Raw genomic sequence first — 56856 nt, forward strand, 5'->3', positions numbered from 1 at the left:
GGAGGAGAGCCAGGATTCGCGGCTCTGGCCGCCCTTCCAGGCGCGGGTCGTGAAGCCGAGGATCTCGACCTTGACGCCGCAGCGCTCCAGCGTGCGCGCGAGGATGTCGGCGCAAGTGGCGGCGACCGTGATCGGCCGGCCGCGCATCGAGCCGGAGTTGTCCAGAAGCAGGGTGACGACCGTGTCGCGGAAGGTCGTGTCGCGCTCGCGCTTGAAGGAGAGCGGCGCAAAGGTGCCGGCCATCTCGTCGATGATGATGCGGGGCAGGCGGGCCGGGTCCAGATAGCCCTCCTCGAGATCGAAATCCCAGGAGCGGTTCTGCTGCGCCATCAGGCGGCGCTGCAGCCGGTTGGCGAGGCGTCCGACGACGCCCTGAAGATTGGCGAGCTGCTTGTCGAGGAAGGCGCGCAGGCGTTCCAGCTCGGCTTCGTCGCAGAGCTCTTCGGCGGTGACAGTCTCGTCGAACTCGGTCGAAAAGACCTTGTAATCGATGCCCGACAGGATGTCGTTATAGGGCTGGTCGGGGCGGATCGCCTCGCCGGGCTCCTCGGCGTCGGCGTCGAGGTCTTCCTCCATGTCGTCGGCGGTCGCCTGCGAGGCGTCCATCTCGCCGGCCTCGGGCTGCTCGCTCTCGGCCTGGCTGTCCTCGGCCTCGGACTGCTCCTCGCCGCTGTCTTCCTGGCTGCCGCCCTCGGTATCCTCGTCGGCTTCCGGCTCGTCCTCGTTGTCCTCGTCGGAATCCTCCGGCTCCTCGCCGGCCATCTCGTCGGCGAGTTCCATCGACACGAGCATGTCGCGCACGGCGCGGGCAAAGGCGTTCTGGTCGTCGATCGACGCTTCCAGATTGGCAAAATCGCCGGCGGCCTTGTCGTCGATCCAGTCGCGCCACAGATCGGCGACGGCGGCGGCGCCCGGCGGGGTCGGCCGGCCGGTCAGCTTCTCGCGGACGAGCAGCGCGACGGCTTCCGACAGCGGCGCCTGCTCGCGCTCGGTGACGGTGGCGAGATTGGCGCGCGTGAACTTGTCGTCGATCATCGCCGAGATGTTGTCGCCGACGCCCGGCATCCGGCGCGCGCCGATCGCCTCGACACGGGCCTGCTCGACGGCGTCGAAGACGGCGCGGGCGTCCGCCCCGTCAGGCGCGGTCTGGGCGTGGATGCGCGGATTGTGGCAGGCGGTTCGAAGCGCCATGGAATCGCCGACGCCGCGCGTTACCATCACGTCGTTCTGGGTGATGCGCTTCGGCAGGTCGGGCAGGCGGGCGTGCTTGCCGGCAAAGGCCGGCTCGGCCACTGCCGCAATCAGCGGATTGGAAATCTTGAAGTCGATTTCGAAGCGGACACGCGTCCCCTGCCCTTCAGGCTCGAAGCTCCAGACGCTGTCGAGATAGGCGAAGGGCCCGTCCACGGCCTTGGCGCGGATGGTCCGCGCCGTTTCGTCCAGGCTCACCCGGCTTGTATAGGCCTGGGTGATCGGCCCGAAGGAGATGGTCATCCGCGCCAGCCGCACATCCTTGCCCCCCGCCGCCGGATCGGGTCGAACCTGCATCGCCTGGCAATTGGGGATGAAGCGCGGATAGTCCTCAAGGTCCGAGACAATGTTGAACATCCGCTCCGGCAGATGCGGCACATGCCGTTCGTAGAAGCGCTTCATCTCAGTGGCCGAGCTTCGCCAAGCGGTTGGCCTTGAGGCGCGCAAAATCTTCGCCGGCATGGTGCGACGACCTGGTCAGCGGGCTCGACGAAACCAGAAGAAAACCCTTTGACGTCGCCACGGTGGCAAAGGACTTGAACTCTTCCGGTGTCACGAAACGCTGCAGCGGATAGTGCTTCTTGGTGGGCTGCAGATATTGCCCGATGGTCAGGAAATCGACATCTGCCGAGCGCAGGTCGTCCATGAGCTGCAGGACTTCATTCCGCTCTTCGCCCAGCCCGACCATGATGCCGGACTTGGTGAAGATGGTCGGATCCAGTTCCTTGACCCGCTGCAACAACCGGATTGAGTGGAAATAGCGCGCCCCGGGCCGCACCTTGAGATATTTCGAAGGCACGGTTTCGAGATTGTGGTTGAAGACGTCCGGCTTGGCCGCGACCACGATTTCCAAAGCCCCGTCCTTGCGCAAAAAGTCCGGCGTCAGGATTTCAATCGTCGTTTTCGGGTTACGAGCACGGATCGCGAGAATGACATCGGCAAAATGCTGCGCCCCGCCATCGCTGAGATCGTCGCGGTCGACCGAGGTGATCACGACATGCTCAAGCCCGAGCTTCTCGACGGCAATGGCGACATTTTCCGGCTCGTGCGGATCAAGGGCGGTCGGCAGGCCGGTGCGCACATTGCAGAAGGCGCAGGCGCGTGTGCAGATCTCGCCCATGATCATCATGGTCGCGTGCTTCTTGCTCCAGCACTCCCCGATATTGGGGCAGCCGGCCTCCTCGCAGACGGTGACGAGATTGTTCTCGCGCACGATCTTCTGCGTCTCATTGTAGACCGGCGAGCCCGGCGCCTTGACGCGGATCCAGTCGGGCTTGCGCAGCACGACGCTGTCGGGCCGGTTGGCCTTTTCCGGGTGGCGCGGCTTTGCAACCGAGTTGTCGATGAGCGTGACCATTTCAGTCCTGACTGGGGCCTGGAGTTTCACAAAGAAACGCGGCCCAAAGAGTTAGCCCTATATCGCTCCCAAGAGCGGCCGGTTCAACCCGGCCTTATGGGTGATTGGCAGCCATGCAAGCCGCCTATCCCAGGATTTCCGTCATATCCACCCAGTCCCCGCCGCGCGAGGCCGACAGGATCGTCGCCTGCACTAGGGCCAATGAACCGAGATTGTCCTCGCCCGAGCTGAATCCGCGCGGAACGGCACCACCATCGAGCACAGTGGCGATCGCGTTGAGCGTGCCCTGGCGATCGGCAAACCTTACCGGGCTGAGCTTGACCTTCTCCGCCTTGCCATCGAGCGGCCGCAAGGTCAGTTGGTCCGGGCCGGCCTTGTCGCGGAAATGGTCGCGCGAACTCCAGGCAATCTGCCCCTCGGCGCCGTCCATCACCCACTCGCCGGCCCAGGGCGTCACCGGCCCCGAATTCATCCAGCTGGCGCGATAGGACACCACCGTGCCCTTGGAAAATTCGATCGTCGCTACCCCGCTCGGATCGAAATGGAACGGGCTGCCAGGCGGGTTCCAGGTCCGGCACGACAACCGCACCGGCTCATCACCCAGAACGAAGCGCATGAGGTCGAAATGGTGGATCGACATGTCCGCGAGCAGCGGGTCGGGCATGTCCCAATAGCGATAGCCCTGGCTCGGGCCATGGCGCCGAAAATCGATCGAGACCATGTTGAGCGCGCCGAACTTGCCCGCAGCGATCAGATCGGCCGCGGCAATCGGCGCCGGCTGGTGCCGATAGTTCTGGCTGACCATGAGCACCCTGCCCTGCACCTTGGCGAGGGCCACCAGTTCCTTGCCCTGGGCAATGGTGGTGGTGAAAGGCTTCTCCACCAGCACATTATAGCCCAGTTCCAGGCACCGCTTGACGACCGGATAGTGTGCTTCGGTCCGCAGCGTGCAGAGCGCCAGTTTCGCATCGGTGTGCTTGGCCGCATCTTCCAGGCTGTGAAAGCAGAGTTGTGGGTCCACGCCCAGCTCGGTCTGCACCCGCTCAGTGGCCTCGGGATTGGTATCCACATAGCCCACCATCTCGACAGTGGGAACATTGGGGATAACGTCTTTCGACCAGCTGAAACCCCAGTGCCCCAGCCCGATTTGGATTGCCTTGACCATGTGGATAACTCCTGTGGTTGTACGTTCCGCCTCGGCGCCGCGCACCGCGCCGATCGGTCAGATGTTCAGCGAGCGACCATAGGCGTCGAGCACGCTTTCCTTCATCGTCTCGCTGAGCGTGGGATGCGGGAAGATGGTGTGGATGAGCTCTTCCTCGGTGGTTTCAAGGTTCATGGCAACCACGAACCCCTGGATCAGCTCGGTGACCTCGGCACCAACCATATGGGCGCCCAGAAGTTCCCCGGTCTTGGCATCGAAGATCGTCTTCACCAGCCCGTCCGGTTCACCCAGCGCAATCGCCTTGCCATTGCCGACAAAGGGGAAGCGCCCGACCTTGATTTCGCGCCCCGCTTCCTTGGCCTTGGCCTCGGTCAACCCGACACTGGCCACCTGCGGCTCGCAATAGGTGCAGCCGGGCACCTTGGTCTTGTCGAGGCCGTGAACCTTCATGCCGGCAATCTTCTCGACTGTAATGACAGCCTCATGCTCCGCCTTGTGCGCCAGCATCGGCGGACCGGCCACATCGCCAATGGCCCAGATGCCCTCGACATTGGTCTTGCCATAGCCATCGATGACAATGGCGCCGCGCTCGGTCTTGACGCCCACAGTCTCAAGGCCGAGGCCTTCAATATTGCACTGGACGCCAACCGCCGAGATCAGCTTGTCACCAGCGATCTGCTGGGTCTTGCCGTCCTTGGTCTCGACATGGGCGATCACGCCGTCCTTGGTCTTTTCGACCTTCGCGACCTTGGCTTCGGTGAGGAACTTGATGCCGCGCTTCTCCAGCCGCTTGCGGGCCAAGCCCGAAATCTCGGCGTCTTCCACCGGCAGGATTTGCGGCAGCAGCTCGATGACAGTCACGTCCGCACCCAGCGAGCGGTAGAAGGACGCGAACTCGATGCCGATGGCGCCCGAGCCCATGACGACGAGGCTCTTGGGCATTTCGGCGGGCTTCAGCGCCTCAAAATAGGTCCAGATCTTGTCCCCATCGGGTTCGATGCCCGGCAGCACGCGCGGACGGGCGCCAGTGGCGATGATGATGTTCTTGGCCTTGTAAGTCCCCTCGCCCAGCGCATTCTTGGGCACCGGACCCTGCGGCTGCACTACCGGCTTCTTGGAAGGGCCGACCTTGACCTCGCCGGGCTTGGTGATCGTGGCCTCGCCCCAGATGGTGTCGATCTTGTTTTTCTTCATCAGGAACTGCACGCCATTGTTCATCTGCGCCGCAATGGCGCGCGAACGCTTGACGATGCCGTCGAGGTCAAAGCCGAACTTCTCGGCGGTGAGGCCATAGTCCTTCGCATGGCCCATATGGCCGTAGATTTCGGCCGAGCGCAGCAGCGCCTTGGTAGGGATACAGCCCCAGTTCGAGCAGATGCCGGCCATGTGCTCACGCTCGACAATGGCCACTTTCATGCCCAGTTGCGCGCCGCGAATGGCGGCGACATAACCGCCGGGACCAGCGCCGATGACGAGAAGATCGTATTGGTCAGCCATAAGGGCCTCCAGAAGTAATCGGGCTAAATGCCCAGAACCTGTTTGACGAGCGGCACCAGCCCCTCGCCGATAGCGGCCGTATTGGCCGGATCGAGATGCACGCCGTCGCGCGGGTCCGCCTTGGCGACCGTCGCGGCGTCAAAAAAGGTGACCCCGGTTTCCTCGGCATGCCGACGGTAGTGCCGCGCAAAGTCCTGCGACTCACGCAGCAGATGATCGAGACCGCCAAAATTGCTCAGCATGGCCTCGTTGGTTGTCGGCACGATATGCGGCGGCGATACGAGAATGATCTGAGGCACGGCTTCGCCGGTAGCAGCGAAATGTCCCCGGGTCATTTCTATGAGCCGTCGGGCGCCACGAGCCGCGAAGGCAGCCGTACCGGCCACAAAGGGCTTCAGATCATTGGTGCCCAGCACGAAGATGATGAGATCGAGCGGCTTGTGGCTATCAAGGATGGTCGGCAGGATGCGCGCACCGTTCCGGTCCGCGGCCGCCGTCCAGTCGTCATAGGCCGTGGCCCGGCCACCCAGACCCTCGGCAATCACCCGCGCCTTGCCACCCAAACCCTTTTCCAATGTCGTCGGCCAGCGGTGCTCGAAACCATGCCGCGGCCCGCCACCAGGGTCCGCGCCATATGTCAGGCTGTCGCCATAGGCGAGAATGGTCTTCATGCCTTCGTGCTCCGAGCCGTCGCCTTGGGCTTCAAGGTGCCTGCAAAAGCCAGGCTCCTGCAGAGCCACTCCGCGGCGCGTTTCTCATCGGATAGAATGCCCATCGGTAGGGACACGTATTCTTTCATTGCCGCGCCGCTCTCGTGCACATAGGGCTCGCCGCCAATCTGCTCCAGTTCCGCACGCTCGACTTCGCCAAGCCGCACGGCAACAACGCCTTTCTTGTCGAGAAACGAGTACATGTTACCGTTGATTGACGTGTAGGGCATTGTTGCGCCTTTCAACTCACAACCCTCCGTCGCGGCGACCGCGGCTCGGTAGAGCCGGGTTTCCATTTCGGGGGCAGCTGAGCTTGGCTTTCTGGCGTTCATGCCAGCATCATCACCGGATTTTCGATCAGCCCCTTGTACACGCCCAGCACTTCAGCACCCAGCGCACCATCGACCGAGCGGTGGTCGCAGGAAAGCGTGCAGGTCATGAACTGGCCGATCTTGATCTCGCCCTTGTCCGGATAGACCCGTTCTTCACCCACGCCGACCGCGAGGATAGTGCCATGCGGCGGGTTGATGACGGCGGCAAAATCCTTGATGCCGAACATGCCCAGGTTCGAAACAGCCGAAGCGCCACCCTGATATTCGTGCGGCATCAGCTTCTTGTTGCGCGCACGGGTGGCGAGATCCTTCACCGCCTCGGAAATTTCGCGCAGGCTCTTGGTATCGCAACTCTTGACCACGGGAGTGAACAGGCCACCTGGAATGGCCACGGCCACCGCAACGTCCGAACGCTTGTGATAGAGGATCGAATCCCCGGCCCAGGTGGCGTTCGCAAGCGGTACGCGCTGCAGCGCAATGGCCCAGGCTTTCATCACGAAGTCATTGACCGAAAGCTTGAATTCCGGCTTGCCGTCCTTGGACTTGGGCGCCGTCGCATTGATCTGTTCGCGGGCAGCCAGCAGGGCGTCGATCCTGCAGTCCACCGTCAGGTAGAAATGCGGCACGGTCTGCTTGCTCTCGGTCAGGCGCGCCGCAATGGTCTTGCGCATGCCATCAGCCGGAACGAGGTCGTAGGTGCCTTCCTCGTACATGGCCAGAACCTGGGCCTTGGTGAGCCCACCGGCCATGGCGGCGCCACCAGAGGCAGCGGCCGGAGCCGATGCTGCGGCCTTGAGCGGCGTTTTCCCCGACTTGGCAGCTTCCACGTCGGCTTTGATCACACGGCCCTTCGGCCCTGTGCCGGAAATGGCAGCGACATCAATGCCGGCCTCCTTGGCGAGACGCTTGGCCAGAGGTGAGGCGAAGACCCGTCCACCCTCGGCCTTGGCCGGCGCAGCGGCTGGCTTGGGAGCCTCGGTCTTTGCCGCCGGTGCAGGCGCAGCGTCAGCCTTGGCCGTCTCCGCCTTGGGTGCTTCGCTCTTCGGAGCCTCTGACTTCGGCGCCGGAGCCGCAGAACCTATGGCGCTTGCGTCCTCACCTTCCTGCAAGAGCACGGCGATGACGGCGTTGACCTTCACATTGTCGGTGCCTTCATCGACAAGGATTTTGCCGATCTTGCCTTCATCCACGGCTTCCACTTCCATGGTCGCCTTGTCGGTCTCGATTTCGGCGATCACGTCACCTGAGGAAACGCTGTCGCCTTCCTTGACGTGCCACTTGGCGAGCTTGCCCTCTTCCATCGTCGGAGAGAGCGCCGGCATGGTGATATCGATTGGCATCCCGGGTCTCCTTACGAACGATAGGTCACGGCATTCACGGCCGCGATCACTTCATCAACGTTGGGCAGCGCCAGCTTTTCGAGGTTGGCGGCATAGGGCATTGGCACGTCCTTGCCGGTGATGCGCATGACCGGCGCGTCGAGATAGTCGAAGGCGCCTTCCATGACGCGGGCCGATAGTTCGGCACCGATACCGCCCTGCGGCCAGCCTTCTTCCACGGTCACCAGGCGCCCGGTCTTCTTGACCGACTCGATGACGGTCTCGCTGTCCATCGGACGCAGCGTCCTGAGGTCGATCAGTTCCACGTCGACGCCGGCAGCAACCAGCTTTTCGGTGGCCTGGGTGGCATAGCGCATGCCCATGGAGAAAGAGACAATGGTGACATCCGCACCCTTGCGGGCAATGCGGGCCTTGCCGATGGGTAGCACGAAATCATCGACCTTGGGCACGAGGCCGGTCGAACCGTAGAGGATTTCGTTTTCGAGGAAGACCACCGGATTGGGCGAGCGGATGGCGGCCTTCAGGAGGCCCTTGGCATCGGCCGCGCTATAGGGCGCGATGACGGTGAGGCCCGGAACGTGGCTGTACCACGCCGAATAGTCCTGGCTGTGCTGGGCGCCGACGCGGGCGGCGGCACCGTTGGGGCCGCGGAACACCATGGGCGCCGTTACCTGACCGCCGGACATGTAGAGCTGCTTGGCAGCCGAATTGATGATCTGGTCGATCGCCTGCATGGCAAAGTTCCAGGTCATGAACTCAACGACGGGCTTCAAGCCGGCAAAGGCGGCACCGACGGCGAGACCGGCAAAGCCGTGCTCGGTAATCGGGGTATCAATCACGCGGTCCTTGCCGAATTCCTGCAGCAGGCCCTGGGTGATTTTGTAGGCGCCCTGATACTCGGCGACCTCCTCACCCATGATGAAGACATCCTTGTCGCGGCGTAGTTCTTCGGCCATGGCCTCGTTGAGCGCCTGGCGCACGGTCATCTCGACCATCTCCACGCCTTCCGGCAGGTCCGGATCGGCCTGCGGCTCGAATTTCGGCGCAGCGGGAACAGCTGCCGCAGGCGCTGACTCGGCCGCCTTCCCGGCGGCTGCCACGGGGGCTTCGGCAGGTTCGGGAGCCGTTTCGGCCACCGGGGCCGCAGCGCTCTCTGCGCTTTCGCCTTCGGCAAGCACCAGGGCGATGGGGGTGTTGACCTTTACGCCTTCGGTTCCCTCTTCCACCAGGATTTCCTTGACGACACCCTCATCGACCGACTCGACTTCCATGGTGGCCTTGTCGGTCTCGATCTCGGCCAGTACATCGCCGGCCTTGACCGTGTCACCGACCTTGACGACCCATTTGGCAAGCTTGCCTTCTTCCATGGTCGGCGACAAAGCGGGCATGAGGATTTGGGGCATATCAGCTCTCCACAAGAATCGCGCCGGGCATGGAGGCCAACGGGCGGATAGAGGAATTCGGGGACAGGGCTGCGGCATCAATCCGCCAGCCATTCAATTTTCTGGATGAGACATCGGCGGCGCCGGCTGGGCGCTGGTTGACCATCCAGCCGCTCAGGATCAGGCCCAGCAGCCCAAAAGCGAGTGCGGCCATAACTGCGCGCTTGTAGATGCCAGCCTGAGCCTCGCCGGCAAGTCCGGCACGGCGTTCGATCTCTGCAAAGCGCCACCAGCCAAACAGCCAGCCGCGCCAGGCCTGGGCAGGCGCCAGCTTGCTGATGGCCACGGCCTGCACGGCAGCCAGAACCGCCGACAGCGCCGCAAACAGCAGGATGACGCCAAGCAGGATGGTCATAAACTGCCTCAGGCCTCGATCGTGATATCGGTCCAGAGCTCGGACGCATCCGGCTCGGGATCGTTCGTTGCGAACTCTGCCGCCTCGGTGACGATGGCGCGAATTTCGGTCTCGATCTTCTTGAGCTCTTCCTCGGTGATGCTGCCACCTTCAAGCAGACGCGCACGCACCTGCTCGATCGGATCGCGCTCCTGCCGGTACTTGGTGACTTCATCCTTGGACCGGTACTTGGCCGGGTCGGACATGGAGTGACCCCGATAGCGATAGGTCAGCATCTCCAGGATATAGGGGCCCTTGCCGGACCGGGCATGCTCAATGGCGCGCTGAGCAGCATCATAGACCATGCGCACATCCATGCCGTCGACCTGCTCGCCCGGAATGTTGAAGCTGAGGCCACGCTGGGAAAAATCGGTCGTCGCCGCGGCGCGCTCGATCGAGGTGCCCATGGCGTATTTGTTGTTTTCGATGACGTAGACAACCGGCAGGTTCCAGAGCTTGGCCATGTTGAAGCTCTCATAGACCTGGCCCTGATTGGCGGCACCGTCGCCGAAATAGGTGATCGAGACCGAACCGTCGCCCGTGTATTTGCTGGCAAAGGCAAGCCCCGTGCCCAGCGAGGCCTGGGCGCCCACAATGCCATTGCCGCCATAGAAGCGGTGTTCATTGGAGAACATGTGCATCGAGCCGCCCTTGCCCTTGGAAAGGCCACCCTGACGCCCAGTCAATTCGGCCATGACGCCCTTGGGATCGAGCCCCATGACCAGCATGTGGCCATGGTCGCGATAACCGGTGATCTGGGCGTCCTTGCCCTTCTCAGAGGCCATGGTGATGCCGGTGACAACCGCCTCCTGACCGATATACAGGTGGCAGAAGCCGCCGATCAGGCCCATGCCATACATCTGGCCGGCCTTTTCCTCGAACCGACGGATCAGCAGCATCTCGCGAAACGCTTCGAGATCCTGTTCCTGGGTGAACTGGGGGACGTTGGGCTGCGTCTTGGCCTTGGTGGCCGTCGCCTTGCGCGCCATTCTACACTCCGCTTGGGTCGGGGAATTTGCCGCTCTGGCCCGATCAGGCCACTTTGTGCATGATACTGCAAGCCGCAGGCCAATAACATTGCCCGGCAACACGCTTCGGATAGAGTCTAAAGCGTTGAATCCGCTTGTATTATCGAGATTAACTGATCGTCGATTAATTCAACGAATTGACCGGAAATTGGTTTACCCGTGTCCGGGTTCACCATGACCAGCACATCGTCGGCATGGGCCATGTTCAGAAGCGCCCGTGCGCGCTCGGTGACGATATCAGGATCCAGATGACGGGGGTTCATCAACGCCGCCCTGTGCCGATAGGCGTCGATTTCCGCCTGAAGTGCAGCACTGCGATCCTGCAGCACTTCGATATCGGCCAGGATATCCTCCCGATTCTCGATGCCGAATTGACCCGAAATCGCCGAATAGCCCAGATAGCCCTGGAAACAGAGCAAAGCCACTGTCAGGGCCAGTGGTCGCCAAAATGCAGGACGTTTGAGGCGGGTGGGCATGCGCAAACCAGGTTCAGACACATAACCATGCCTGACAAGGCATTAATGCCCGGTTGAAACGGGCGCCCATCACACCCGGCGCAGAGTCGAGAACTCCAGAGTTTCAACACCGCGCCGAGACCGCAAAAGTGGCGGAAAGGCCTCCCGCATCAGGAGGCCGCGCCCAATGCCTCGTTCGCAGCAATCGCCGCCATGTTGACGATGCCGCGGCTGGTAACCGACGGCGCCAGGATATGCGCCGGCGCTTGAGTGCCCATCAGGATGGGACCAACAGCCAAGCCGTTGTTCATCTCCTTGAGCAGCGTCATGGAGAGGTTGGCAGCATCGAGATCGGGAAACACAAGTAGATTGGCCTCACCCTTCAACACCGTGTCGGGAATATAGCGTTCGCGCAGGGCCTCATTGAGTGCCAGGTCACCTTGCATTTCGCCCTCGACGATCATGTCCGGAGCAATGGCCTTGAGCTTGTCATAGGCCGCTCGCATCTTGTAGGCGCTATCGCCGTCGCGTGACCCAAAATTGGAGTAGCTGAGCAGCGCCGCCTTGGCTTCGATATTGAAACGCTTCAAGTGATCCCGCGCCTGCAGCGTGATCGAGACGATTTCATCGGCGCTTGGGTTCTGATTGACATAGGTGTCGGTCAGGAAGAACGCACCCCGCGGCATGATCAGCATCGAGAGCGCCGATACCTCGGTGACACCCGGCTGAAGGCCGAGAACGGATTTGATGTCGCGCGCGTGCTTGATGAAGCGGCCCTGCAGCCCGCATAGCATGGCATCAGCGTCGCCGCGCTTCACCGCCAGCGCGCCAATGACAGTCGTGTTGGTGCGAACAATAGTCCGCGCGGTGTCCGGGGTCACGCCTTGGCGACCGACCAGCGAATGGAACAGGGTGACATAGTCGCGATAGCGCGGATCATCTTCCGGGTTGATCACCTCGAAATCGCGCCCTGGCTGGATGGAGAGGCCAAATCGTTCGATGCGCGCTTCCAGAACGGCGGGGCGGCCAATCAGGATCGGACGCGCGAGACCTTCCTCAAGCAGCACCTGAGCCGCCCGCAATACGCGCTCGTCCTCGCCATCGGCAAAGGCAATGCGCTTGCCCTGCCCCTGCGCGCGGTCGATGATCGGCTTCATCACCAATCCAGACCGGAAGACAAACCGGTTGAGGCTGTCCTGGTAGGCGTCCCAGTTTTCGATCGGCTTCTTGGCCACACCCGATTCCATCGCCGCGCGAGCCACCGCCGGAGCAATCCGCAGGATCAGCCGCTGATCGAATGGATTGGGGATGATGTGCTCTGGTCCGTAGACCGCCGGTGCTCCGGAAGTTGAGACCTCCAGCCCCGGCTCACGCGCCAGCTTGGCAATGGCGCGGACGGCCGCCAGCTTCATCTCCTCGTTAATCGTCGTGGCGTGCACATCGAGCGCGCCCCGGAAGATGAACGGGAAGCAGAGGACGTTGTTGACCTGATTGGGATAGTCCGACCGGCCGGTGCAGACCATGGCGTCCGGACGCGTTTCCTTGGCAACCTCCGGCATGATTTCCGGATTGGGATTGGCCAGTGCCAGGATCAGCGGCTTCGGCGCCATTTTGGCCAGCATTTCGGGCTTCAATGCCCCCGCTGCCGACAGGCCCAGGAAGACATCGGCACCATCGATGACTTCGGCCAGCGTCGTCGCCTCGCTGGTCCGGCGGAATTGCCCACGCCACTTGTCATTGACGTCATTGCGTTTGTGGGTAACCAGCCCATCCTTGTCGGCTACCCAGATGTTCTCATGCTTGGCACCCAGCGCCACCAGCACGTTGAGGCAGGCAATCGCGGCCGCCCCTGCCCCGGATGTGCAGATTTTGGCTTCACTGATCGTCTTGCCGGCCAGTTCCAGCCCATTCAGGACCGCAGCACCGACGATGATGGCCGTACCATGCTGGTCGTCATGAAAAACCGGGATCGGCATGCGTTCGCGCAGGGCTTCCTCGATCTCGAAACAATCCGGAGCGCGGATGTCCTCCAGATTGATCCCACCGAAAGTAGGCCAGAGGGGAGCGACTGCGTCGGTGAATTTCTGCGGATTGATTTCGTCGATCTCGAGGTCGAAGACATCGATACCGGCAAACTTCTTGAAGAGAACGGCTTTTCCTTCCATCACCGGCTTGCTCGCCAAAGCGCCGATATTGCCCAACCCCAGCACGGCCGTGCCGTTGGAGATCACGGCCACCAGATTCTGGCGGGATGTGTAACGAGCAACCGCCTCCGGTGTCTGCGCGATCTCCTCGCATGGAGCGGCCACGCCGGGCGAATAGGCCAGAGCCAGATCGCGCTGATTGCCCAGAGGCTTCAGCGGCTGGATCTCCAGCTTGCCGGGCTTTGGAAACTCATGAAAATGCAACGCGGCTTCTCGCAATGCCTTGCGCTGCTCATTGATATCGGTGGACACGAAGCTCTCTCCCGGCAGGCCAATCGGCGCGTTGGTGCCATCAATCTCTTAAATTGAAAAGGCCGGATACGCCCAAGGCGTCGAGTCCGCGGCAAAAATGCGGCGGCTTGGAATGCTGCAACGTTTACGGAGACAGACATGTGACAGAAATGGAGCGCGAGGCCCCGTCTATCTCCCGGGCAGACAGGATCAGGCCGCCGATGCGACCACTTCCAGCCGCGGCTGCGGATTGGACGCAGAATGCAGGGCCAGAGCCAGTTCCTTGAAGGCCGTCACCTTCAACGCCGGCGCGAAGATGTATCCCTGCGCGTGCAGGACGCCCCTTGATCGCAGATAAAGCGCCTGTTCTTCCGTTTCGACACCTTCGGCGACGATCTCGCAATCAAGATCCTTCGCCATGGCAATCAAGCCATCCAGCACAGGCACCTGGGTGGTCCCTGGCTTGATCATATCAACGAAAATGCGGTCGATCTTGATGACGTCGACCCCCAGCGTCGCAAGATAAGCGAGGTTGGAATGCCCGGTCCCTGCGTCATCCATGGCCAGCCGCGCGCCAAGCGCGTGCAGCCCTGAAATAACGCTTGTCGTCGCCATCGAGTTGGTCAGTGGCCGCCGCTCGGTGATCTCGAAAACCAGCTGCCGGAAATTGATCGGCGACTGACCGAAGATGGCTTGCACGTCTTCAACAATGCCCACATCGCGGAAATGCCCTTCGAACAGGTTGATCGAAATCTTCATGTTCGGCAGCGTCTTGGACAGCTCGCCCAAATCGTTGCGCACCTGTTCCATCAGCGAAACCGTCATCGGGATAGCGAGCCCGGTAACCTCCGCATAGTCGATGAAGGCGCCCGGCGGGATAACCTGGCCGTTGCGCTTTTCCCAGCGGCAGAGCACTTCGCAACCCACTAGTTCGCCGGTCCGCAGATTGATCACGGGTTGATAATAGGGCTTGATTTCGTTGCGTTCTATCGCCCGCTCCAGATCGAACGCCGGAACGCGCGAGCGCCTTGCATAGCTCAGATTGAACAGCAGGAAGACTGCGCTGGCGAGACAGGCGATGACCGTGAAAATCACATCAAGGTCTGCATATCCGGATCGCGCCATGGCAAAGGGCACCGCATATTCCACCTTGATTGGGAACTGCCCTGCATAGCCCTGCGCACTTATATAATCCGTACTCGACTGCCGGCGGTCAAACCCAGACGGGTCGCCAAGCGTGACGATCGACAGCCCATTGGTGAGCGTCACGCGCAGCATGGACGAGTCCGGCAAGGTGTCGGTCAGGGCGGCTTCGGATTGAGCCATCAATGGCACGAACGTCGAGACCCGGCGCGTTTCTCCGAATGTCTGGGTAATCTTGAGCGCCGGCATGGCCAAGTCACCGAGCTTGACGACGGCAATGGTCTCGGTCAGGCCGGGGACCGGCAGCGCCTGCGACAGCGGCGAATAATCCACGACGCGTCCATAGGCGTCGCAATACTGAACCCCGTCCAGGTTTTCGACCAGGAACTGCTTGAGGTTCAACCCCGCTTCAATGGCTTCCTGAGCGTTGGTGACGAATGTTGGCGTGCATAGTGAAGGGCTCGCGGCAATCACCTTCCGTAAAGCGCTCACACCATCCATTATGCTTGAATTCAAGTGTGAGCTAACGGTCTCAACATATAGCTGAGCCTTTTCTTTCTCCCGGTATTGCACATAGGCATCAAGCAGGTAGTCCACCGCAATAATGGGCACAAACGCCAGGATGGCGCCCAAGAGCATCAGGACATGGGATAACCTGGATTTCACCTGCGAATCCGAGCTCGGAAAATCTTGCCTACCTGCGTAGCAAGCAAGGCTTTAACGGGTCGTTAATGCTGATTAACCGGCGCTAACCATGATGAAGATGAAAGAGGCGACCCTGGGTCGCCTCCTTTGACGTGATCACAGTGGTGGTCTGCTTTGGAGCCGTCAGCTCTGAACGTTCAACCGGATGCTGAGTTCGCGGAGCTGCTTGGGGGCAGCCGCGCTCGGCGCGCCCATCAGCAGATCCTCCGCCTGCTGGTTCATCGGGAACGCGGTGATTTCACGCAGGTTTTGCACGCCACAGAGCAACATCACGATGCGGTCGATACCAAATGCCGCTCCGCCGTGCGGCGGTGCACCATACTGGAACGCCCGGTAGAGACCGCCGAACTGCTCCTCAACTTCCTGGCGCGATTTGCCAGTCAGTTCGAAGGCCTTGATCATCGTCTCGGGCTCCTGGTTACGGATCGACCCCGAAGCAATCTCGAAACCGTTGCACACCGCATCGTATTGATAGGCCTTGAGCGACAACGGATCTTCCGAGTTCAACGCGTCCAGCCCACCCTGCGGCATGGAGAACGGGTTGTGGGCAAAATCTACGCGCTTTTCTTCGTCGTCCCATTCGTAGAAGGGGAAATCGACAATCCAGCACAGCGCGAATTGATCAGTGTCCACAACACCCAAATCCGTACCGACCTTGGTCCGGGCTTCACCGGCGAACTTGTAGAACTTCTCCGGACGGCCCGCGACGAAGAAGACCGCGTCGCCGTCTTCCAGTCCAAGCTGGGCTTTGAGTGCGGCAGCGCGTTCCTCGCCGATATTCTTGGCGATCGGTCCCGAGCCCTGCCCTTCCTTGAAGAAGATGTAGCCCAGGCCCGGCTGCCCCTCACCCTGCGCCCAGGCGTTCATGCGATCGCAGAAGGCGCGACCGATCGGCTCGGCGCCGGCCTTGTTCTTGGCCGGGATAGCCCAGACTTCGACCTTCGGATCGGCCTCGATCTGGTTGGCAAAGACCTTGAAACCGGATCCGGCAAAATGCTCAGTCACGGCCTGAATCTCGATCGGGTTGCGCAGGTCTGGCTTGTCCGACCCATATTTGCGGATGGCTTCGGCATAGGGGATGCGGGGCCAGCCCTTGGTCACCCGCTTGCCATCTGCGAACTTTTCGAACACCTCGGTCATGACCGGCTCGACCGTGTTCCACACGTCTTCTTGGGTCACAAAGCTCATCTCGAGGTCGAGCTGGTAGAATTCACCGGGCAACCTGTCGGCGCGCGGGTCCTCGTCGCGGAAGCAGGGTGCAACCTGGAAATAGCGGTCGAAGCCAGCCACCATCAGCAACTGCTTGTATTGCTGCGGGGCCTGCGGCAGGGCGAAGAACTTGCCAGGATGGATGCGGCTGGGCACCAGGAAGTCACGCGCACCCTCGGGCGACGATGCCGTCAGGATCGGCGTGGAAAATTCGGTGAAGCCAGCGTCACCCATCCCGGCGCGCATGGCCGAAATGATCTTGGTGCGCTTGACGATATTGGCGTGCAACTTCTCGCGCCGAAGATCGAGGAAGCGATAGCGCAGCCGGATGTCCTCGGGGTATTCGGCGTCACCAAACACCGGCAACGGCAATTCTTTGGCCACCGAGAGAACTTCGATTTCGCGGATAAATACCTCGATGGCACCGGTCGAAATATTGGGGTTCACCGCCGCGACATCGCGCGGCTTGACCTCGCCGTCGATGCGCAACACCCATTCCGAGCGCACCTTCTCAGCGTCGGCAAAGGCGGCGGAATCCGGGTCAACGACGCACTGCGTGATGCCATAGTGGTCCCGCAGATCGATGAACAACAACCCGCCGTGATCTCGGACGCGGTGCACCCAGCCAGACAGGCGTACATTATTGCCGGCATCGCCCGCCGAAAGGGCGCCACAGGTGTGGGAACGGTAGCGATGGAGGGTCATGTCAGGTCTCGAAAATGCTAGAGAAAGGCCGGAATCTTGCGCGGGAAAAGCGCATGGCGGGGCAAACTTGTCAAGCATCAGCGCTCAACCCCGGCGGCCCGTTCACCGCTCGAAAAATCCAAGGTGGAGCAATCCCGGCGCACCTGCTAGGAAGAATAGTGACGATTTTGAGACGGTATGACGTATGGACCTCATTGTTTCCACAGAGGCGCTGGCGGCCTTTTGCGAGCGCGCTGCCCAGTTCGAGTTTGTGACGGTCGACACCGAGTTCCTGCGGGAAACGACATACTGGCCCCGTCTCTGTCTGGTTCAGGTGGCAACCGACGACGAGGCTGTGCTGATTGACCCCCTCGCGCCCGACATCAAGCTGGCGCCCTTTTTTGCGCTTCTGGCCAATCCGAACGTCACCAAGGTTTTCCACGCGGCCCGGCAGGATGTGGAAATCTTCGTCAAGCTCACGGGCGCGGTGCCGCACAATATCTTCGATACGCAAGTCGCGGCCAGCGTTTGCGGCTTCGGCGACAGCGCCTCCTATGACAGCCTGGTCCGCGCCATCTGCAAGGTCGAACTGGACAAGTCGTCCCGCTTTACCGATTGGTCGGCCCGGCCGCTCACCGAAAAGCAGCGTACCTACGCCATCGCCGACGTTACCTATCTGCGCGACATCTACCGGGAGTTGCGCAAGCAGGTCGAAGCAACGCGTCGCTGGGACTGGGTGGAGGACGAACTGACCACCTTGCGGAGCATCGACACCTATGTCGTGCGTCCAGAGCAGGCCTGGGAGCGAGTGAAGATGCGGTTTAACCGCCCCCGCGACCTGGCGGCCATCAAGGTTCTGGCGAAATGGCGCGAGCAGCGCGCCCAGGACAGCGATCAGCCACGCAGCCGCATTCTCAAGGACGACGTCTTGGCAGAATTGGCGACCCAGCGCCCCCTCACCCCCGACGCCTTCGAGAAGCTGCGCGCCGTGCCTCGCGGCTTTGGCCGCAGCAGTGCCGCGGGAGAGATCATCGCGCTGCTCAAGGAAGTGGATGCGCTCCCAAAATCGGCGCTGCCGACCCTGCCGGAGCGCTATCGGGGGCCCTCACCCAAAGGTGCGGTCGGCGACCTGGTCCGCGTTCTCCTCAAGGCCGTCGCCGAACAGCATGGCGTCGCCGCGCGCATCATCGCGACGTCTGATGAAATCGACGCCCTCGTGCTGGATGACGATGCCGATGTGCCCGCACTCAAAGGTTGGCGGCGCAAGCTGTTCGGTGAAAAGGCCCTGGCCATCAAGCATGGCCGGATTGGGCTGATTGCCACCCGCAAGGGTATCGTGGAATTTCCGGTCAGCCAGGCCGAGGCCGCCGAATAGGCTTATCCGACGTCCACGCGCCAGCTTGGGTGGGCAGCGACTTCGGCAAACTGACGCAGGCGATTACGCAGGTGGTCGCCGTCGAGGAACGCAAAATCGGCCGGCAGGTTCAGCACCAGCGTCTCCCCGTCGACGCTGAACCGGGTGCGTGGCAATACCCCGGGCATTGCAGCGGTCATCGGGTAGGCGACACGCATCATCGACCCGATCAGCCGTGCGCGGGCAGTCAAGTCCTCCGAGCCGAGTGGCACCAGCACCTGTGCGGCCTTGGACTTGAGGCCGTCATACCGCACTGCCAGGGCCTGCGCCAGGAAGGAGCGCCCAGGATGGTCTATGCCGGTCAACGAGCCATAAGCCACCGAGTCCACACTTTGCGGTCCTCGGTAATCAGGATGCGAACGCCAGCCGATATCGGCCAGCAGGCAGGCAACCACCCGCAGACGCGCTGCTTCCGGCGTTTCCTCAGCGCCGATCGCGGCGAAATATTGGGCTGTAAACTCAACCAGGTCATTGGCATGCGCGGGCGACCTGGACCGCAGGATTGAAAGCTCTTCTGCGCCCTGGATAAGCGGATCGATACCCCGTTCCCGCTCGTCGAGCATGCCGAAGAGATAGCCTTCGCGCACGCCCAATGCCGAGAATACGACGCTATCGAACCGCCCTGCCCGCAGAATTTCGGCCAGCACTGCCGCGCCGAATGGCACCAGTTCGCGCCGGGAATTGCTGACATTGCCTGAGCCGGGATAGCCCTTGAGGGCATCGGCAGACACGATCTCCTCGCAGAAGGCGATCATTTCGTTCGCCGGCACCACATAGTCCTGCACCATATGGAGGGGATATTCCCGAACTGCCTGGTGCAGTTTGGCAAGGGATCGCCAGGTGCCGCCAATAGCAGCGAATCGCGACCCGGGCTCAGCCTTCCCCAGTATGGAGTTTTCCAGCCGGCTCCGGACCAGGCTCGCGGCCTTCTTGGGCGAGCTGTCAGCATCGTCTTGCAATCGGATAACGCCCAGCTCGAAGCTCTCACCATTGGTGTCCAGTCCGTTGGCGATATCGGAAAGCTCAAGACTGCCGCCGCCAAGATCACCGACAACGCCACAGAACCCGGGAATGCCCGCAACCACGCCCAGCGCGGCATAGTGTGCCTCTTCCTCTCCACTCAGGACGCGGACGCGCGCATCCATGATCGCTTCGACTGCGGAGACAAACTCGTTGCGGTTGGCCGCGTCACGTACCGCAGACGTGGCCAGAATATAGACTTTGCCGACCCGCATCATGCGCGCCACGAGCGCAAAGCGCTTCATGGCTTCGAGCGCCTTGGCCATGTTGGCGTCGGCCAGTCGTCCGGTTTGGGCCATGCCCCGCCCGAGGGCGCAGGCTGCCTTCTCGTTGTAGAGCGGGGTCAGCGCCCGCGCATGGCGTTCATAAACCACCAGGCGCACCGAGTTGGAGCCGATGTCGAGGACCGCAACAGGACGAGCTCCCTTTATGCGCCCCTGCGCAGTTGGATCGGCATCGACGCCCCAGAACTGTGTCAAATTCAATCCTCGTCGCTCTCCGACATGCCCGCACTGCCGCGGCCGGACAGTGAGGGATTGGTCATGAAGTAGTCATGGGCGTTGAAGGGCTCCTCCCCTTCAGCCACCCTTATACGGTGCGAACTGCCATCAGGCAGCACTTCCCAGCTCTGCTGGTTATCCTTGAGATAGGCAACCATTATGCGGTCCAGGATCTGCTTGTGCACCGTTTCGTTGAGGATCGGGACCAGGGTTTCGACACGACCATCGAGATTGCGGCCCATGATATCGGCCGAAGAAATATAGACCTTGGCTCGCGGCGACGGCATCGGTTCGCCATTGCCGAAGCAGTAGATGCGGCTGTGTTCGAGGAAGCGACCGACGACCGATTTGACCCGGATATTGTCCGAGAAGCCCGGAATCCCGGGTCTGAGGCAGCAAATGCCCCGCACGATCAGATCGACCTTCACACCGGCCTGGCTGGCGTCGTAGAGCGCATCGATGACCTGCGGGTCCACCAGAGAATTCATCTTGAGCAGAATGCGTGCAGGCTGCCCGTTGCGTGCCAGTTCGATCTCGTGGGCGATATTGTCGACCAGGGTTTGCCGCAGATTGACCGGCGAAACGGCAATCGTCTCAAGTTCCGTGGGACGGGCATAGCCGGTGATGAAATTGAACACCCGTGCCACATCGCGCGTGATGGCAGGGTCGATGGTGAAGTAGCTGAGGTCGGTGTAAATCTTGGCAGTGATCGGGTGGTAATTGCCGGTGCCGATATGGCAGTAGCTCACCAGCTTGCCTTTTTCGCGGCGCACCACCTGGCTGAGCTTGGCGTGGGTCTTCAGCTCGACAAAGCCGAACACCACCTGCGCACCGGCACGTTCCAGGTCACGCGCCCAGCGAATATTGGCCTCCTCGTCGAACCGCGCCTTGAGCTCGACCAGGCAGGTGACGGACTTGCCCGCTTCCGCGGCCATGACCAGCGCCTTGACGATCGGGCTGTCTGACGAGGTGCGATACAGCGTCTGCTTGATCGCCACCACATCCGGGTCGCGAGCCGCCTGCATCAGGAACTGCGCCACCACGTCGAAGCTCTCAAACGGGTGGTGCACCAGAATGTCCTTGGCGCGGATGGCGGCAAAGCTGTCGCCGTTATAGTCCCGGATGCGTTCTGGAAAACGCGCAAGATAGGGCGGAAATTTGAGGTCCGGACGATCCACGTCGCAAATCTTGCGCGCGTCGGCCAGGCCCAGAAAGCCATGCACTTCGAACACATCGGCTTCCTTGACGCCGAGCTGTTCGCCAATCTGCCGCTTCAAGGCGCGGGGCATGGAGCGTTCAATCTCCAGGCGAATGACCTGACCACGGCGACGTTGGCGCAAAGCGCTTTCGAACTCCACGACCAGATCGGCGGCCTCGTCGTCAATTTCGATTTCGCTGTCGCGGATGATCCGGAATGCGCCGGAGCCGACCACCTCATGGCCCGGAAACATCTTGTGGAAGAACAACTTGACCAGTGTGTCGATCGTCACGACCTCGGAACGGCCTTCTGAGACGAGGCTGCCTGGCAGGTTGATGAAACGATCCAGATTGCCGGGAATGCGAACCAAAGCCGTCAAATGCTGGTCGCTGTTGGGCCGCTTGAGTTCGAAGGCCAAAGCCAAGCCCAGATTGGGGATGAAGGGGAATGGGTGCGCAGGATCGACGGCGATCGGGGTCAGGACCGGAAAAATTTCTTCCCGGAACAGCTTCTGAAGATAGGCGATTTGCTCGCTGGTCAGGTCATCGGCTTCATGAATGACCACATTCTGGGCGAACAGCTCTTCGCGCAAATCCTTCCAGTGGTCCTGCTGCTCAAGCTGCAGGTGCTGGGCGAGGGTCGCGATTTCCTCGAGTTGCTCGGCGGGGGAGAGTCCATCCGCGCTCTGCTTGGTCATTCCGGCGCGGATCTGGCCCTTGAGACCAGCGACGCGGACCATGTAGAACTCGTCCAGATTGTTGGCCGAGATCGACACAAAACGAAGCCGCTCAAGCAGCGGATGCGCCTCATTGCCGGCCTCTTCGAGCACCCGCATATTGAATTGCAGCCAGCTGACCTCGCGGTTGACGAAGCGGGCCGGACTGCTGCGCAATGCCTCAATGTCCGGCACCGACCCTTCGGTCTCGGCGATATCGCTCATCTCATTCATCGGTTTCAGCGTCCCAATCCTGTCGCCGGTCCAGCCCGTGCGCATTTTTGCGCATCACCAGGGCTTCCGACGCTATTGTGCGGGTAATGGCTGACCCTTTTGCAAGAGCCAACCTGTCCATCAGGTCCACCAGGATCGCGGCCTCCTCCGAACTGCGCTCCATGCGCGGGACGATATAGCCGATCACCCTGGGGTCCACCTTGATCTGTCGATCACCGAACAATTTCACGAACATCTGTGACAACTCGATGTCGTCGCTGATCTCGAGACGGAACTCCGGTGCCCGGCGCACCCGCGAACGCACATCATCGGTCCGCAACGGCCAGTGCGCAACCTCTTCCCGAGCGGTGAGGAGCATCGTGCGCTCGCCGCGTATGGCTTGGTTGAGCAGGTGAAACAGATGGTGCTCGTCATAGGCGAGCCGATCCACGTCTTCGACCAGCAGAGCCTCGCGCCCCGGTGCAGAGGCAATTGTGGTGATGCTATCGGGTGTGACCGCAATAGCGCCGCTCCGCTCGAGGAAGATTCTGGCCAGATGCGACTTCCCCGACGCCGGCGGCCCGACAACGAGCGTCACCCCATCCGGCCAATGCGGCCAGGCCAGGATGCGCGCATGTGCAAGTGCATTGCCCGCGCCCACCAGAAAGTCATCTTCGGCATGAGACGGTTCATGCTCGAAGTCGAGCGGCAACTGCCGCGGCCCCAGGTCAGGAAGCGGCATCGTCATTGGGCGCGGCCCGCTTGGGGCCCAGATAGAGGGTACTTTCCTTGTATTTGCGCACGCCATAACGCACGAGCACGGAGGCTATGGCCGCCATTGGCACGGCCAGCAGAAGGCCGACAAATCCGAACACGGCGCCCAGGGCCAGCAAAGCGAACATCATCCAAACCGGGTTGATGTTGATCGAGGACCCAACGAGCTTGGGGTAGAGAATGTTGCCCTCGATGAATTGCCAGAACAGATAGATGCTGGCCACCAACACCACCATCCACCAGTTCGGCGAAAACTGCACGATGGCAATGCCGACGGACAGGCCAAGCCCGACCGTGAAGCCGACAAAGGGAATGAAGCTGAGGAGCCCGCCAATCAGGCCGACAGCCAGGCCGTAATTGAGCCCCACCAGGCTCAAGGCCGTCGCGTAGAACGCCGCGTCAAGCAGCAGCACACTGCCCTGCCCACGAATCACGCCGGCCATGGACTTGTCGATCTCCCGCAGGATCCCTTTGACTTCCCGCTTGTGCTGCTTGGGCAGCAGCTCATCGATGCCGCGCACCATGCCTTCCCAGTCCAGCAGGAGATAGAAAGCCACCACCGGCGCCAATACGGTAAAGCCGACAACGGCAGCGCCCGTCAGACCGATATTGACCAGTTCGGCCGGCAGGGTCGCAATGAAGCCGAGCGCCTGGCGCGCCAGATCGTTGAGGCTCGACTGGAACTGTTCGGCCCGCCCTGGCCCAAGCCACTCGTTGATCTCGGGCGAAAGGGCGACCGCAAGTTCCTGCAAGTCACCCACATAGCCCGGCAGGCGCTGGATCAGGCCGATGATCTGCTGGCCGATCAGCGGCACGAACATGAAGAACACGCTGACGATGACGGTCAGCACGCTGAACAGCACCACTACCGTCGCCCAGACGCGATTGAATCGCCACTTCTGCAACTGGTTGACCAGCGGGTTCAGGAGATAGGCCAGAGCGGCGCCAACCACAAAAGGCAGCAATACGCCGCGGAAGATCCAGAGTGACAGGATAAGCGCGAGCAGAAGCCCGATCCAGATGACCACTTGATTTCTGAGTGCCATGAAGCCGGGCAGCCCTTGCGTCCAGGTAATCGAAAAGCTATCAGGCCGTCTAACGGCCAGCACCGAAAATATCAACCAACCCGGGTCGCGCGCGAGAGTTTCCGCCCGCAATCCCCAGCATGGCAAGAAGGCTCATGTCCGACCCCCAAAACCTGCCATCAAATGGGCTGTCATACAAGCAGGCCGGCGTAGATATCGACGCGGGCAATGCCTTGGTCGAAGCCATCAAGCCGGCGGTACGCTCCACGCGTCGTCCGGGTGCCGACGGCGAGATCGGCGGCTTCGGCGGCCTGTTCGATCTCAAGGCAGCGGGCTTTGTCGATCCGGTTCTGGTTGCCGCCAATGACGGCGTGGGCACCAAGCTCAAGATCGCCATCGACACCGGCAAGCACGACACCATCGGCCAGGACCTCGTGGCTATGTGCGTCAACGACCTCATCGTGCAGGGTGCCGAGCCGCTGTTCTTTCTCGATTACCTGGCTACCGGCAAGCTCGACGTGGCCCAAGGTACCGCCATCGTAGAGGGCATCGCTCAGGGCTGCCGACTCGCCGGCTGCGCCCTAATCGGCGGCGAAACCGCCGAAATGCCAGGCATGTATCACGGCAATGACTATGATCTTGCCGGTTTCGCCGTCGGTGCTGCCGAGCGCAACGCCCTGCTCCCGCGCAAGGACATTGCTGCTGGTGACGTACTGGTGGCTGTCGCATCCTCTGGCGTCCATTCGAACGGCTATTCTCTTGTCCGCAAGGTCGTCGAGATGTCCGGCATGGGTTGGGACGCTGCCGCTCCGTTCGCCAAGGGCAAGACGCTCGCCGAAGCGCTGCTGGAGCCAACCCGCATCTATGTTAAGCCCCTGCTGGCTGCCATTCGCGATGGCATCGGCATCAAGGCCCTGGCCCACATCACCGGCGGCGGCTTCATCGACAATATTCCGCGCGTGCTGCCCGAAGAGCTCGCGGCCGATATCGACCTTGGCGCAGTCACCGTACCTGCCGTCTTTGGCTGGCTCGCCAAGGCAGGCGGCATGAGCGAGCGCGAGATGCTGCGCACTTTCAATTGCGGCGTCGGTATGCTCGTGGCCGTCACTCCAGAAGATGCGGACAAGCTGGTGGCCAGCCTCACCGCTTTGGGCGAAACCGCTGCTATCGTTGGCAAGCTGACTGAACGTTCCGGCGAACCGGTCACCTTCCGGGGCAAGCTGGCGCTGTGACGACGAAAAAGCGCGTCGCCATCCTCATCTCAGGCCGCGGCTCCAACATGGCTGCGCTCATCGAGGCCGCCAAGGCACCGGACTATCCGGCCGAGATTGTCGGCGTACTGTCCAACAAGGCGGACGCCGCCGGCCTCGACTTCGCCCGTCAAAACGGTATCCCAACCGCATCCGTCTCACACAGGGACTATGCGAGCCGCGAGGCCTTTGACGCAGAGATCGAGAGAGCACTCACCGCTTGGGCTGCTGATCTCGTTTGCCTTGCTGGCTTCATGCGTATCTTTAGCAAGGATTTTGCTGAGCGGTGGACTGGGCGTATGCTCAACATCCACCCTTCCCTACTTCCCAAATTCAAGGGCCTGCACCCTCAGCAACAGGCTTTGGACGCCCGAGAAAGCGAGAGCGGCTGTACCGTGCACTGGGTGACCGCGGATCTGGATGCGGGGCCAGCCATCTTGCAACGCCGGGTTCCTGTTATGCCGGGTGATACCGCCGAGACATTGGCAGCGCGCATTCTGGTTGAAGAGCATCGGGCCTACCCCGAGGCACTGGCCAAGCTAGCCCGAGGCGAAGTCAGCTACACTGGCTGAGCCAAGTCAACCCATCACAGCAATTGATGGCGCCCATCGTCAAAATCGGTTCGACCTTTGTTCCGGTCGGGCGTAGCGTGCCGTCCTTCACTTAAAGGATTGGCGAGATGAGTCTGCGTGACTGGTTCTGGATTGTTCTGCTTGGCGCCATCTGGGGCTGCTCCTTTGTCTTCAATGCCGTCCTGATCCGCGAATTGGGCCCGCTCTGGGTCACTTCGCTGCGCGTGGGCATTGGTGCCCTCGGGTGCTGGGCCGTCATGCTCGCCCTGCGCAAGCCCATCCCGCGCGATCCCAGGCTCTGGCTGCAGCTGGCGGGCCTCGGCGTCATCGCCTATGCCATTCCCTTCGCGCTGTTTCCCCTGGCCCAGGCGCATCTGGCCAGCGGCATCGCCGCCATCATCAACGCCCTGACCCCCATGGTCACCGCGGTCATTTCCCATTTCTGGATTGGCGGCGAGAAGGCGACACCGACGAAATTCGCCGGTGTCGGCTTCGGATTCATCGGGGCGGCGATTCTGGTCTCTCCGGCCTTGTCAGCGGGGGGCACAACACAACTCTGGGCCGTGATGGCATGCCTTGGCGCCACCCTCTGCTACGCGCTGACCCTCAACATAACCCGCAGCTTCAAGCATGTCGAACCGACCGCCTTCGCCGCGATCGCGCTCACCGGCGCCGCCGTCGTCGCCATACCCGTGGCCTTCCTCAATGAAGGCGCACCGGTCATGACACGGCCGGAAACTTGGGGCGCAGCCCTTGCCATCGGGCTGCTCTCTACGGCCTTCACCTTCCAGATCATGTACCGTATCCTGCCGCGCGTCGGCGCCACCAATTTCGCGACCACCACCTTCATCGCCCCGATCTCGGCGCTGATCATTGGTGTCACCGTACTGGGAGAAACGATCCTGCCGATCCAGCTCCTGGGCATGTTGGTGATCTTTTTCGGCTTGCTGTTTATTGATGGGCGCATCCGCGCCGTCTGGCGTCGCGTCCCCGTCTGACGGGTCGATGGAACTCTCCTGCCTGGCCTCACGTTGGCGGGCAGGAGAACCGCTATGCCAGATCCCAGACCCGATATCGATCCCCGCCCGACGCCCGAAATCGTCCCGCAGCCGGAGCCCCCTCAGCCGCAACCTGCCGATCCGGTGCCACCGCAACCCTCGGAAGTTCCAACGCCCGATCAGCCCGTGGAGGACCCTTGGCCCTCGCCGGCCCCGGAGATTCCCCCCGATCCCGGCCACGACCCCCGGCCAAGGGAGGTGTGAATGCCAGATCCGCTTGAACGTCGCCCGGAAAACCGGGACATCACGCCCGAGCAGGTGCCGGCCATGCCAAAGCACCTGCCGACCGATGACACGGATAATCCCCGCATCACACCGCTGCGGCGGGAACAGGATAGCGAAACGCCGAATGATAAGGACCCAAGGGAGCGCAGCGACAACACCGCGCCCTGAGACTATTCGATCCCGAGCTTCTTCTTCATCAGCTCGTTGAGAGCCTGGGGATTGGCCTTGCCGCCTGAGGCCTTCATGGCCTGGCCGACAAACCAGCCAATCATGGTCGGCTTGGCCTTGACCTTCTCGACCTGCTCGGGATTGGCGGCGATAATTTCATCGACGATCTTCTCGATCGCGCCCAGATCGGTAACCTGCTTGAGTCCACGGCGCTCGACGATCTCGGCCGGATCGCCCTCATGCTCCTCGGCGATCAGGATTTGCAGCACGTCCTTGCCGCCCTTGGAGGAAATCGTCCCGGCGGCAATCAGATCGACCAGGCCGGCAATCTGGCCGGGCTGCAGATGGGTTTCCCAAACCGCCAGGCCCTGGCTGTTGGCATAGGCCGCCACGTCTGCATTGAGGATATTGGCCACGGCCTTACCATCACGCTTCTTGCCGCCATGGGCAACGCAAGCCTCGTAATAGTCCGCAGTCTCGCGATCGAGCGTCAGCACCATCGCGTCATAGGCCGTCACGCCGTAATCAGCGATGAAGCGAGCCTGTTTTTCATCCGGCAGCTCCGGCAGGTGCTCGGCTAGGTCAGTAATGAACGCATCGTCGAATTCGAGCGGCAGCAGGTCCGGGTCGGGGAAATAGCGATAGTCATGCGCCTCTTCCTTGGAGCGCATAGAGCGGGTTTCGCCATTCTTGGGATCGAACAGGCGGGTTTCCTGGTCGATTTCACCGCCATCTTCGAGAATGTCGATCTGCCGGCGCGCTTCATATTCGATTGCCTGACCGGCAAAACGGATCGAGTTGACGTTCTTGATTTCGCAGCGCGTCCCAAATTCACCGCCCGGGCGACGCACCGAGACATTGACGTCGGCGCGCATGGAGCCCTGTTCCATATTGCCGTCGCAGGTGCCCAGATAGCGCAGGATGGTCCGCAGCTTGGAAAGATAGGCCTTGGCTTCCTCTGCCGAGCGCAGATCGGGTTTGGAGACGATTTCCATCAGCGCCACACCGGACCGGTTGAGGTCCACAAAGCTCATATTCGGGTGCTGGTCGTGGATCGACTTGCCGGCGTCCTGCTCCAGATGCAGGCGCTCGATGCCGATCTCGATCTTCTCGCCATCGACGTCGAGCAGCACCGTGCCCTCACCCACGATCGGGTCCTTGAACTGGGAAATCTGGTAGCCCTGCGGCAGGTCCGGATAGAAATAGTTCTTCCGGTCGAACACGCTGCGCTTGTTGATTTTGGCCTTGAGACCCAGTCCGGTCCGCACAGCCTGGCGCACGCATTCCTCGTTGATGACTGGCAGCATGCCGGGCATGGCCGCATCCACGAAGCTGACATTTGCATTGGGTGGATTGCCGAAGGCCGTGGATGATCCCGAGAACAATTTGCTCTCGCTGGTCACCTGCGCATGCACCTCCATGCCGATGATCACTTCCCAGTCTCCGGTCGAACCGGAAATCAGGCGCTTCTTGTCGGGGGTGCGGGTATCAACGAGGGTCACTGGGCGGTCCTGAAAGACAAGGCAAATCTGGCCAACTGCTTAGCCGTGTTGCCCTGGGCTTGCAACTGTCTGCCGCGCCTCAATCCTCGTCAATGTCTCCGTCATAGGGCCGCAGCCGCTTCTCGAGATGCACACTCATGAAGGGCGAGTGCCCCTCCCGTCCATCCGGCTTCAGGGCCAGGATGCGATAACCCTGCCGCTCGTAGAATCGGACGGCCCGGACATGGTCGGCAGGCGTTTCCAGATGAACGCGCTCGGCCCCCTGCAATTCGAGGATGGTCTCCATCCGATCCAGCAGGAGCGCGCCGATCCCGTGTCCTTGCATCTCGGGCATGACGAAGAGATAGGGAATATAGCTCCGGCCGGGAACGCGAGAGCACCAGCCAACCACCACCCCGTCGAGTTCGGCGACGATTGTATGTCGCCAACCCTGCCCCACAGCTTGCGACAGCCGCCGGCGCTCTGCATCCTTGAGCCCCGGCTTGTCCCTCAATATCGGGAAGATACCATTCTCCCAGGCGCGGAAGGCGATATCTGCCAGGCGCGGGGCATCCGTCATTTCCGCCTTGCGTATCAGAACGCCCGTCATCCGCGCCTCCTATCTGCTCCGCTTGCGCGCCGCGATGATGCCCTTTTCATAGTTGATGTTCCAACTGATCAGGGTTCGCCAGATAAGTTCTGCCTGATCCTCGTCAAGATCAAGGTCCAAACTGCGTTCCCGGACCTTGGTTATGACCGCTTCGATCCGTGCCGGATCGAAAGCCTCATGCGGGTCGGTCTTGATTTCGGCCATGCGCGTCACATAGGCATGGCGCTCGGCAAAAAGGGCCAGCAGCGCCCGGTCGATCCGGTCGATCTCGGCACGCACGTCATCTTTGGTTTGGCATTCTGCTGGTCGCTTGGCGGTCACATCCGGTCCCCGTTCTTTCGAAATCGTCTTGGTGGTGTGCACCGGGGCACACTCGAATTCAACCCGTCGACCAGGGACGAATGGAACGGCAAGGCCCCGGTCCGCATTGTTGGATCAGCGGGAGATTGGCATGATCGATCGGGTCCGGCTGGGTGGTCTGTGCTGGGTGGTATGCGCCAGTTTCTTTCTGGCGCAACTGGCCGCCCATTTGGCCGCGCCGGGCCACGACCTCTTCCGCTACGACATCAGCCTTCTCGGCGTATCGAACTGCGGGGTCTATCTGGTCGCCACCACAGGCAGCACCGATCTTGTTTGCTCCCCGCTGCATGCAGTCTTTAACCTTGGCATCATCATACATGGCGCGGCCGCTATCATTGGCATCCTGCTCACGCGGCCGATTTGGCCTTCCGGCCAAACCACATCCTGGGCGTTAGGACTTTTGGCGTTGGGGGGTCTGGGGGCCATCCTGGTTGGCGCCTTCCCGATCGACCGCGACATGCTCGTTCATATCGTCGGGGCCGTCGCCTCCATCGCAGCGGCAGGGCTGGGATTTCTGCTGCTCGCGCTGACACTGCACCAGAGCGCTCCGCAATTGGCCGGACTGACAGCTCTGGTCGGCGTTGTCGTGTTGCTTGCCGGTCTGGGTCACGCGCTTGGCGGTGTTCCCTGGGGGCGCGGCACGATGGAACGTCTGGCCGTCTGGCCCCAAACCATCTGGTATGTCGGCGTTGGCATCGCGGTACTGTCCAAAGACCTTCAACTGCGCCGTTCCACTGCCACCAGGCGCGCCAATTTGGGGTCCTCTGTGTCCGTTCGGCACTAGCCCATACGAGCCGCGCGCGGTAGCACAACGATATGTCTAGCCAGTCTGAGATTGCCTGAGACCCCGTCCGCACGCGACGGGGCATGAATGAACCGGACGCCGTTGCCCCGCAGGGTAGCGCGGCCAGGATTGTTCGCGAGCTTTTTGCTCGCCTCTTCAGGCTTCAGACTTTCAATGGATATTTCACGAGACGAACAGCGGGTGCTGCACGCCCTTGCTCAGGGCGGCCGCATCGCCGCCATCAAGAACGAGCGCGGCAAGATCGTCGGCTTCGAGTTCTTCAACCGCGACGGTTGGTTGATGAACGGCATCACGCCGCTCATCTTCAACAAGCTCAAGGCTAAGAAGGCAATCAAGTCCCAAGGCGGCCAACCCTATCGCATCACCAGGCGCGGCCTGGAACTGGTCCGCAGCCAGTTGGACAATAGGTAATTGCGCCCCCTAGGCCTTCGTCATTGCCGGGCTTGTCCCGGCAATCTATGCCTCCACAAGATGGATCGCCGGGACAAGCCCGGCGATGACGACCTCATGGAATGATGTGAAGAGGCTAATGCTTCGTCACTTCGCTCAGCGCCGCTGCAATGTGCTCCCATTCCTGGGACACGCTTGCGGTGGCGCGGCGCTTGCCGGCACGACGGTACCAATAGTCGGCATTGCCCATATCGGCTTCGATCCAGTGCATCAGCGCATGGACCCAGTCGAAAGCCTGAACCCCTTCCATGGACTGGACGATATTATGCGCCCTCTCCCATTCGGGACCGACGCGCAGTTCGCCTTTCTTGAGCCACCACAGGGCCTGGAGCGGCTTGCTCATGTCCTTGGGCGGCTCGGACCAGTCGAGCGAGGTAAAGATATCAACGGCCATCGGCACTATTCCTGTTGGCCCGGACGCGGATAGGAGGCGCGTCTCCACCAGTTTCAACTTCTGCATTGGCCGCAAATAGTGCGGATCGGCGGCGCAATCAAGCGCCGCGAACGCGCGAGCTGGTGTGGAATCGATCTGGCCGAATGGCGGGTGGCTACTTGAGCACCAGGTAAACGTCGGTCAGTAGTTCTGCTTCCGGCACCTGATCTGGCGAATTGAGATAGATTTCCCAGGCCGGCGTACCCATCTCACGCTCAAGGGTCGCGAGGTGCTTCATCATCAGGTCGTAGTCGTCCCGCAGCGTGGCGTAGGACCCCTTGTGCCGGAAGTGCAGAACCTCACTGGCCGGCGTGACATCTCCACGTATTTCGCCTTGCGCCTTGGCCAGATCCTCCCGGCGCACTGTGAAGCCGGCGCGGAAAGTCATGCTGTCCGGAGAGTAGTCGTAATAGACGGACAGCGCCCCTCCGGCGGGATTGATGCCCTGGCTCTCCATGAAGGCCCAGACCTCTTGAAAGGCCTCGCCCATCTTGCGGGATATGTCTTCCGGCGCCATTGAACTGGTCTTGGAGACGTAGAGATACGGGGTCTCCGAGACCTTGATGATCTTGAATTCAACCATGTCATGCTCTCCAGGCGTTCGCCCGGAGATGCTAAGCCACCCTGACCGTGGCCTTTTTGACCACGGTCAACGCCTCGGTCACCACCACTGCTTTGGTGCGAAGTCCCCGCCAGCACTCTTTTCGATCACGCGCGCCGCAGCAAACAGCGTCTCCTCGTCGAACGGCTTGCCGATCAGCTGCAGGCCAAGGGGCAGCCCCTGCCCGTCCTTGCCCGCGGGCACGGCAATACCGGGCAGGCCGGCCATGTTCACGGTCACGGTGAACACGTCATTGAGATACATGGCTACCGGATCGCTCGCCAGGGCCTCGTCGCCAATGCCGAAAGCGGCCGACGGCGTCGCCGGCGTCAGGATGGCGTCGACGCCCGCCTTGAAGGCGTCCTCGAAATCCTTCTTGATCAGCGTACGGACCTTCTGCGCCTTGACGTAGTAAGCATCAAAGTAACCGGCAGACAGCACGTATGTACCGATCATGATGCGTCGCTTCACCTCGCGGCCAAAGCCAGCCGCGCGGGTCAGTTCGTACATATCTGTAATATCTTTCCCGGATACACGCAGCCCGTATTTAACGCCGTCATAGCGCGCCAGGTTCGACGAGGCTTCGGCCGGCGCCACGATGTAATAGGCAGGCAGGGCGTACTTGGTATGCGGCAGCGAAATGTCCTTGACGGTCGCGCCCTCGGCCTTGAGCCATTCCAGCCCTTCGGCCCAGAGCTTTTCGATCTCGGCCGGCATGCCGTCCATGCGGTATTCCTTGGGTACACCGATGGTCAGACCCTTCACCCCGCGTTCGACCGCAGCGGCAAAGTCGGGCACGGCAATATCGACGCTCGTCGAATCCTTAGGGTCGAACCCCGACATCGAGGTCATCAGCAGCGCCGCATCTTCCACGGTTCGGGCGATCGGCCCGGCCTGGTCGAGCGAGGAGGCGAAGGCCACCGTGCCCCAGCGCGAGCAACGGCCATAGGTCGGCTTGATGCCCACAGTGCCTGTGAAGGCCGCCGGCTGGCGGATCGAACCACCCGTGTCGGTTGCGGTCGCACCGGCGCAGAGCCAGGCCGCCACGGCCGCCGCCGAACCGCCCGAAGACCCGCCCGGCACCAGATTGGCATTGCTGCCTTCCGCCCGGAACGGGCTGATCACCGGGCCGTAATAGGATGTTTCATTGGACGAGCCCATGGCGAATTCGTCCATGTTGAGCTTGCCCAGCATGACCGCCCCATCCCGCCACAGATTGGCAGTGACGGTGGATTCATATTCGGGCTTGAAGCCATCGAGGATATGGCTGGCCGCCTGGGTATGAACGCCCTTGGTGGCAAACAGGTCCTTGATGCCAAGCGGAATGCCTTCCAGCGCCCCGCCCTGCCCCTTGCCCAGCTTCTCGTCGCTGGCCTTGGCCATTTCACGCGCCTGGTCGGGCGTCGTTGCCACATAGGCGTTGAGGCTCGGATTGGCCTTCTCGATGGCGCCGATATAGGCGTCCGTGAGTTCGAGTGCGGTGAAGCTCTTGTCCTTGAGGCCCTTGCGGGCATCCGCAAGGCTCAGCTTGGTCAGGTCAGTCAACGGGGATCTCGCTTAGATTGTCGCAGCGTGTGTAGAGCGTCGCGCCGGGCGTCGCAACCTCGCTGCCGGTTTCGAATTGGCCGGAAGCGGCCATGGCGGCGTCATAACCTGACACCACCTGAATCTGGGTTTCGGTGTAGGGCGTCACCGCAAGGATGTCGGGATAGACCTCCCCGGGCACTTCGCAAACCGCGTCAATGAACAGATGCGTGCTGCCCTCGCGTTCCTTCACCTCGAAGAAGCGGCATTGGAACTCCATGGACTGAATACCATCGACAAAGCTGAGACTAAGGAAGTCCACATCCATCCATGCGTCTACGCCCTTGTCCGCGAGTGCCTCGCAGGCAGAAGCATCGGAGACGTAGAGACGGTCTCGGATGATGCGCAGGTCCTCCTGCGCCGAAACGGGCGCAGCGACCAGCAGCAGCATAGCGGCGACCCACCACCTCATGCCGCCTTCTCCGCATCCAGGCGCAGCTCGAAAAACGCCGACCATTCGCTGTCAGGATAGTCGAGGAACGGTCCGCGGGGCACGAATCCATACCGCGTATAGAGCCGATGCGCCTCTGCCATGCCGTCACCGGTACCCGTCTCAAGCATCACCACAGGAAGCCCGCGCTCACGCGCCAGTTCCACGATCCGCTCCAGCAACTGCCGGCCCACACGTTGACCGCGCACTTCCGGTACGGTGTACATGCGCTTGACCTCGCCCAAGTCAGGGCCATGCATTTTGAGCGCGCCCATGCCGACGGCTTTTCCGGCCTCGTCGCGCGCCACGAACAGCGTCGTCGCGCTGTCGGCCATCTGCTCTACGGTCATCTTGAACTGGAATTCCAGTGGCGACAGCGGCAGCAAATGGTCATTCAGCCGGGCAACCAGTGCCCGCACTTCGTCCTGCAGCGGCGATTCGACGGCGATCGAGATGGCCACTTATTCCACCACTTTGGGGACCATGAAGAAATTGTCTTCGGTCAGCGGCGCGTTGCTGACGATCTTGTCGGCATAGTTTCCATCGGTGACCACGTCATCGCGGCGGCGCAAAGTCATCGGGGTCACGGAGGTCATGGCCTCCACACCCTCCACATCCACCTCGCCGAGTTGCTCGACAAAGCCCAGAATCGCATTGAGCTCATTCTGGTAACCGGCGACCTCGTCCTCTTCGATCCGGATACGGGCCAGACGGCCGATGCGCTTGACGGTGGCAGCGTCGACAGACATGCAAAAACTCCAAGAAACGGCGTGTTGCCGCGTTATTAGCAACGCCATGCGGCAAATGACAATGAAAATGCCTTATGCGACGGATCAGGCTTCCACTGCCAAACCCGGTTCCAGCGCGATCAGGCCCGTCCCATCCAGAAGGTTGGGTATGTCCGCGAATACCGCATCGATTTCTCTATCCGAACCGGCCACCGCCACAAGGCCGGGCGCCTGCCCTTGGAGCAAAGCATGGCATCGTCCAGCCAGATCGGCGCCGAACATCACGACCGCGGCCTTTTCCACCCACCGGCCAAGCTCCGGGACTGGTCCGCCCAACAGCAGCAAAGGGACATCGTCATCCCCATCGAGCAACAGCCCGGATGGGCCGACGGACCAGATTTCCACCGGCCGCAACCCGTCCGCCGCATCGAGCAGCCGTTCCGTCGGCCGCGGCCTCCAGATGGCAGGATCGACATCGACCAAGCTGTCAGCGGCCCTCACGACCCGGTCGGCGCCACTGACAAGCTCACTCCGATCAACGCCCGCAGGCGCTCCCTCCGGATCAAGAGCAATCACCTGCCCGCCCGTCTGAACCCGAAATGTCGAACTGCCAAACCAGGTGAGCTTCATGTCCATTTCCCGTCGCCAAAGTCTCGTGGCCAGCCTATAGGACAGTTCTGATCATTATCGCGAGCCCCTTGTGACCGAAGACCCCCTGAGCGCTATTCCCGAGACTGGCAAGATTCTGGGCCTGGATCTGGGCACCAAGACCATCGGTGTCGCCATCTCCGATGGCATGCGCTATTCGGCCACGCCGCTCGAGACCATCAAGCGCACGAAATTCACCCAGGATGCCGAGCGCATCATAGAACTGATTTCCGAAAACCAGGTGGTTGCTCTGGTGCTGGGCCTACCCCTCAACATGGACGGCACCGAAGGTCCGCGGGTGCAGTCGACCCGCGCCTTTGCCCGCAATCTGGCGCCCAAGATCAACCTGCCGATTGCCTTCTGGGACGAGCGCCTGTCGACCTCTGCAGTCACCCGCATGATGATCGAGGCCGACCTCCGCCGCGACCGCCGCGCCGAGGTCGTTGACAAGCTGGCGGCCAGCTACATCCTCCAGGGCGCGCTGGATCGGTTGCGGTCCCGCTAGCCGGCACGCCTTAGGCTGCCAGGGGACTCGCCAAATGTCTGCTTGAAGGCTCGACCAAAGGCGGCTTCGGACAAGTAGCCGGCCTTTCGCGCGATCTGCCCGATTGGTTCGTTTCCGTTGGCGATGGCCAGGCGGGCCTTCTGCAGCCGCCATTCCGTGAGATAGCGCATCGCCGGCTGCCCAACCATTTCGCTGAATCGCGCCGCAAAGCCCGACCGGGACATCCCCGCAAGCCGCGAAAGTCGCTCGAGCGTCCATTCATCGCCCGGCGCCCGGTGAATGGCGGCCAGCGCCCGGCCCAGCTGCGCGTCACGCAAGGCGGCCAGCCATCCTGTCTGCGCTTCGGCAGCCGTGTCGAGCCAGGTGCGGATCGCCTGAATGATGAGGATATCTGCCAGCCGGGTGATGACCGCTTCTCCGCCCGGCTTGAGTGCCGCTGCCTCGTGCGAGATGAGATCCAGCGTACTGCGCAGCCAACCACCCGCGGCATCATGCCAGCGGTCGACGATCAGCAACTCCGGCAAGAGATCAACCAGCCGCCGCGCTGCCACGTCGTCGAACGAGACGACGCCCGTCATCGCCCGTGTGACCGCGCCCGGACCGGCAATTTCCATCATTTCATAGCGCTCGCTGACCTTGGTCGCCGGCAGGTCGAACAGTGGCACAGCTTGCCCGTCTGCGGCGCTTGCAAGGTCCACAGGCGTACCCCGCGGCAACACCACCATGCTGCCCTCGCGCACCAGCAGCGGCGGCCTGCCCGCCAGCCGCATCCAGCCCTCGCCCGAGATGATGACGATGAACAGCATGGAATTGTCCATCTGTGGCAGCGCAACGCCCCAGGGTGCGGCAAGCTCCGCCCGGCAATAGAGCGTACCGTTGAGCCGCAGCATGTGCAGCACGTCACCCAGGGGATCGATGGCGTCAGGCGGCTGGAAGTGAACACCGGACATCGGTCGTTGCTCGCGCTTGTTTTGGACGATCTGCATAGATATCTGGCAATACAGCGATGGAAAGTCCAGGCTGGTCACACAAAATTTCGGCGGCAACTGCAAACGGGAGATTTCTCATGACCAATACCCCAATTCTTGTCATCGGTGCTTCGGGCAAGGTCGGCCGCCGGGTCGTCGCCAATCTGGCCGCCATGAACCGCGCCACGCGCCCGGTCGGCCGCCGCACCGCTCTGCCCTTCGACTGGCAGGATCGCTCCAATTGGGCCCAACACTTTGCCGGCGTCGAAACCGCTTTCGTCGCCTACTACCCCGACCTTGCCGCTCCACAAGGCGCGGACGATATCGCCGCTCTGGCAGAAATCGCAAAGGCAGCCGGTCTCAAGCGCATGGTCCTGCTTTCGGGCCGAGGCGAAAGCGGCGCCGTCCGTGCCGAGAATGTGCTCCGCAATAGCGGCCTCGGTTACACCGTGCTTCGCGCCGCCTTCTTCAACCAGAATTTTTCAGAAGGGCTCATGTATCCTGGCGTCATGGGCGGCGTCATTGCCCTGCCCGCGGGCATGTGTGCCGAGCCCTTCGTGGACGTGGGCGACATCGCCGAAATCGCCGCTTTCGCACTCACCGACGACCGTCATCACAACCAGCTCTATGAGCTCACCGGCCCCCGTCTCCTGACCTTTGCCGACGCCGTTGCCGAAATCAGCGCGGCCAGCGGTCGAACAGTCACCTACGCCCCGATCTCACTTGACGACTTCCACGCCGCCATGGCGGGCGAGATCGGTCCCGACGACGCCACTCTCTACACCGAGTTGTTCCGCGAACTCTTCGATGGCCGTAACGAAAGCCTCACAGATGGCGTCCAGCAGGCGCTGGGGCGGTCGCCGCGTGACTTCGCAGACTACTGCCGCGGCGTTGTCCGATCCGGCGGCTGGGCCGAGGCAGCCTGATCCATGGTCTGGACCAACCGCATCTTGCTCGTCACGGGCGCCTTGATCGCTTTCGTGCTGTCCCTTGCCGTCCTCTTCGCACCGGCTGCCTTCTACGCAGGTTACGGCATAACCGTCGGCGGTGACATCGCCCTGCTAAACGAAATGAAAGCCCCCGCCGGCGCAATCCTGCTCGCCGCCCTTGTCATGGCTGTGGGCCTCATCAACCCGGCATGGCTTGGTAGCGCGCTGCTTGTCGGTGCCCTGCTCTATCTTGGTTTCGGTCTCGGGCGTGTGATTGCCCTCACATCCGACGGCATACCTCCAGCATCGCTGCTTGCGGCCATGGCCGTGGAACTGCTGCTCGGTCTGGGCTTTTCCCAGGCACTTTGGCGGCAGAGCCCGAGATAATTTTGCGAAACGGCATGGGTGGGCTTGCCCCACCCTGCCCCCTCGGATAGACCGCAGCAAATCGCAAGGGATGCGACATGCCGCAGCAAAACTCCGCCCGGTTCTCGGGCGACTTCCCCCCGTTCCAGCAGCGCCATCTGATTTCCATTGCTGATCTCCAGCAGCACGAAATCGTCGATCTTCTCGACCGCGCCGAACGGATGATCGAGATCTCCCGCCAGGAGCGCAAGTCGCTCCCCACGCTCTCTGGCAAAACCCAGATCAATCTCTTCTTCGAGCCCTCGACCCGCACCCAGTCTTCCTTCGAGATTGCCGGCAAGCGGCTGGGCGCACTCGTGGTCAACATGTCGGTCAAGACATCGTCTGTCTCCAAGGGCGAAACCCTGATCGACACTGCCGCCACGCTCAACGCCATGCGTCCCGACGTGCTCGTGGTTCGCCACTCTGCGGCCGGCGCAGTGGAATTGCTGAGCCAGAAAGTCGGCTGCTCCGTTGTAAACGCAGGCGATGGCGCCCATGAGCACCCGACCCAGGCTTTGCTCGACGCCCTGACGATCCGTAACCACAAGGGTACGCTCGCCGGCCTCACGGTTGCCATCTGCGGAGACATTGCCAATTCGCGCGTGGCCCGGTCCAATCTCCTGCTGCTGGGTGCGCTCAATGTCCGCACCCGCGTCATCGCCCCCCGCACCCTGCTGCCACCGGGCATAGAGAACCTGGCCACCGAGGTTTTCACCAACATGGAGGAAGGGCTTCGAGACGCCGATGTCGTCATGATGCTGCGCCTCCAGCACGAACGCGCCAATGGCAAGATGATCCCGTCGGTGCGGGAATATTATCGCTTCTACGGGCTCGACGAGGACAAGCTCCGGCACGCCAAGCCCGACGCTATCGTCATGCATCCGGGCCCCATGAACCGCGGCGTTGAGATCGACCCCGCCATCGCCGACAGCGAGCGTTCGGTCATCACCGATCAAGTCGAAATGGGCGTTGCCGTCCGCATGGCGGTTCTGGACGCTCTTCTGCCCGCGAGGAACACCCCATGACCCGCCCTCTTGTCATCGACAATGCGCGGATCGTCGACCCCGCATCCAACACCGATCAGCTGGGCGCCGTACTCATCGAAGATGGACGGATCAGCGATCTCGCCGTTGGCGGGCCTGCGGGTGTTCCTGATGATGCCGAAGTGATCAATGCCAATGGCCAGGTGCTGGCGCCCGGTCTGATCGATATGCGCGTTTTCGTAGGCGAACCAGGCAAGGAATATCGCGAGACATTGGCGTCCGCCGGTGCAGCAGCGGTGGCGGGCGGCGTGACCAGCTTTGTGATGATGCCCGAAACCACGCCGGCCGTGGACGATGGTGCGTTGGTCGATTTTCTGATCCGCCGCGCCGAAGCGCAGTCACCCGCCCGGATATTACCCGCTGCGGCCATCACCAAGGGCCTCGCAGGCAAGGAGATCACCGAGTTCGGCCTGCTCAAGGACGCCGGTGCGATTTGTCTCACTGATGGCGCCCAATCTATACAATCCTCGTCTCTTTTGCGCAGCGCCATGGGCTATGCCGCCAATTTCGACATGCCGTTCATCCATCACGTGTCGGATGCTGCCCTGACAGGCGATGGCGTGATGAATGAAGGGCTGTTCGCCACGGTCCTTGGCCTCAGGGGCATCCCGCGCGAAGCCGAAACCATTCCCCTGGCCCGCGACCTGCAACTGGCCCAGCTGACCGGGGTGCGCTACCACGCCGCGCAGATCTCCACCGCCGGCTCGGCAGAGCTTGTGAAGACGGCAAAGTCCCGTAACGAGAAGGTTACGGCCGGCATCTCGATCAACAATCTCTGCCTCAACGAGAATGACATCGGCCGCTATCGTACCTATTTCAAGCTGAACCCGCCCTTGCGGACGGAAGATGACCGCCAGGCCATGATTGCAGCCCTGCGCGAAGGCATTATCGACACGATCCATTCCGATCACGACCCGCAGGATACCGAGGTCAAGCGCCAGCCCTTCGCGGAAGCCTCCAATGGCGCAATCGGTCTTGAAACCCTTTTGGCAGCGGCCCTGCGCCTGGTGCATTCCGGTGACCTTGGCCTGATCACCGTCCTGCGCGCCATGACCAGCCGTCCTGCCGAAATTCTGGGGCTGGAAAGTGGCCGCATCAGTCGGGGAGCGCCGGCCGACCTCATCCTGGTTGATCCCGAATATCCATGGCAGGTAACCGAAAAGAGTTTCCGTTCGCGCTCCCGCAACACCAGCTTTGAGGGCGCGCGGATGCAGGGCAAGGTCATGCGCACCATTATGGGCGGTCGGACTGTGTTCATCCACGAGGACATTGCGTGACCATCCCCTTTTTCGATGGCCATAACGACACGCTTTTGCGACTTCTCGATCACCCGCGCATCGACAAGCTCGACTTGTTCATTAAGGGGAGCCAGGAGGGACACCTGGACCTGCCGCGTGCCCGGCAGGCCGGCATGGTGGGCGGTTTTTTCGCCATTTTCCCGCCCCCACTCAAGACAACCCCCGCCGCCATTGCCGCAGCGCCGGACTACACCAGGGGCAACCTCCCGCCTGAGCTCGCTCAGTCCAATGCACTGCAGTCGACCAACGCCATGGCGGCCCTGCTGCTGCAGCTCGAACGTGCTAAAGTCCTGAATATCTGCCGGTCTGCCGCGGAAATCCGGTCGACCATCAAGTCGAGCCGTCTCGCCGCTCTGTTCCACATCGAAGGCGCCGAGGCCATCGACACCGACTTCAGGACTTTTGAGGTTCTATACGCGGCCGGCCTCAGATCCATCGGCATCACCTGGAGCCGCGCCAACGCATTCGGCACGGGTGTACCGTTCCGCTTCCCCGCCGATCCCGATATTGGTCCTGGCCTCACCGATGCCGGCAGGCAGCTGGTGCGCCTGTGCGATGAACGCGGCGTCCTTGTCGACCTGAGTCACCTCAACGCGGCAGGCTTTCGAGACGTCGCCGCAATCTCGACCAAACCGCTGGTCGCCACCCATTCCAACGTGCACGCCGTCTGCCCCAGCACCCGCAACCTTCTCGACTGGCAATTGTCGGCCATCCGCGAAAGCAAGGGGGTAGTCGGGCTCAACTATGCCACTGGCTTCCTGCGGCCCGATGGGCGGTTCGATGCCGATACACCCCTCGAGCTGATGGTCCGCCATGTTGACGCACTCGTCGAGGCCGTCGGTGAGGACGGCGTGGCCCTAGGCTCGGATTTCGACGGCGCCATGATCCCGGTAGAAATCGGCGACGTTACCGGTGTGCCCAAGCTCCTCCAGGCCCTGCTCGACAAGGGCTATGGCGAGCCTCTGGTCCGCAAGATCGCGCTGGAAAACTGGCTCGGCGTCATCGAACGAACCATCGGCTAGCCGCAGCCAAGCCTGGGTTGCTGCAGCACAAATTCCCTAAGAAGAGTCAGAGAGCCTTAGAACGGCACGTCTTCGGACTTGGTCGCTTTCTTCGCCGGAGCCTTTTTGGCCGTTGCCTTTTTGGCAGCCGGTTTCTTTGCCGCGGCTTTCTTGACCGGCGCCTTCTTCTTTCCGCCGGTTGCTTCGGCGCGCGCTGCAATCAGGGCGATCGCCTGTTCCAGCGTCACATCTTCCGGCTTCAGATCCTTCGGCAATGTCGCGTTGACCTTGCCCTGGTTGACATAGGGTCCGTAGCGGCCGGAACGCACGGTTATCGGTCCGCCGTCATGCTCGAACGTCTGAATAGCGGCCACCGCCGCGCCACGTCCCCCACGACCGCCACCGGCCGCCTTCTGCGCGATAAGGTCGACGGCGCGGTTGAGACCAACGGTGAACACCTCTTCCACATCCGGAAGATTGGCATATTTGCCGTCATGCAGCAGGAACGGACCATAACGCCCGATGCCTGCCGAAATGGGCAGACCGGTTTCTGGATGCAGCCCCACCTCGCGCGGCAATGACAACAGTTGCAGCGCCTTTTCCAAGGTCAGGCTGGCGGCTTCCCAGCCCTTGGGCAGCGACGACCGCTTGGGTTCCTTGCCGTCACCCAATTGCACATAAGGCCCGAAACGGCCGGATTTGAGGAAAACTTCTTCGCCGCTTTCCGGATCCGTGCCGAGCACGCCATCGCCCGCCGCCGCCTCCGACGATTGGCCCGTGGCCGCGTCCGAAAGCTGCATCGTATGCTTGCACTCGGGATAGTTCGAGCAACCAATGAATGCACCGAACTTGCCAAGTTTCAGCGACAGCGTACCTGTGCCGCAAGTCGGGCACTTGCGTGGATCGGTTCCGTCTTCGCGCGCGGGGAAGATGTGGTCGGCCAGCATGTCGTTGAGGGCATCGAGCACCTCAGAGACGCGCAAATCCTTGATCTCCTCGGTCGCAACCGTGAAGTCCCGCCAGAAATCGCGTAGCAGAACCTTGTAGTCAAGTTCGCCAGCCGAAACCTGATCGAGCTGCTCTTCCAGATGTGCCGTGAAGCCATATTCGACATAGCGCGAAAAGAAGCTCTCGAGGAACGAGGTCACGATGCGTCCGCGATCCTCTGGATGCAGCGCCCTGCCCTCAAGCTTCACATAATTGCGGTCCTTCAGCGTCGCCAGCGTCGCCGCATAGGTGGACGGGCGGCCGATGCCGAGCTCTTCCATCTTCTTGATCAGGCTCGCCTCGGTATAACGCGCCGGTGGCTGCGTGAAATGCTGCTCGATCTCGACCTTTTCCAGCTTCGGTTTGTCGCCGACAGTCAGGGGCGGCAGCTCACGACCATCCTCGTCGTCCTCATCGCCATCGGTCTTGGCCTCAACACCATAAAGCGTGAGAAAACCCGGGAAGGTCACGACTGAGCCCGTTGCCCGCAGCGTCACCGCGCGGCCCGGCACGTTGACGGCGATATCGACACTTGTGCGGTCTATCTCTGCCGAGGCCATCTGGCTGGCGAGGGTACGCTTCCATATCAGCCCATAGAGCTTGGCCTGATCCGCATCAAGACTGAGGCTTTCCGGCCGCTTGAACATGTCTGTCGGGCGGATCGCTTCGTGCGCTTCCTGCGCATTTTTGGCTTTGGTCTGATAGATCCGTGCCTTTTCCGGCAGGTACTTCTCGCCGAAATATTTCCCGATCACCGAGCGGGCCATGGCGATACCCTCGGGCGCCATTTGAACCGCATCGGTTCGCATATAGGTGATTAGCCCATCCTCGTAGAGACGCTGGGCGATCTGCATGGTTCGGCTGGGCGATAGGCCCAGGCGCGAAGACGCATCCTGCTGCAGGCTCGAAGTCGTGAAAGGCGCATAGGGGTTGCGCTTGGTCGGCTTCTTTTCGACATTGGCGACATTGAACTGTCCGCCCTCGATCAGCGCCTTGAGCGCTTGGGCATCCTCGCCAGTCTTGATATCCAGCTTGTCGGTCTTCTTGCCGTCCACGGCAAACAGGCGCGCCAGGAAGCTCTTGCCGCCTTGCGCCAGCTGCGCCTCGACCGACCAGTATTCGTCGGGCCGGAATTTTTCGATTTCGCGTTCGCGATCCGAAACCAGCCGCAGCGCCACGGACTGAACACGACCAGCCGAGCGAGAGCCAGGCAACTTGCGCCACAGAATGGGGGACAGAGTGAAGCCGACGAGATAGTCGAGCGCCCGGCGTGCCAGATAGGCGTCCACCAGGGGCATGTCGATGTCACGCGGCCTGGCCATGGCCGCCGTCACAGCGTCCTTGGTAATGGCGTTGAACACCACGCGCTGCACCGAAGTATCCTTCTTCAGCGCCTTTTTGGCCCTGAGCACGTCCAGGATATGCCAGGAAATCGCCTCGCCCTCGCGATCCGGGTCGGTCGCCAGGATAAGGCCATCCGCCCCCTTCAGGGCCGTGGCTATGTCGGAGATGCGCTTTTTTGCCGCCGTATCGACTTCCCAGGACATGGCGAAATCTTCGTCCGGCCGCACCGAACCGTCCTTGGCCGGCAGGTCGCGGACATGGCCGAAACTGGCCAGGACCTCATAGTCCTTGCCCAGATATTTGTTGATTGTCTTGGCCTTGGCCGGACTTTCAACGACGACGACCTTCATGGATCTTGGTTCCGCAACTGCTGCTCAAAGAGCGCGCAACATGGTGAAGCCCGTAGCCGGTGTCAACGGGGAGACCGGACGGTGGCGTTTTCACTTCATCGGCATTTGCCGATAGAGGGCTTGCGCGCGGCCTTCCATACATGCTCAGATGATGCAGCGCGTCCTGCGCCCCGGTTCAATACCATCATGCCTGATCGAGCCGCGTTTGCCTGTGCAACGATGCGCAATTGCGGCCGGGTCAATCGAGGAGGAAATCCAATGCAATATCGCAACCTGGGCAATAGCGGTGCCGTCGTGTCCCATCTGTGCCTCGGCACAATGACCTTCGGCGCAGAGTCCGACGAGGCGACCTCTCATGCGCTCATGGATGCCTATGTCGACGCCGGAGGCAATTTCCTCGACACTGCGGACGTTTACTCTGCAGGCGTATCCGAGGAGATTGTCGGCCGCTGGCTCAAGACCAAAAAACTGCGGGACCTGGTTATCGCCACAAAAGGCCGCTTTCCCATGGGGGATGGGCCCAATCACATCGGCCTTTCGCGCAAGCACCTGTCCGAAGCACTTGAAGCCTCGCTGCGCCGCCTTGGCGTGGAGCAGATCGACCTCTATCAGATGCACGCCTTCGATGCGCTGACGCCGATCGAGGAAACGCTGCGTTTCCTCGACGACGCGACCAGCTCGGGCAAGATCGCCTATTACGGCTTTTCCAACTTCCTTGGTTGGCAGCTCACCAAGGCCGTCTGGATCGCCAGGATGCAGGGCTTTGCCCCTCCGGTAACCTTGCAACCACAGTACAATCTGCTTGTCCGCGACATTGAGCACGAAATCGTTCCGGCCTGCCAGGACGCCAATATGGGCCTCTTGCCCTGGTCGCCGCTGGGGGGCGGCTGGCTCTCGGGCAAATACAAGCGCGACCAGATACCCACCGGGGCCAGCCGCCTTGGCGAAAATCCCAAGCGTGGCATGGAAGCCTATGAAGCGCGCAATGCGAAATCCAGCACTTGGGACATCATTGGTGCGGTTGAAGATATCGCGAAATCCCGCGGCATCAGCATGGCACAGGTCGCACTGGCCTGGACGTCCGCACAGCCGGCTGTAACCTCCGTGATCCTGGGTGTCCGTACGTCCGAACAGCTCAAGGACAATCTCGGTGCCGCCAGCCTCGTCCTCAGCACCGAGGAACTGCAGCGGCTCGATGCCGTCAGCAAGCCCGAAATGGACGACTACCCCTATGGCACCGGCGGCATCGGCCAGCGTCACCGCAGGATCGAAGGCGGCCGCTAGCCAAATCCCGGTCTCGCTGGCAATCGCAGCGGGACCGCATTCACACTTGCCCACGACCCGGCAGAAATGGTGTCTATGGGCGCAATGACCGACCTCACCGCCTCGCTGATTCCCGATTTCGACCTTGCCTCCCGCAACACGCTGGCGTTGCAGGCACGATCCCGCTTTGGGTTCGTCCTTGAGGACGCAGATCAGCTCCCTGCCCTGTTCGACTATGCCAGCAGCGAAGCGCTCGCAGTTCGCCTGCTGGGCGGCGGCAGCAATGTCGTTCTGGCGCCAGGGTTTGATGGTATCACCGCGCTGATTGCCTCCCGCGGCCGCAGGATTGTCGACGAGACCGCCACCCATACCCTTGTCGAAGCCGCCGCCGGCGAGAACTGGCATGACCTCGTCGCCTGGACAGTTGAACAGGGGCTGGGTGGTCTTGAAAATCTTGCCCTGATCCCCGGCACGACCGGCGCCGCCCCGGTACAGAATATTGGCGCCTACGGATCCGAGCTGGCCAACAGCTTCCACTCCCTGGACGCTTTTGACCGGCGGACCGGCAAGATGACCGTTTTTGGTCTCCAAGCGTGCGCCTTCGCCTATCGCGATAGCGTCTTCAAGCACGAGCCTGATCGCTATGTGGTCACCAAGATCCGGCTGGCGCTGCCCAAGGCTTGGCGGCCCAATCTGGGTTTTGCCGGCCTGGCGGAGTTATCCGGTGCAGGCGATCTCTCACCACGCGTCGTCATGGAGCGGGTGATCGCCCTGCGCACCAGCAAGTTACCGGACTGGCGTGTGACCCCCAATGCCGGTTCCTTCTTCCACAATCCGGTCGTGGCCGCGGACATCGCGGCGCAAATCCTGGAAGAGGACACCTCCGCCCCCAGCTATCCCCAAGCCGACGGTCGGACCAAGCTGTCTGCCGGTTGGCTCATCGAAAAAAGCGGCCTCAAGGGATACAGAATGGGCCCGGTCGGCGTATCGGAACGCCACGCCCTGGTTCTGGTCAATTACGGTGGGGCCCAACAGTCGCACATTGCCGCGCTTGCCAGCCATATCAGGCAAACCGTTCAATCCCGTTTCGGTATCATCCTGACCCCTGAACCGATCTTCTGCTGAGAGCAGACGGCCCCGGGCGCACGGGATCGACCGGCCAAACGGCTCTCAATCGTGGCGAAGCGCCACCAACTGCCCGCTCGACCATTCGACCTTCCCGCCGATGTCGAGCTCGAGCAACAGGATCTGCATCACATGGGGCGCTATGCCGGTCTGGACGATCAGCTCGTCTACTTCGATGGGTGTGGAACTCAGCGCATTGAGTAGGCGCGCCCGCTCATCCGCTACAGGCTCGCTGTCCACTGAATCATCTGCAGGAGGCTCCCATTCCGGATCGAACAAGACATGCCGGGCCGGATCGGCGCTGCTCACCACCTCAATGATATCGGCAGCATTGGTAACCAGCCGGCCCCCCTGCTGGATCAGTAAGTTTCCGCCCTCGGCGCGCGGATCGAGCGGCGAGCCGGGAACCGCGAACACGTCCCGGTTCTGTTCGAGGGCGAGCCTGGCGGTGATCAGCGAACCGGATCGCTTTGCCGCCTCCACGACCACCACACCCAGCGACAGGCCAGACACCAGCCGGTTGCGCCTGGGAAAGTCACGCGCTCGTGGCTCCCAGCCCAGGGGCATCTCCGTCAACAAGGCGCCGCCATTGTCGAGAATGTCATGCGCCAGTGGAATGTTCTCATTGGGGTAGATGCAGTCGAAGCCCCCCGCCAGCACCGCTATGGTGCCCGTTGGCAGGCTCGCGCGATGCGCGGCAGTGTCGATCCCCCGGGCCAGTCCGGAAACCACCGTAAACCCTGCCGCACCTAAATCTGCGGCAAGCATGCGGGTCATTTTCACCCCAGCCGTGGAAGCGTTACGCGCGCCCACAATGCCCACCGTCCGGTGCCAGTCCAGCCCCTCGCCACCGGCCAGGCTGATCAAGGGTGGTGCCCCTGGAATCAACCCCAAATGCCGGGGATATGCAGGTTCGCCCTGGGCCACCAATCGCGCCCCATAGCGTGCAAGACCGGCAATTTCGTCTTCAGCGCGAGCCTGACTGATCGCTGTCATCGGACGCCCGGCCTTGGCGCTGAGGGCAGGCAAAGCCTCCAGCGCGGCTTCAGCCGAACCGAAACGTTTAAGCAGCTGCCGGAACGTGACAGGCCCGATATTGTCGGTGCGGATCAGCCGAAGCCAGGCGATGCGTTGGGCGGGCGTCAGTTCGGTTGTCATGCCCGCCGCCTGCATCATCCGGCCTTCTTGCCGGCGCCGATGGTGGGTTCGGTTCCCTTGAGAAGTCGGCCAATATTCTCCCGGTGCTGGAAGAACAACAGCAGCGCCAATCCACTCACGACCAGTGCGAGGCGCTCACCGCTGAAGACATAAGCGAAGATTGGGGCGGTCGCGGCGGCCGTCAGCGCCGCAAGGGACGAGATATTGCGGGTGAAGGCTATCAGCAGCCACACGCCGCAGAAAATCAGCCCGGCCGGCCAGGACAAGGCCAGTAGCGAGCCGATCATCACGGCAACACCTTTGCCACCCTTGAAACCGAGCCAGGCAGGAAAGCAGTGTCCAAGAAACGCCCCCAAAGCCGCGACCCGCGCGGCATCCTCACCCCAGAAGTAACGGGCGATGAGGATGGGCGCCACTGCCTTGAGCGCATCCAGCACCAGCGTCGCGGCGGCCACAGGTCTGTTGCCCGTGCGCAGCACATTGGTGGCGCCGATATTGCCCGAACCGATGGAACGGATGTCGCCAAGGCCGGCCGCCCGGGTCAGGATCAGACCGAACGGAATCGATCCGGATAGATAGCCGATGACAGCGGCAAAGATGATCGGAAGAATTTCGGCGGGCACGAACAATCCCCTCCTTGTGACGTTCCTGCAAGGTCTAGCCTTTCGGCGCCCATCGTCACAAGAGGGACGCGCCGTTTGCGCACCATCGCCCTTATCCTCAGGTTTGGCAAAGCCGCCCCGATCCCCTACATAGAGGGCAATTCTCCAGAACAGTATTCATGGCAAAAACTCCAAAATTCAAGAACACGTCAGGCCCGAAACGCCCGCGATTGCCCGTTGCCGAGCGTCTGCCGACGCGCGAGCAATTGCTTGAGGCGCTTGCTCAGGAAGACAATATCAAGGGCAAGCGCGATCTGGCCAAGGTGTTTGGCATTCGCGGCGATCTCAGGCGTCCTTTCAAGGCCATGCTGGCCGAATTGGAGGGCGAAGGCGTTATCACGCGTACGCGCAAGGCCCTGCGCCGCACGGCCGTCCTGCCCCACGTCACCGTACTTGACATTCCCGGCGACGCCGACCCGGATGATCTCCACGCCTTCCCCGCGCAGTGGAACCCTGAGGAAGGCGAGATGCCGCGCGTACGCGTCCTGATCGGCTCCCACGCTCGGGTGGTACCGGCCCCTGGCGATCGCATCCTCGCCCGTATCGATGCAGGCGAAGACGCCATCCCCGACTACACGGCCAGGCCGATGAAGGTGTTGGACAAACCCCGCCGGGCCCATATTGGCATCGTCCGCAGGGACGAGGACGGCGCTCGACTCATCCCGGTTGACCGCAAGCAGAAAGAGATGCGCATCGCCCTGGGCGATCTGGGTGACGCCGGCGACGGCGATCTGGTCGAGGTCGAGGTTAAGTTTTCCGGCCGTTTGATGATTCCCCGTGCCCGGGTCACCAAGGTAGTAGGCAATCCGCATTCGGAAGGCGCAGTCTCCCTCATCGCCATCCACAATCTCGAGATTCCGCATGTCTTCCCGCAGAGCGTGCTGCGCGAGGCCGAGGAAGCAAAGGAAGCGACCCTCAGGGGCCGCGAGGACTGGCGGGACCTGCCGCTGATCACCATCGACCCGGCCGACGCCAAGGACCACGACGACGCTGTCCATGCCGCACCGGACGAGGACGAGAAAAACCAGGGTGGCTATGTGGTCACCGTCGCCATCGCGGACGTGGCCGCCTATGTGCGCCCCGGCACCGCCCTTGATCGCGAGGCCTATCTTCGCGGCAACTCGGTCTACTTCCCCGACCGCGTCGTGCCCATGCTGCCCGAGCGCATCTCCAACGAACTGTGCTCGCTCAAACAAGGTGAACCCCGTGCCGCACTCGCGGTACGCATGGTGCTGGGTGCCGATGGCCGTAAGAAAAGCCACAGCTTCCACCGGGTACTCATGCGATCGGCGGCCAAGCTGAGCTACCAGCAAGCCCAGGCCGTCATTGACGGCAACCCCGACGATCAGACCGGTCCGCTGCTTGAGCCGATTCTGAAGCCCCTTTGGGCTGCATATGCCGCGATGAGCAAGGCGCGCGACCAACGTGGCCCGCTCGAGCTGGACCTTCCGGAGCGCAAGATCCTGCTCGACGAAAAAGGCATGGTCCGCGACATCCATATCCCCGAGCGGCTTGATGCCCATCGGCTCATCGAGGAAATGATGATTGCGGCCAACGTCGCGGCCGCCGAGACGCTGGAGCAAAAGCGTACCGAACTGCTCTACCGCGTCCACGACGAGCCTTCGTCCGAAAAATTGCAGGCCTTGCGCGACTTCCTCGGCTCGCTCGACATCGCAGTCAAAAAGTCTGACAGCGTCCGCGCCTCCGACTTCAATGGCATTCTCGGCCAGGCCCGCAAGGCCGGCAATATCGAGCAGGTCAGCGAAATGGTGCTCCGCTCACAGGCCCAGGCCGAATATGCGGCCGAAAACTATGGCCATTTCGGCCTCAACCTGGATCGTTACGCCCATTTCACCTCGCCTATCCGCCGCTATGCCGATCTTATCGTACATCGCGCCCTGATCCGGGCCCTTAGCCTCGGCGACGATGGCCTGACTGACCAAGAAGCGGCCAAGCTCCCCGGCGTCGCCCAGCACATTTCGGCCACCGAGCGCCGCGCAATGCTGGCCGAGCGCGAAACATCGGACCGCTTGCTGGCCCAGTTCCTGGCCGAGCGCGTCGGCGCCCGCTTCATGGGCCGGATTTCCGGCATCACCCGGTCGGGCCTGTTTATCCGCCTGCTTGAAACAGGCGCCGATGGCTTCATCCCCGCTTCGACCCTGGGTCAGGATTACTATCGCTTCGTGGAAGAGCGGCAGGCTATGATTGGCGAGCGCAGCGGTGAAACCTTTACCTTGGGGGACCGTGTTGAGGTCCGGCTGCTCGAAGCCGCGCCGGTAGCCGGCGCGTTACGGTTTGAGCTGCTTTCCGAAGGTAAGCGTGGCAATCCGCCACCTTCAAGACGGCCGCGAAAAGGCCCATCTAGGAGCTTCGGTCCAAAGGGCCGGAGAAAGAGGTAGCTGATGACCGATCAGATTCGCGCACTCGATGAGCGCAGCGTTCCCCAGGCCATGTGGCGCGGTGCGATGTGCCGTTGCCCGCATTGCGGCCAGGGCAAGATGTTTCGCGCCTATCTCAAGACCGCTGATCAGTGCGATGTCTGCGGCGAGGAACTCAGCCACCACCGCGCTGACGACTTTCCACCCTACATCGCCATAACTATCGTGGGGCACATCATCATCTTCCTGATGCTGCATTTGGACATGACCTATCATGTCCAGCCCATCACTTACGTCGTGACCATGATACCCTTGGCCATTGTTCTGCCGCTCGCAATGCTGCCCTCGATCAAGGGGGCCATCGTCGGCCTGCAATGGGCAAATCGCATGTACGAATTCGGAACCGGCCAGCGCGACTGACCCCGCACGTCAACCTCCGCTGGCCCGCAATCCGGGCGCCCTGACAGGGTACGGTTATCGACTTGACATCTAGCCGCAAATCCGTAGTTTGCGCGCAAATTCCGGCGCTGCCCCGTCCGCGGCGCCTTTCGCTTTGTGAAGGACTCAAGAAATGGCCAAGGCCGCCACCATCAAGATCAAGCTCGTCTCGTCGGCCGATACCGGCTTTTTCTACGTGACCAAGAAGAATGCCCGTACCCAGACCGAGAAGCTGGCGTTCAAGAAGTACGACCCGGTCGTGCGCAAGCATGTCGAATTCAAGGAAGCCAAGATCAAGTAATCTTGCTTTCCAGCCAAAATGAACAAACCCCCGCAAGTGATTGCGGGGGTTTTGTTTTGGTCGCCAGGCTGCGCATGCTTGCGTCCCCACTCCTCACACAAGCGCCTTCTGGCCGATGCACAAGGAATGGGGCGTCACTGCGTCCACAGGTGACTGCGCACAACATATCCCACTCTGAATAGAAAGAGTGGCTGGTCCGGAGCGGCATGTCGAAGAGGCCACTCTGTCCGCGTCCGGACCAACCGCCCTACGGAACTCAGGAGTTGCGGCGGACCTGAGATGGGCCGTAGGGAGCAGAGGGTATTGGGATTTGTCCCAAGACCATCTGTAGCAAACCTAATCCCAACCCCGGCAAAGGCCAAGCGAATCCATCGCGCAACGGCGGGCAACCGTTTGTTAACTAAAACAAATAACCCTAATGCGCGGCAATTTAGGAAACCACGGCTAGGCCGCGTCGAAGATGACCCGGTTCCGCCCTTCTCGCTTAGCGCGATAGAGTGCGACGTCAGCCCGTTTGATCAGGCTCTCCGGCGTATCGGCATGGGTTTCATTGAGCGACACCCCGGCTGAAACCGTAACCGATAGCGCACGCGCCGCGCCGATTTCGAACGGCTTTTCTGCAATGGCCTGCCGTACGCGTTCGGCCACCGCTTCCGCCTGTCCGGTATCGGTATCCGGCATGAGTACGACAAATTCCTCGCCGCCAAAGCGGCAGGCCAGGTCGACACCGCGAATATTGCGCTTGAGCCGGGCCGCGAACTCCCGCAGCACCGCGTCACCTGCATCATGGCCGTGATTGTCGTTGACGGCCTTGAAGTGATCGATGTCCAGGATCATCAGCGCCACGTCCCGGTCCTGCTCCTGCGCCTTGTTCAGCATCACATTGAGATGCCTGTCGAAATAGCGCCGGTTGTAGAGACCAGTGAGTTCGTCGGTCACGGCCAGTGCCATGGTGTTGTTCACGCTCTCGCGCAGTTCCATGGCATAGCGGTGGCGTCGAATCTGGGTGCGCACCCGCGCCTGCAATTCGTTCCGATCCACCGGCCGGCTGATATAGTCGTTCACGCCGAGATCCAGCGCCCGAACCACTTGCGGCTTGTCGCTCGCATCCGCCATCAGGATGATCGGCAAATTGCGCGAATGCTCTACCGTTCGGATCTGCGAGCTGACGCGCAGCGGGTCAAACCCATCAAGGCTCATGCTGATCAGGGCCAGCTCATACCCTGCCCCGGCCACCTGGAAGACGGCATCGGCCGGCTCGGTCAATATGTCCACGGCGTGATCAGGTGTCAGATAGCCCTGGATACGCTCGGCATGTCGCCGATCCGTATCGATGATCAGCACAGAGCCACCGCTGGCAGAAATGCTGTCCATGGCCCGCAGCGCATCCTCAACAGCAATCTGCTGTCCTGTGAGGGCGCGCGCCCGCAATTCATCGGTCAGAGACTTGAGCCGCACCAGGCTCTTCACCCGCGCCATGAGCTGGGTGTCGTCCACGGGCTTGGTCAGGAAGTCGTCGGCGCCCGCGTCTAGCCCCTGGACCCGGTCGGAAGCCTGATCCAGTGCGGTGACCATAAGCACCGGCACATGGTGGGTCTTCGGATTGGCCTTGAGGCGCCGGCAGACTTCGAAACCGTCCATCTCAGGCATCATGACGTCGAGCAGCACGATGTCGACGTCCTGGCTGTCACAGATCGCCAGGGCCTGAGCGCCTGAGCTGGCCGTCAGCACCTCGTAGTATTCTGCGGCTAACCGTGCCTCAAGCAGACGGACATTAGTGGGAATATCGTCAACAATCAGAACGCGCGCGGTCACAGCATTACTCCGGATACCAGCGGCCAACCGGCAGAATACGCACCGGCTTCAAGCCCCCGCCCAAGCTGGCCGCAGGGTGTGCTGCGGCGTCAGGCAGGCCCAATATAGTGGGCAATGGTTTCCAGAAAGTGAGACACCGAAATCGGCTTGGAGATATAGCCCTCGCAGCCGCCCTGCAGGATGCGCTCCTCATCGCCTTTCATGGCGAAGGCCGTCACCGCCACAACCGGAATATGAGCGAGCTGGTCATCGTCCTTGAGCCACTTGGTCACCACAAGGCCGGAAACCTCAGGCAGCTGGATATCCATCAGGATCAGGTCCGGCATATGCGCCCGCGCCAGGTCCAGCGCTTCCATCCCGTTGCGGGTCTGGATGACGGCATAGCCGCGCGATTCCAGCAGATCGTTGAAGAGCTTCATGTTCAGCTCATTGTCTTCCACGATCATCACAGTCTTGGGCATTCTACCTCGCTTGGACACCACCGGGTGTCCGGCCCGGAAAACGTCGACTCGCCCGTCGGCGGCACTTCGCTTTCACATGCATTCTGGGCTAACATCCAAACTCTAACAAAACACCAAGTGAGACCGCTGCGTGCCTGTTTCCAATCGTACCGCGCCCGACATAGGCGCGCTCGCAGACGCCTGCCTGGGGTTTCTCGCGGAAAACCCCGAAGAGCTGCTGGCCTTCATGCAACATGCAGGCATGACACCGGATGCCTTGCGGTCGGCGGTCGGCTCCACGCGCCTGCAACGTGGTCTCATCGACTACTTTGCCGCAAATGAAGCGATTCTGCTCGCATTATGCGCCAATTCCGGCATGACGCCGGAGCAGTTCATGCGGGTCTGGCACCACCTCAATAAAGTCGAATGAAATGGCGACGGACTGGTTCTGCCGCGACTGCCTGACCTCGGGCTCGACCGCCCAGGTGCCCACGCGCTGCCCGGCCTGCGGTTCACCCCGCCTCCGCAGCCATGAAGAGATGTTCGCGCTCTCTGTCGCCCATGTCGACTGCGACGCCTTCTATGCCTCAGTTGAGAAACGTGACGATCCGTCATTGCGCGACAAGCCGCTCATCATTGGCGGCGGGCAACGTGGCGTGGTGTCCACGTGCTGCTACATCGCGCGCCAGTCTGGTGTCCGCTCGGCAATGCCCATGTTCAAGGCCCGCGAGCTTTGCCCTGAGGCCGTCGTCATCAAGCCCGACATGGCCAAATATGTTGACGTCAGCCGCCAAATCCGCCGCCATATGGAGGCACTAACCCCTCTGGTGGAACCGATTTCCATCGACGAGGCCTTTCTCGACATGACTGGCACCGAGCGGGTGCATAAGGCGCCCCCAGCGCTGAGCCTGGCCCGTTTCGCGCGGACCATCGAGCAGGATATTGGCGTCACAATTTCGGTCGGCCTGTCCCACAACAAGTTCCTCGCCAAGATCGCCTCCGACCTCGACAAGCCACGCGGCTTCGCTGTCATCGGGGTCGCCGAAACAATCGAGTTCCTGGCGCCCAAACCCATCAACCTGATCTTCGGGGTCGGCAAGGTATTCTACGAGCGGCTCAAGAAGGACGGCTACCACACTATTGGGCAATTGCAGCAGGAAGACCCTGACCGCCTGATCCGGCTCTATGGAGAATCCGGGGCCCGCCTGGCCAGGCTCGCCCGCGGCCAGGATGCTCGCCGCGTATCCATCGATGGCGATATGAAAACCATCTCTTCCGAAACCACCTTCCTGCGCGATCTGGCCTCCCTCGATGAACTCTCCACCGAACTGCTGAAATGCTCGGAACGCCTATCAGACCGGCTCAAGTCCAAGGGCGTGGTGGGTAACACGGTCACAATCAAGCTCAAGACAGCCGGATTTAAGTTGCGCACACGCGCCCGACACCTGATGATGCCCACACAGCTTGCCAATGCGCTCTATGAAGCAGGCATGGCCCTTCTGGCGCGGGAGGTAGATGGTACGCCGTTCCGCCTCATTGGCATCGGGGTTTCAGGCCTTGAACCAGCGGACGGCTCGGACCCGGGCGATCTGCTGGAACCGCAGGTGGCCCGCAAGGCCGCCGCCGAGCGCGCCATGGACAAGGTCCGCACGCGCTTTGGCCGCGCGGCAGTTGTCCGTGGCAAGTTGTATACCTCCCGGCCCGAACCGCTCTCGGGCCCGGCATCCGAAGAAGAAGCAGACGACCTCGAAGGCAAGACCACATGACCGACCCGATCGAAAAGCTCCGCGAATACGGCTATGAACTGCCGGCGCCCAAGGCCCCGGTGGCCAGCTATGTCCCTGTCAACCGCAGCGGCAACCTGCTCTACGTGTCCGGCCAGCTCTCCACCAACGAATCCGGCGTAGTACAAGGCCTGTTAGGCGACACCATGAATGTCGTGCAGGGCGGCAACGCGGCCGAGCTTTGCGCCGTCAATATCCTGGCCCAGATCGTCCACATGGCCGGCGTGCCGCTGCACGAAATCAAGAAGATCGTCAAACTCACGGTCCTGGTCGCCTCCACCCCCGATTTCTTCGAGCAGCATCTGGTCGCCAACGGCGCTTCAAGTTTGCTGGTCGGCGTTCTCGGCGACAAGGGCAAGCACGCCCGTGCAGCCTTTGGCGTAGCTGCCCTGCCCATGGGTGCAGCCGTTGAAATCGAGGCCATCGTCGAGGTTTAAGGGACGTGGCCCGGGTTGACGCCCGGGCCCGGCCACCCCATATCGACCAGACCCATTCTCAGGGCGCTCGTCCCAGTGTCTGCAAGCGGTTACACGGCAACAATCCATCCCACCACGGCCGATATCCCGGCCGCGGTATGGAATAACCTCGTCCCGGCGACCGACGGCATCCCCGACAATCCTTTTCTCGACCACGCCTTCTTTCTGGCCCTGGAGGAATCAGGGTGTGCCACCGGCAGGACCGGTTGGCAGGCGCAGCATGTTCTGCTCGCCAATGACACCGGCGAGCCGGTAGGTCTGCTGCCGCTTTTCCTCAAATCCCATTCCATGGGCGAATATGTCTTCGACCACGGCTGGGCCAACGCGCTGGAGCGCGCCGGCGGCCGCTATTATCCCAAGCTGCAGGGCTCGGTTCCCTTCACGCCCGCGACCGCTCCGAAGCTGCTGGTGCCGTCCGGTGGCCTCGAAGCCCGTGCTGCACTGCTTTCGACGGCCCAGCAGCTGACCTCCCGACTGGATGCATCCTCGGTGCACCTCACCTTCATCCCCGAGGCCGAAGCGGCACTTGCCAGCTCCCTCGATTGGTTGCACCGTACGGACACGCAGTTTCACTGGCATAACCGCGGCTATGCCAGCTTCGAGGAGTTCCTCGAGAGCCTGTCTTCGCGAAAGCGCAAGACCATCCGCCGCGAGCGCCGCGATGCCTTGGCCGACGGACTCACGGTCCGCTGGCTTTCCGGTACCGACATTCTTGAGCACCATTGGGACGCCTTCTTCGCCTTTTACGAAGATACCGGCGCGCGCAAATGGGGC

Annotated in this window: 56 protein-coding genes (1 of these 56 only partly in view); 22 read left to right on the top strand and 34 right to left on the bottom strand. The window is 61.8% G+C overall.

Annotation, left to right across the window (positions count from 1 at the left end):
* From QZ564_RS03510 to aspS, 14 genes are all read right to left on the bottom strand, one after another.
* Positions 1 to 1653 (bottom strand): SRPBCC family protein (locus QZ564_RS03510; protein WP_363311480.1); only part of this gene is annotated, 1653 nt, incomplete at its 3' end.
* A gap of 1 nt (position 1654) precedes the next feature.
* The gene (gene lipA / locus QZ564_RS03520) at positions 1655 to 2608 is read right to left on the bottom strand and encodes a lipoyl synthase (protein WP_297104680.1); all 954 of its coding nucleotides are present in this window, start codon (positions 2606 to 2608) and stop codon (positions 1655 to 1657) included.
* A 124-nt stretch (positions 2609 to 2732) separates the two neighbouring features.
* Positions 2733 to 3773 carry a Gfo/Idh/MocA family oxidoreductase gene (locus tag QZ564_RS03525; RefSeq protein ID WP_297104683.1) on the bottom strand — a complete coding sequence of 347 codons (1041 nt, stop codon included), beginning with the start codon at positions 3771 to 3773 and terminating at the stop codon, positions 2733 to 2735.
* A 57-nt stretch (positions 3774 to 3830) separates the two neighbouring features.
* Positions 3831 to 5270, bottom strand: coding sequence for a dihydrolipoyl dehydrogenase (gene lpdA, locus QZ564_RS03530; RefSeq protein ID WP_297104686.1), 1440 nt, complete (start codon positions 5268 to 5270; stop codon positions 3831 to 3833).
* A gap of 23 nt (positions 5271 to 5293) precedes the next feature.
* Positions 5294 to 5941 carry a GDSL-type esterase/lipase family protein gene (locus QZ564_RS03535; RefSeq protein ID WP_297104690.1) on the bottom strand — a complete coding sequence of 216 codons (648 nt, stop codon included), beginning with the start codon at positions 5939 to 5941 and terminating at the stop codon, positions 5294 to 5296.
* Positions 5938 to 6312: a TfoX/Sxy family protein gene (locus QZ564_RS03540; RefSeq protein ID WP_297104703.1), complete on the bottom strand. Its 375-nt coding sequence runs from the start codon at positions 6310 to 6312 to the stop codon at positions 5938 to 5940. The genes QZ564_RS03535 and QZ564_RS03540 overlap by 4 nt, the downstream gene beginning before the upstream one ends.
* Positions 6309 to 7652: a pyruvate dehydrogenase complex dihydrolipoamide acetyltransferase gene (locus QZ564_RS03545; protein WP_297104708.1), complete on the bottom strand. Its 1344-nt coding sequence runs from the start codon at positions 7650 to 7652 to the stop codon at positions 6309 to 6311. Before QZ564_RS03545 ends, QZ564_RS03540 begins: the two co-directional genes overlap by 4 nt.
* 11 nt (positions 7653 to 7663) lie before the next feature.
* Positions 7664 to 9055: a pyruvate dehydrogenase complex E1 component subunit beta gene (locus tag QZ564_RS03550; protein WP_297104713.1), complete on the bottom strand. Its 1392-nt coding sequence runs from the start codon at positions 9053 to 9055 to the stop codon at positions 7664 to 7666.
* A gap of 1 nt (position 9056) precedes the next feature.
* The gene (locus tag QZ564_RS03555; RefSeq protein WP_297104718.1) at positions 9057 to 9449 is read right to left on the bottom strand and encodes a hypothetical protein; all 393 of its coding nucleotides are present in this window, start codon (positions 9447 to 9449) and stop codon (positions 9057 to 9059) included.
* A gap of 8 nt (positions 9450 to 9457) precedes the next feature.
* On the bottom strand, positions 9458 to 10477 hold the full coding sequence (pdhA, locus tag QZ564_RS03560; RefSeq protein ID WP_297104721.1) for a pyruvate dehydrogenase (acetyl-transferring) E1 component subunit alpha: 1020 nt from the start codon (positions 10475 to 10477) through the stop codon (positions 9458 to 9460).
* Positions 10478 to 10593: 116 nt separating this feature from the next.
* Complete coding sequence (locus tag QZ564_RS03565; RefSeq protein WP_297104724.1) at positions 10594 to 10992, bottom strand: septum formation initiator family protein; 399 nt, start codon at positions 10990 to 10992, stop codon at positions 10594 to 10596.
* A 149-nt stretch (positions 10993 to 11141) separates the two neighbouring features.
* On the bottom strand, positions 11142 to 13427 hold the full coding sequence (locus QZ564_RS03570) for an NADP-dependent malic enzyme (RefSeq protein ID WP_297104727.1): 2286 nt from the start codon (positions 13425 to 13427) through the stop codon (positions 11142 to 11144).
* A 189-nt stretch (positions 13428 to 13616) separates the two neighbouring features.
* Entirely contained in the window at positions 13617 to 15215 is a 1599-nt protein-coding gene (locus tag QZ564_RS03575) for an EAL domain-containing protein (RefSeq protein ID WP_297104730.1), read from the bottom strand.
* Positions 15216 to 15377: 162 nt separating this feature from the next.
* Positions 15378 to 17168, bottom strand: a complete 1791-nt coding sequence (gene aspS / locus QZ564_RS03580) for an aspartate--tRNA ligase (RefSeq protein ID WP_297104733.1) — start codon at positions 17166 to 17168, stop codon at positions 15378 to 15380.
* A gap of 184 nt (positions 17169 to 17352) precedes the next feature.
* Here aspS and rnd point away from each other — a divergent pair, with 184 nt between their 5' ends.
* Entirely contained in the window at positions 17353 to 18522 is a 1170-nt protein-coding gene (gene rnd / locus QZ564_RS03585; protein WP_297104737.1) for a ribonuclease D, read from the top strand.
* Positions 18523 to 18524: 2 nt separating this feature from the next.
* On the opposite strand, the gene QZ564_RS03590 is transcribed toward rnd, so the two are convergent.
* Genes QZ564_RS03590 through QZ564_RS03605 form a run of 4 tightly spaced genes read right to left on the bottom strand, consistent with a single transcriptional unit; the run spans position 18525 to position 24027 of the window.
* On the bottom strand, positions 18525 to 20060 hold the full coding sequence (locus tag QZ564_RS03590) for a Ppx/GppA phosphatase family protein (protein WP_297104739.1): 1536 nt from the start codon (positions 20058 to 20060) through the stop codon (positions 18525 to 18527).
* Between the two features lie 2 nt (positions 20061 to 20062).
* Entirely contained in the window at positions 20063 to 22219 is a 2157-nt protein-coding gene (locus QZ564_RS03595) for an RNA degradosome polyphosphate kinase (RefSeq protein WP_297104742.1), read from the bottom strand.
* Between the two features lies 1 nt (position 22220).
* A complete protein-coding gene (locus tag QZ564_RS03600) occupies positions 22221 to 22955 on the bottom strand; it encodes an AAA family ATPase (RefSeq protein ID WP_297104745.1) in 735 nt (244 codons plus the stop codon).
* Positions 22936 to 24027, bottom strand: coding sequence for an AI-2E family transporter (locus QZ564_RS03605; protein WP_297104748.1), 1092 nt, complete (start codon positions 24025 to 24027; stop codon positions 22936 to 22938). Before QZ564_RS03605 ends, QZ564_RS03600 begins: the two co-directional genes overlap by 20 nt.
* A gap of 134 nt (positions 24028 to 24161) precedes the next feature.
* Between QZ564_RS03605 and purM the strand changes: the two genes are divergently transcribed.
* From purM to QZ564_RS03625, 4 genes are all read left to right on the top strand, one after another.
* The gene (purM, locus tag QZ564_RS03610; RefSeq protein WP_297104751.1) at positions 24162 to 25238 is read left to right on the top strand and encodes a phosphoribosylformylglycinamidine cyclo-ligase; all 1077 of its coding nucleotides are present in this window, start codon (positions 24162 to 24164) and stop codon (positions 25236 to 25238) included.
* Positions 25235 to 25828, top strand: a complete 594-nt coding sequence (gene purN, locus QZ564_RS03615) for a phosphoribosylglycinamide formyltransferase (protein WP_297104754.1) — start codon at positions 25235 to 25237, stop codon at positions 25826 to 25828. The genes purM and purN overlap by 4 nt, the downstream gene beginning before the upstream one ends.
* A gap of 107 nt (positions 25829 to 25935) precedes the next feature.
* The gene (locus QZ564_RS03620) at positions 25936 to 26826 is read left to right on the top strand and encodes a DMT family transporter (protein WP_297104757.1); all 891 of its coding nucleotides are present in this window, start codon (positions 25936 to 25938) and stop codon (positions 26824 to 26826) included.
* 264 nt (positions 26827 to 27090) lie between these two features.
* On the top strand, positions 27091 to 27279 hold the full coding sequence (locus QZ564_RS03625) for a hypothetical protein (protein ID WP_297104761.1): 189 nt from the start codon (positions 27091 to 27093) through the stop codon (positions 27277 to 27279).
* A 2-nt stretch (positions 27280 to 27281) separates the two neighbouring features.
* Here the strand turns inward: QZ564_RS03625 and gatB are convergent, their stop codons facing one another.
* The 3 genes from gatB to QZ564_RS03640 form a co-directional block, all read right to left on the bottom strand.
* On the bottom strand, positions 27282 to 28781 hold the full coding sequence (gene gatB / locus QZ564_RS03630; RefSeq protein ID WP_297104764.1) for an Asp-tRNA(Asn)/Glu-tRNA(Gln) amidotransferase subunit GatB: 1500 nt from the start codon (positions 28779 to 28781) through the stop codon (positions 27282 to 27284).
* Between the two features lie 79 nt (positions 28782 to 28860).
* Positions 28861 to 29370 (bottom strand): GNAT family N-acetyltransferase, encoded by a 510-nt coding sequence (locus QZ564_RS03635; protein WP_297104767.1) that lies wholly within the window; start codon positions 29368 to 29370, stop codon positions 28861 to 28863.
* Between the two features lie 9 nt (positions 29371 to 29379).
* Positions 29380 to 29649 carry a chorismate mutase gene (locus tag QZ564_RS03640; RefSeq protein WP_297104770.1) on the bottom strand — a complete coding sequence of 90 codons (270 nt, stop codon included), beginning with the start codon at positions 29647 to 29649 and terminating at the stop codon, positions 29380 to 29382.
* Positions 29650 to 29821: 172 nt separating this feature from the next.
* On the opposite strand from QZ564_RS03640, the gene QZ564_RS03645 reads away from it, so the two are divergent.
* Together QZ564_RS03645 and QZ564_RS03650 are read left to right on the top strand one after the other, a co-directional pair.
* A complete protein-coding gene (locus QZ564_RS03645; RefSeq protein ID WP_297104774.1) occupies positions 29822 to 30514 on the top strand; it encodes a DUF998 domain-containing protein in 693 nt (230 codons plus the stop codon).
* Positions 30515 to 30688: 174 nt separating this feature from the next.
* Positions 30689 to 30946, top strand: coding sequence for a YjhX family toxin (locus QZ564_RS03650; protein ID WP_297104994.1), 258 nt, complete (start codon positions 30689 to 30691; stop codon positions 30944 to 30946).
* Positions 30947 to 31061: 115 nt separating this feature from the next.
* Here QZ564_RS03650 and QZ564_RS03655 read toward each other — a convergent pair whose 3' ends face one another.
* The 7 genes from QZ564_RS03655 to QZ564_RS03685 all read right to left on the bottom strand — a co-directional run bounded on the left by QZ564_RS03655 (position 31062) and on the right by QZ564_RS03685 (position 35391).
* On the bottom strand, positions 31062 to 31379 hold the full coding sequence (locus QZ564_RS03655) for a hypothetical protein (RefSeq protein WP_297104777.1): 318 nt from the start codon (positions 31377 to 31379) through the stop codon (positions 31062 to 31064).
* A 154-nt stretch (positions 31380 to 31533) separates the two neighbouring features.
* A complete protein-coding gene (locus QZ564_RS03660) occupies positions 31534 to 32001 on the bottom strand; it encodes a GyrI-like domain-containing protein (RefSeq protein ID WP_297104779.1) in 468 nt (155 codons plus the stop codon).
* Positions 32002 to 32079: 78 nt separating this feature from the next.
* Entirely contained in the window at positions 32080 to 33564 is a 1485-nt protein-coding gene (gatA, locus tag QZ564_RS03665; protein ID WP_297104782.1) for an Asp-tRNA(Asn)/Glu-tRNA(Gln) amidotransferase subunit GatA, read from the bottom strand.
* Positions 33557 to 34015 (bottom strand): hypothetical protein, encoded by a 459-nt coding sequence (locus QZ564_RS03670; RefSeq protein WP_297104785.1) that lies wholly within the window; start codon positions 34013 to 34015, stop codon positions 33557 to 33559. Before QZ564_RS03670 ends, gatA begins: the two co-directional genes overlap by 8 nt.
* Positions 34012 to 34494: a GNAT family N-acetyltransferase gene (locus QZ564_RS03675; protein ID WP_297104787.1), complete on the bottom strand. Its 483-nt coding sequence runs from the start codon at positions 34492 to 34494 to the stop codon at positions 34012 to 34014. Before QZ564_RS03675 ends, QZ564_RS03670 begins: the two co-directional genes overlap by 4 nt.
* Positions 34495 to 34782, bottom strand: coding sequence for an Asp-tRNA(Asn)/Glu-tRNA(Gln) amidotransferase subunit GatC (gatC, locus tag QZ564_RS03680; protein ID WP_297104790.1), 288 nt, complete (start codon positions 34780 to 34782; stop codon positions 34495 to 34497).
* 84 nt (positions 34783 to 34866) lie between these two features.
* A complete protein-coding gene (locus QZ564_RS03685; RefSeq protein ID WP_297104793.1) occupies positions 34867 to 35391 on the bottom strand; it encodes a hypothetical protein in 525 nt (174 codons plus the stop codon).
* A gap of 70 nt (positions 35392 to 35461) precedes the next feature.
* Here QZ564_RS03685 and ruvX point away from each other — a divergent pair, with 70 nt between their 5' ends.
* Positions 35462 to 35914 (top strand): Holliday junction resolvase RuvX, encoded by a 453-nt coding sequence (gene ruvX / locus QZ564_RS03690; protein ID WP_297104796.1) that lies wholly within the window; start codon positions 35462 to 35464, stop codon positions 35912 to 35914.
* Here the strand turns inward: ruvX and QZ564_RS03695 are convergent.
* Positions 35911 to 36900, bottom strand: a complete 990-nt coding sequence (locus QZ564_RS03695) for an AraC family transcriptional regulator (protein ID WP_297104799.1) — start codon at positions 36898 to 36900, stop codon at positions 35911 to 35913. The genes ruvX and QZ564_RS03695 overlap by 4 nt on opposite strands.
* Before the next feature lie 80 nt (positions 36901 to 36980).
* Between QZ564_RS03695 and QZ564_RS03700 the strand changes: the two genes are divergently transcribed.
* The 5 genes from QZ564_RS03700 (at position 36981) to QZ564_RS03720 (ending at position 41582) form a co-directional block, all read left to right on the top strand.
* Positions 36981 to 37808 (top strand): NmrA family NAD(P)-binding protein, encoded by an 828-nt coding sequence (locus QZ564_RS03700; RefSeq protein ID WP_297104803.1) that lies wholly within the window; start codon positions 36981 to 36983, stop codon positions 37806 to 37808.
* Between the two features lie 3 nt (positions 37809 to 37811).
* A complete protein-coding gene (locus QZ564_RS03705; RefSeq protein WP_297104806.1) occupies positions 37812 to 38198 on the top strand; it encodes a DUF4345 domain-containing protein in 387 nt (128 codons plus the stop codon).
* Between the two features lie 77 nt (positions 38199 to 38275).
* The gene (locus tag QZ564_RS03710; RefSeq protein WP_297104809.1) at positions 38276 to 39244 is read left to right on the top strand and encodes an aspartate carbamoyltransferase catalytic subunit; all 969 of its coding nucleotides are present in this window, start codon (positions 38276 to 38278) and stop codon (positions 39242 to 39244) included.
* Complete coding sequence (pyrC, locus tag QZ564_RS03715; protein WP_297104811.1) at positions 39241 to 40539, top strand: dihydroorotase; 1299 nt, start codon at positions 39241 to 39243, stop codon at positions 40537 to 40539. Before QZ564_RS03710 ends, pyrC begins: the two co-directional genes overlap by 4 nt.
* Positions 40536 to 41582 (top strand): dipeptidase, encoded by a 1047-nt coding sequence (locus QZ564_RS03720; RefSeq protein ID WP_297104814.1) that lies wholly within the window; start codon positions 40536 to 40538, stop codon positions 41580 to 41582. Before pyrC ends, QZ564_RS03720 begins: the two co-directional genes overlap by 4 nt.
* Before the next feature lie 56 nt (positions 41583 to 41638).
* On the opposite strand, the gene topA is transcribed toward QZ564_RS03720, so the two are convergent.
* Positions 41639 to 44242 carry a type I DNA topoisomerase gene (topA, locus tag QZ564_RS03725; protein WP_297104817.1) on the bottom strand — a complete coding sequence of 868 codons (2604 nt, stop codon included), beginning with the start codon at positions 44240 to 44242 and terminating at the stop codon, positions 41639 to 41641.
* Positions 44243 to 44500: 258 nt separating this feature from the next.
* On the opposite strand from topA, the gene QZ564_RS03730 reads away from it, so the two are divergent.
* Both QZ564_RS03730 and murB read left to right on the top strand, forming a co-directional pair.
* Positions 44501 to 45526 (top strand): aldo/keto reductase, encoded by a 1026-nt coding sequence (locus QZ564_RS03730; RefSeq protein WP_297104821.1) that lies wholly within the window; start codon positions 44501 to 44503, stop codon positions 45524 to 45526.
* A gap of 84 nt (positions 45527 to 45610) precedes the next feature.
* On the top strand, positions 45611 to 46630 hold the full coding sequence (gene murB / locus QZ564_RS03735) for a UDP-N-acetylmuramate dehydrogenase (RefSeq protein ID WP_297104824.1): 1020 nt from the start codon (positions 45611 to 45613) through the stop codon (positions 46628 to 46630).
* 45 nt (positions 46631 to 46675) lie between these two features.
* Here the strand turns inward: murB and dprA are convergent, their stop codons facing one another.
* Positions 46676 to 47788 carry a DNA-processing protein DprA gene (gene dprA, locus QZ564_RS03740; protein ID WP_297104827.1) on the bottom strand — a complete coding sequence of 371 codons (1113 nt, stop codon included), beginning with the start codon at positions 47786 to 47788 and terminating at the stop codon, positions 46676 to 46678.
* 14 nt (positions 47789 to 47802) lie between these two features.
* Positions 47803 to 48411: a glycerol-3-phosphate 1-O-acyltransferase PlsY gene (gene plsY, locus QZ564_RS03745; protein ID WP_297104830.1), complete on the bottom strand. Its 609-nt coding sequence runs from the start codon at positions 48409 to 48411 to the stop codon at positions 47803 to 47805.
* 158 nt (positions 48412 to 48569) lie between these two features.
* Between plsY and rnr the strand changes: the two genes are divergently transcribed.
* The 3 genes from rnr (at position 48570) to rpmG (ending at position 51567) form a co-directional block, all read left to right on the top strand.
* The gene (gene rnr / locus QZ564_RS03750) at positions 48570 to 50849 is read left to right on the top strand and encodes a ribonuclease R (RefSeq protein WP_297104833.1); all 2280 of its coding nucleotides are present in this window, start codon (positions 48570 to 48572) and stop codon (positions 50847 to 50849) included.
* Between the two features lie 3 nt (positions 50850 to 50852).
* Positions 50853 to 51248 (top strand): DUF983 domain-containing protein, encoded by a 396-nt coding sequence (locus QZ564_RS03755; protein WP_297104837.1) that lies wholly within the window; start codon positions 50853 to 50855, stop codon positions 51246 to 51248.
* Positions 51249 to 51399: 151 nt separating this feature from the next.
* The gene (rpmG, locus tag QZ564_RS03760; RefSeq protein WP_297104840.1) at positions 51400 to 51567 is read left to right on the top strand and encodes a 50S ribosomal protein L33; all 168 of its coding nucleotides are present in this window, start codon (positions 51400 to 51402) and stop codon (positions 51565 to 51567) included.
* Between the two features lie 444 nt (positions 51568 to 52011).
* Here rpmG and QZ564_RS03765 read toward each other — a convergent pair whose 3' ends face one another.
* Together QZ564_RS03765 and QZ564_RS03770 are read right to left on the bottom strand one after the other, a co-directional pair.
* Entirely contained in the window at positions 52012 to 53382 is a 1371-nt protein-coding gene (locus QZ564_RS03765) for a PleD family two-component system response regulator (protein WP_297104843.1), read from the bottom strand.
* A gap of 89 nt (positions 53383 to 53471) precedes the next feature.
* Positions 53472 to 53843, bottom strand: a complete 372-nt coding sequence (locus QZ564_RS03770) for a response regulator (protein ID WP_297104846.1) — start codon at positions 53841 to 53843, stop codon at positions 53472 to 53474.
* A gap of 130 nt (positions 53844 to 53973) precedes the next feature.
* Between QZ564_RS03770 and QZ564_RS03775 the strand changes: the two genes are divergently transcribed.
* The 4 genes from QZ564_RS03775 to QZ564_RS03790 all read left to right on the top strand — a co-directional run.
* The gene (locus tag QZ564_RS03775; protein WP_297104849.1) at positions 53974 to 54252 is read left to right on the top strand and encodes a DUF3572 family protein; all 279 of its coding nucleotides are present in this window, start codon (positions 53974 to 53976) and stop codon (positions 54250 to 54252) included.
* Between the two features lies 1 nt (position 54253).
* The gene (locus tag QZ564_RS03780; RefSeq protein WP_297104851.1) at positions 54254 to 55588 is read left to right on the top strand and encodes a DNA polymerase IV; all 1335 of its coding nucleotides are present in this window, start codon (positions 54254 to 54256) and stop codon (positions 55586 to 55588) included.
* A complete protein-coding gene (locus QZ564_RS03785; protein WP_297104854.1) occupies positions 55585 to 56043 on the top strand; it encodes a RidA family protein in 459 nt (152 codons plus the stop codon). Before QZ564_RS03780 ends, QZ564_RS03785 begins: the two co-directional genes overlap by 4 nt.
* A gap of 123 nt (positions 56044 to 56166) precedes the next feature.
* A protein-coding gene (locus QZ564_RS03790) for a GNAT family N-acetyltransferase (protein ID WP_297104997.1) crosses the window boundary here: on the top strand, positions 56167 to 56856 show its 5' portion. The gene runs 441 nt beyond the window's last position; only the first 690 of its 1131 coding nucleotides appear in the window; the start codon lies at positions 56167 to 56169; its stop codon lies beyond the right edge, outside the window.

Source organism: uncultured Devosia sp. (assembly GCF_913055165.1).
GTDB lineage: Bacteria > Pseudomonadota > Alphaproteobacteria > Rhizobiales > Devosiaceae > Devosia.

What these genes read in the sequence shown, in the direction of transcription:
- QZ564_RS03695 (WP_297104799.1), bottom strand. Translation starts at nt 36,900, where the DNA reads ATGCAGATCGTCCAAAACAAGCGCGAGCAACGACCGATGTCCGGTGTT.
- QZ564_RS03555 (WP_297104718.1), bottom strand. Translation starts at nt 9,449, where the DNA reads ATGACCATCCTGCTTGGCGTCATCCTGCTGTTTGCGGCGCTGTCGGCG.
- QZ564_RS03655 (WP_297104777.1), bottom strand. Translation starts at nt 31,379, where the DNA reads ATGGCCGTTGATATCTTTACCTCGCTCGACTGGTCCGAGCCGCCCAAG.
- rnr (WP_297104833.1), top strand. Translation starts at nt 48,570, where the DNA reads ATGGCAAAAACTCCAAAATTCAAGAACACGTCAGGCCCGAAACGCCCG.
- pyrC (WP_297104811.1), top strand. Translation starts at nt 39,241, where the DNA reads ATGACCCGCCCTCTTGTCATCGACAATGCGCGGATCGTCGACCCCGCA.
- QZ564_RS03670 (WP_297104785.1), bottom strand. Translation starts at nt 34,015, where the DNA reads ATGAGGTGGTGGGTCGCCGCTATGCTGCTGCTGGTCGCTGCGCCCGTT.
- QZ564_RS03660 (WP_297104779.1), bottom strand. Translation starts at nt 32,001, where the DNA reads ATGGTTGAATTCAAGATCATCAAGGTCTCGGAGACCCCGTATCTCTAC.
- gatC (WP_297104790.1), bottom strand. Translation starts at nt 34,782, where the DNA reads ATGTCTGTCGACGCTGCCACCGTCAAGCGCATCGGCCGTCTGGCCCGT.
- QZ564_RS03785 (WP_297104854.1), top strand. Translation starts at nt 55,585, where the DNA reads ATGACCGACCCGATCGAAAAGCTCCGCGAATACGGCTATGAACTGCCG.
- QZ564_RS03545 (WP_297104708.1), bottom strand. Translation starts at nt 7,652, where the DNA reads ATGCCAATCGATATCACCATGCCGGCGCTCTCTCCGACGATGGAAGAG.
- QZ564_RS03525 (WP_297104683.1), bottom strand. Translation starts at nt 3,773, where the DNA reads ATGGTCAAGGCAATCCAAATCGGGCTGGGGCACTGGGGTTTCAGCTGG.
- pdhA (WP_297104721.1), bottom strand. Translation starts at nt 10,477, where the DNA reads ATGGCGCGCAAGGCGACGGCCACCAAGGCCAAGACGCAGCCCAACGTC.
- QZ564_RS03565 (WP_297104724.1), bottom strand. Translation starts at nt 10,992, where the DNA reads ATGCCCACCCGCCTCAAACGTCCTGCATTTTGGCGACCACTGGCCCTG.
- QZ564_RS03755 (WP_297104837.1), top strand. Translation starts at nt 50,853, where the DNA reads ATGACCGATCAGATTCGCGCACTCGATGAGCGCAGCGTTCCCCAGGCC.
- rpmG (WP_297104840.1), top strand. Translation starts at nt 51,400, where the DNA reads ATGGCCAAGGCCGCCACCATCAAGATCAAGCTCGTCTCGTCGGCCGAT.
- aspS (WP_297104733.1), bottom strand. Translation starts at nt 17,168, where the DNA reads ATGACCCTCCATCGCTACCGTTCCCACACCTGTGGCGCCCTTTCGGCG.
- QZ564_RS03685 (WP_297104793.1), bottom strand. Translation starts at nt 35,391, where the DNA reads ATGAAGCTCACCTGGTTTGGCAGTTCGACATTTCGGGTTCAGACGGGC.
- QZ564_RS03595 (WP_297104742.1), bottom strand. Translation starts at nt 22,219, where the DNA reads ATGAGCGATATCGCCGAGACCGAAGGGTCGGTGCCGGACATTGAGGCA.
- QZ564_RS03730 (WP_297104821.1), top strand. Translation starts at nt 44,501, where the DNA reads ATGCAATATCGCAACCTGGGCAATAGCGGTGCCGTCGTGTCCCATCTG.
- QZ564_RS03645 (WP_297104774.1), top strand. Translation starts at nt 29,822, where the DNA reads ATGATCGATCGGGTCCGGCTGGGTGGTCTGTGCTGGGTGGTATGCGCC.
- lpdA (WP_297104686.1), bottom strand. Translation starts at nt 5,270, where the DNA reads ATGGCTGACCAATACGATCTTCTCGTCATCGGCGCTGGTCCCGGCGGT.
- QZ564_RS03605 (WP_297104748.1), bottom strand. Translation starts at nt 24,027, where the DNA reads ATGGCACTCAGAAATCAAGTGGTCATCTGGATCGGGCTTCTGCTCGCG.
- QZ564_RS03620 (WP_297104757.1), top strand. Translation starts at nt 25,936, where the DNA reads ATGAGTCTGCGTGACTGGTTCTGGATTGTTCTGCTTGGCGCCATCTGG.
- QZ564_RS03700 (WP_297104803.1), top strand. Translation starts at nt 36,981, where the DNA reads ATGACCAATACCCCAATTCTTGTCATCGGTGCTTCGGGCAAGGTCGGC.
- lipA (WP_297104680.1), bottom strand. Translation starts at nt 2,608, where the DNA reads ATGGTCACGCTCATCGACAACTCGGTTGCAAAGCCGCGCCACCCGGAA.
- QZ564_RS03780 (WP_297104851.1), top strand. Translation starts at nt 54,254, where the DNA reads ATGGCGACGGACTGGTTCTGCCGCGACTGCCTGACCTCGGGCTCGACC.
- QZ564_RS03540 (WP_297104703.1), bottom strand. Translation starts at nt 6,312, where the DNA reads ATGAACGCCAGAAAGCCAAGCTCAGCTGCCCCCGAAATGGAAACCCGG.
- murB (WP_297104824.1), top strand. Translation starts at nt 45,611, where the DNA reads ATGACCGACCTCACCGCCTCGCTGATTCCCGATTTCGACCTTGCCTCC.
- QZ564_RS03550 (WP_297104713.1), bottom strand. Translation starts at nt 9,055, where the DNA reads ATGCCCCAAATCCTCATGCCCGCTTTGTCGCCGACCATGGAAGAAGGC.
- purM (WP_297104751.1), top strand. Translation starts at nt 24,162, where the DNA reads ATGTCCGACCCCCAAAACCTGCCATCAAATGGGCTGTCATACAAGCAG.
- topA (WP_297104817.1), bottom strand. Translation starts at nt 44,242, where the DNA reads ATGAAGGTCGTCGTCGTTGAAAGTCCGGCCAAGGCCAAGACAATCAAC.
- QZ564_RS03650 (WP_297104994.1), top strand. Translation starts at nt 30,689, where the DNA reads ATGGATATTTCACGAGACGAACAGCGGGTGCTGCACGCCCTTGCTCAG.
- dprA (WP_297104827.1), bottom strand. Translation starts at nt 47,788, where the DNA reads ATGACAACCGAACTGACGCCCGCCCAACGCATCGCCTGGCTTCGGCTG.
- QZ564_RS03625 (WP_297104761.1), top strand. Translation starts at nt 27,091, where the DNA reads ATGCCAGATCCGCTTGAACGTCGCCCGGAAAACCGGGACATCACGCCC.
- QZ564_RS03535 (WP_297104690.1), bottom strand. Translation starts at nt 5,941, where the DNA reads ATGAAGACCATTCTCGCCTATGGCGACAGCCTGACATATGGCGCGGAC.
- QZ564_RS03710 (WP_297104809.1), top strand. Translation starts at nt 38,276, where the DNA reads ATGCCGCAGCAAAACTCCGCCCGGTTCTCGGGCGACTTCCCCCCGTTC.
- QZ564_RS03600 (WP_297104745.1), bottom strand. Translation starts at nt 22,955, where the DNA reads ATGACGATGCCGCTTCCTGACCTGGGGCCGCGGCAGTTGCCGCTCGAC.
- QZ564_RS03635 (WP_297104767.1), bottom strand. Translation starts at nt 29,370, where the DNA reads ATGACGGGCGTTCTGATACGCAAGGCGGAAATGACGGATGCCCCGCGC.
- QZ564_RS03705 (WP_297104806.1), top strand. Translation starts at nt 37,812, where the DNA reads ATGGTCTGGACCAACCGCATCTTGCTCGTCACGGGCGCCTTGATCGCT.
- rnd (WP_297104737.1), top strand. Translation starts at nt 17,353, where the DNA reads ATGGACCTCATTGTTTCCACAGAGGCGCTGGCGGCCTTTTGCGAGCGC.
- QZ564_RS03770 (WP_297104846.1), bottom strand. Translation starts at nt 53,843, where the DNA reads ATGCCCAAGACTGTGATGATCGTGGAAGACAATGAGCTGAACATGAAG.